We start from the raw sequence: 57,671 nt of genomic DNA, 5'->3' as shown, positions 1-57,671 counted from the left end.
GGATATTACTCCATCGACCAGGACCAATGGCAGCCTAACCTCTTTTTCGATTCAGCAGGCAAGCAGCCGTTATATGCCAGGAACTATATCATCAACAGCCCGTCCGATATCAATATCTATGCTTTCAAGGCCGATTATAACACCAAACTTGGCAAAGGCCAACTGGGTTTTGGCGGCAAGGTTGGCTATGTTGTCACCAACAACACCTTTGACCAATTCGATGAACAGAACGGACGCCTGACGCAGGATTGGAAGCATAGCAACCGCTTCGGGTATAAGGAAAATGTCAATGCTGCCTACCTGAACTACAACCGACAGTATAAAACCCTGGCCATCCAGGCCGGCCTTCGCATGGAACAGACAGTAGTGAAAGGAATCCTGACCAGCTACGAACAGCATGGCCAGGGGATCAACGAGAAGGAAACAAGTTTCAAACGTGATTATATTGACCTGTTCCCCAATCTTTCCCTTACCTATAAGGCTATTGCAAACAACCAGTTCACCCTTTCTTATGCAAAGAGGATCGACAGGCCTGCTTACCAGAACCTCAATCCATTTGAATACCGTATAACCGAATACACTTACCATAAGGGAAGTACTGAATTGCGCCCGCAGTATAGCCAATCCATCAGCCTCACCCACACCTATAAGCAACGCATCAATACTACTTTGAGCTATACCCGTATCAAGGATGTTTTTGGTCAATTGGTGGACACCGCATCGGGCAATAAAGGCTTACTGGTGCACCGCAACCTGGCCAACCAGGATATGGTCAACCTGAATATCAGTGTTCCCTTCCAGTATAAGAACTACTCCCTGTTTGTGAATGCCAATAGCTATTATACACGCTATGAAGCCAATTTTGGCGAAGGAAGGCAGATCGATCTTGATGCCTGGGCAGTGAACCTCTTCGCCCAGAATAGCCTGAGGCTGAAGAAGGGATGGACCGTAGAATTGAGTGGGTTCTATTCCTCCCCTTCCATTTGGCAGGGCAGCCTGAAGACCAAATCCATCTGGAGCGTAGATGCCGGTATCCAGAAACCGGTGCTCAAGGGAAGGGGAACTTTGAAAGCCAGTGTAACCGATCTTTTCCATAGCCTGAAATGGGAGGCCAACAGCAATTTCTCCGGCCAGCAGGTTTGGGCCAAAGGGCAACAGGAAAGCAGGCAGTTCAAACTGAACTTCACCTATCGCATTGGCAAGGGCAATGTAAAACAGGGTCCTTCCCGGAAAACCGGGACAGAAGAAGAAAACCAAAGGGCGCAAGGCTCCGGCGGACTAGTGCATTAATATCCTATGCAGGTGAAGCCCCTAAGCATACAGGCCTGTCCTGTATGCTTTTTTATTGCCGGATGCTTACCTGGCAAGATCAGGTCAGCCATTCACAAAACAGGTCATCCTCATCACCTGTTTTAAAGCGGAGAAGTAGGAAGGGGTGCCGCCCGTCAGTTGGCTGAAGGTCCGGCTGAAATGGGCAGGGTCACTAAAGCCCGCTTCATAAGCTGCTTCCTTGGAAGACATGCCGTTGAGGATAAGACTAAAGGCAAATCCCAGGCGCTGGGATTGGATATAGGCACGCAAGGGAGTGCCCATCTGCTCCTTGAAGAGGTGAAGGAAGCGGTCTTCTGAGAGGTGTACAGATGCAGCCAACTCAGCCGCAGAGAAATTGCACGAAACCCGGCTATTGATCTGTTCCACGACCCTGGCGACCCTTTCATCCAAAGGCTTCCTGAACCAGGGATGGTCAAGGCAACCGTTAAACACTTGCTGGACACAATCTAAAAATTCTCCTTCGGTTTGGAATTGGCTTTCCCTGAGCGATAACAGTTTATCCAGGTGTGCATCAAATCGCCCGATATCCAGGTAGCAAACCGGAGAACCTTTTAGCACTTTTTCTTTCAATTCCTTGCCTTGCAAGAGCCCAGGCACCATGCTACAGATCACATGCCAGCCGTCCAGCTTACGCAGGCTATGGGGTATATTGGAATTGATCAATACCGCTTTTGTTTCCCGCCAGCCATCTTTTGGGGTCCACAACTCAAAGGGATGGTCCTCCAATGTCAAGGTAAGTTGGATGCCTATATGCCGGTGTTCCGCATATGCGCCGCCCCTGGCGACCATCAGCATATTAAATGGGTTTAGGTAAATGGAGGGGAACATGCAGCTATACCTTTAAATGCTAAGATAACTTTATCTGCAGGTTATTGAAGTATCGTATTAGATGAATATCGGCAATCGTACCGGGTTGGACACAGTCATGGCCTGGCAGGTGCCAATCTGGCTAAATTAACAATCTTGTCCTTACAGTCCACTTACGCCAGCCGTTGAATTAACACAAACCTGGCGGACCTGGATTTAGTCAGGCCTCATGTTGGCAGCATTTGTGATCTAAAGCAAAGATTTCACGCCCTGGACAACCGCAGCAACTAGTCCAAAAAATAATCCTATAAATAGAAGGAGCGCAGTACTCTTAGCCAAGAGTGTTGATCCAACATTTACATAATCATTATCATACTCAGTCAGCAACCGATTCTTCCGTTCCTTCGGAGACCGAATAACCAGAAAGAGGTAGATCCTACCTAGCGTCCCAAAAACAATATCATAAATCAATTGTTCCACATTGTTGTTTACTGGAAAATCGGTAATTCTTGTCTCCAAAAAAAAATGCATTCTTACAGAAAACAGATCCACAACTCAGGCATTATATTTTGCTAACTTAAGAATTCATTGCTATCTATCATACAGACATCCAATGCTAATTGATTTCCTGGATAACACCTAATTCCAAACGAATCCTCAATGGAGTAACTTACAATCTGACCCTTCACAAAAGAAAGAACTACTATTTGCGGCTAATAACACCTTAATTCCACACCGTCTAAAACCAGGCTGCATCTTACAGGAATCAGTTGCCTCTTCCCTCCTCACTTAAAATATCCTTCATGAAAATTAGGGAGCGATCCAGAACTTGCCGACCGGGAGCGATATCCAGGTTAAACTGGTATTCATGGGGCAAGCCCGGCTGAAAACTGGATGGGTAAAACACTGTGTCCACTTGCACTTGCAACGCGGCCAGTTTCCTGGCCAGCCCAAGCGACTGGGACAATAAGGGATCTTCATTACCCGCAGAGATAAAACTGGGTGGGAAGCCTGCAGTGACATAGTTCAGTACAGATGCCGTATGCAGGGTGGGATGATTCCTGAAATCCTTGCGGCCACCATAAGACCACAACACCGTTCGCAGGAAGTCACCAAAATTACCTGAAAAGTTCAGGTGGCTGATGTCATAGATACCGCAATACAATAGCATACCAGCTAACAGGGACCGGTCAATGGAGGGGCGGATACCCAGGGTGTCAGCATAGCCGCTGTCACTGATCAGGTTCGCCACTTGTGCCGCGATCATGGAGCCGCCCGAATCGCCTGCCAGGAAGATCTTCGAAGCATTGATGGGGTATTTGTTGGCATTGGCCTTTAAATAGCCCAATGCCTGGTTGCCCTGGCGGATGGGTGTTGGGAATTTGCCCTCCGGCGCAATGGTGTAATCAACGGAGGCTACGGCGTAACCTTTGGAGGCCAGTATCCTGCAGTAATTTCCTACCTGTCCTTTGTCACCCGAGATCAGCCCACCTCCGTGAAACCATACAATAAGGGGAACCTGCTTGCCGGGGTCCTTCAGGGAAGAAGGGTAATAGAGATCGAGTAGGGCATCCTTATCTGCCGGATCATAGTGCAGGTCCATTACCGCAGTAACACCCGGAGGCACATGCTTTTCCAGCTCCTTGTTCATTTTGATGCCACCTTTGTTGAAGGCATAACGAATAAGCATAGCCGAAGGCCATGGACTTAACTGGAAGGAAAGGAAGACGGCAAGGATCAGCAGGACAAGGATAATGCCAATGCGGAAGAACAGGGATCGCCCTTTGCTGGCAGCGGAAATGGAGGATAGGTTCATGAGTGGGAAGGATAGGTTAAGGAATAGAATCGTTGTATAAATCTAGGTAGGATTGGGGGTATTTCCAATTCGAGAGAGAAGTAACGCAAAGTCCACAAAGAACCGCGGAGAACGCAAAGGGGACCCATTCATTGCGGTCATTACATGGCCATCCCTCCTTCGCAGCGCTACGGCGGGCAAGGTGCGTTATCAATTTCTTAAAACAAAAATGCCGGGAAATCATCCCGGCATTTTAATTCTATTACCCTTTAATCACTTCAACTTCTTCAGCTTCTTCAACTCTTCCTTATCTGCCTTCTTCAGGCTGATGGCGACACCACCACTGGCGGCCAGTTGCTGCTTCAGTTTTGATTTTTTGTTCACCAGCACCTTGTAAATATTGTACTGCTGGGGATTGGTGATATAATGCGCGTTCTTCCCATCTTCGTAGATGGTGGCCACATAATAATCATCGGCATCCAGGAAACTGAAATCGATGGTGGTCACCCTTGGGTTCTCATCGGTGATGCCACCCACAAACCATTCTTCCTTGCCCTTGGCCTTGCGGGCAATGGTGATGTAATCACCCGGCTCGGCCGACAGGATCTTGGTATCATCCCAATCAACGGCTACATCCTTGATGAACTGGAAGGCATCGGGGAAGCGCTCATAGTTCTCGATCATATCGGCAGCCATTTGCAATGGACTGTACATGGTCACATAAAGTGCCAGTTGCTTCACCAGGGTAGAAGTAACATAACGCGAATCACCGGGCTGGTAATAATCCAGTCGGGTCTGGAAGATACCCGGTGTGTAATCCATCGGCCCTCCCATCAGTCGCGTGAAGGGAAGGATAGTGGTATGGTCTGGATTATTCCCGCCAAAGCTCTCGTATTCTGTTCCACGAGCGGCTTCCGCTGCAATGGCATTGGGCCAGGTACGGTGCAGGCCGGTTGGGTGCACTGACTCATGTGAGTTCACCATGATACCATATTGGGCGGCTTTCTGGATCACCCGGTTGTAGTGGTTGATCATCCACTGGCTGTAATGGTGCTCACCGCGGGGAATGATATTGCCTACATAACCGGTCTTCACTGCATTGTAGCCATGGTTCACCATGAATCGGAAGGCAGTATCCATCCAACGCTCGTAATTGGTGGCGGCACCTGAGGTCTCATGGTGCATAATCAGCCTTACGCCTTTGGAACGGGCATAATCCGTCAGCATCTTCACATCAAAATCAGGATAAGGGGTCACAAAATCGAAGACATCTTCCTTCGACTTGCCGAACCAGTCTTCCCAGCCTTCGTTCCAGCCTTCCACCAGCACCCCATCGAAACCATGCTTCGCTGCAAAATCGATATACTTTTTCACATTGGTATTATTGGCACCATGCGTCTTGTTCGGGGTCAGCTTCTTGTAATCGGTAACGCCTAACCGAACATTATCGATATCGGTATAACTCCAGCTGCCTTGTCCAGGGCAGAACATCTGCCACCACACCCCGATATATTTCACCGGCTTGATCCAGTCCGTATTGGCGATCTTGCTCGGTTCATTAAGGTTCAGGATCAGCTTGGAAGCCAGGACCTGCTCTGCCTTCTCCGCTACTACAATTGTGCGCCAGGGCGTATGGAATGGGGTCTGGATATAGCCCTTCCTGCCTTGCGCATCGGGCGTGAGATGGGCCTTCAACTGGAAGCTCTTTGGATCCAGTTCCACATTCATGGCTGAATAACCAACCAATGCTGCTTCGTGGATATTGAGGTACACACCATCCGGACGCTTCAGCATCAAGGGGGTCTGTAGGGCCATGGGCACAATGGTTTGGGACGCATTGCCTTCATAGCTCTTGTCGAAGAGGGCAGGTACTTCAGAAAGGTTGGAAGTCGTGTACTTGTATTCTTCCGTATCGTAATCACCGGCGATCCACCAGGCCTTATGGTCACCATTCAAGGCGAACTGGGTAGCTTCTTCCCTGATCACGAAATAGTTCAGGTTGGGCTGCTGGGGGAACTCATAACGGAAACCCAACCCATCATTGAAGAGGCGGAAACGCACCAGGATCTCGCGCTGCGTGGAAGGCTGGCGAAGGGTTATGGCCAGTTCATTATAGTGGTTGAGGATGGTCTTCACTTCGCCCATCACCGGGTTCCAGCTTTCCTGGAAGGAGTTGGTCTGTTGGTTCTTCGCGAAAAAGCCACCGGTAAGGGAGGGCGCATCGAAGAGTTCCAAACCCAGTCGGGAGGGCCTGATCAATTCCTTACCCTTGAACCGCAGCTGGTACTGCGGGATGCTATCGCCCAGGCTGAACTGCAGTTCCAGCGCACCATCGGGCGATTGGATGGTCTGTGCAAAAAGAATGGGCGCCACCATCAGCGCCAGGCAAATACTGAATAATCGTTTCATGCAAACAATATTAATAGGACAATGAAGGGCCGGAAAAAACCAACCTTTGCGTCAAATATACGCAAAGGTTGGGAAGGGCGGGAAATGCATTGCTGGGGCAATTTATTTTCTACCAAAAAGGAATCTCACGAACAGAACCCCGATAGAACAAGAATTTTGAGCCCCAGTGAGGACTTCCGAAGGGGACCCCGTTGCAAAAAGCCGAATAAACTAATGCATTCAACAGCCCATCCGATTATACAGACAACTGTGATCCTTATACTAATAGCAACAGTCATTAATGATTGCTAATAATAATCCTCGGATTATCCCCTCTAACCCCAGCGGGGTCTCCCGAAGGGGACCCCGATGTATAAAAGGCGAAATATTTATGCATCCAACAGTTAAGCTAATCTTCCAACTACCCGTTGGTCATAAGACACAACGGGGGCTATTACATATTATCACCACATAGGATTTCTCTTCGAGAGTCCCCGATTGATCTCCATCCTACATTCATCAGGGTCCCCTGCGGGAGACCCTGCTGAGGTGAAAATGTGTACCCACATTTATTTTTACCCCAGCGGGGTCTCCCGAAGGGGACCCCGATGTATAAAAGGCGAAATATTTATGCATCCAACAGTTAAGCTAATCTTCCAACTACCCGTTGGTCATAAGACACAACGGGGGCTATTACATATTATCACCACATAGGATTTCTCTTCGAGAGTCCGCGATGGATCTCCATCCTACCATTCATCAGGGTCCCCTACGGGAGACCCTGCTGAGGTGAGAAACTTACACCCCAAACCTCAGCGGGGTCTCTCCTAGAGGACCCCCGATGACCCTCTACCCCGCTATTCATCAGGGTCCCCTTCGGGAGACCCTGCTGAGGTGAGAAAAGGTGTACCCACATTTATTTTTACCCCAGCGGGGTCTCCCGAAGGGGACCCCGATGTATAAAAGGCGAAATATTTATGCATCCAACAGCTAAGCTAATCTTTCAACTACCCGTTGGTCATAAGACACAACGGGGGCGACGGGGGCTATTACATATTATCACCACATAGGATTTCTCTTCGAGAGTCCCCGATTGATCTCCATCCTACCATTCATCAGGGTCCCCTGCGGGAGACCCTGCTGAGGTGAAAATGTGTACCCACATTTATTTTTACCCCAGCGGGGTCTCCCGAAGGGGACCCCGATGTATAAAAAGCGAAATATTTATGCATCCAACAGTTAAGCTAATCTTCCAACTACCCGTTGGTCATAAGACACAACGGGGGCGACGGGGGCTATTACATATTATCACCACATAGGACTTCTCTTCGAGAGTCCCCGATTGATCTCCATCCTACCATTCATCAGGGTCCCCTGCGGGAGACCCTGCTGAGGTGAGAAACTTACACCCCAAACCTCAGCGGGCGCGGTCCGAGAGGACCCCGATGACCCTCTACCCCGCTATTCATCAGGGTCCCCTGCGGGAGACCCTGCTGAGGTGAGAAAATTACACCCCAAACCCCAGCGGGCGCGGTCCTAGAGGACCCCGATGACCCTCTACCCCGCTATTCATCAGGGTCCCCTGCGGGAGACCCTGATGAGGTGAGAAACTTACACCCCAAACCTCAGCGGGCGCGGTCCTAGAGGACCCCGATGACCTTCTACCCTGCTATTCATCAGGAGTGAGATGATAGTTTGTACTATTCCTCTGATCACCCCTCGCCTATTATTGTAATGTAGTTCGGAAGGATTCCCGCTTATTTTATCCCTATAATCCTGTTGTCTGTATAAGGTTTGGTCCAGGTGATATTCTTCCTATAGCTTGGTTGCCCATTGAAAATTTTTTGCCATGCGAATCTTATCAAGTCTTGCTATTGCTTTGCTATGGTGCTGCTTTCTAAGTCCAGCACATGCTCAGTCCTTTTCCTGCTATCCTACCAACTGGTGGGTGGGCATGACCACCAACCGGGTTCAACTGATGATCCGGAATACCGGTGCATCCATCGACATTCAAAAGGTCAGCCTTCAGTACCCCGGTGTACGAGTGGAGAAACTCCATCGTACGCCCAATCCCCATTACCTTTTGCTCGACCTGGTAATTGAACCAGGCGCCAAAGCAGGGAATGTGCCCATTACCCTGAATAGTAAGGGCAAGTCCCTCACCATTCAATGGCCACTCCACAACCGCAGGGGTGGCAATGGAAAGGATTATGCGCGAGGGGTGGGTTCTGAAGATTTCATCAGCCTGCTGATCACCGACCGGTTTGCCAATGGTGACCCTGCCAACGACCGCATCCCGGGCATGCGCGACCAGTCGCTGAACCGCGACTCCATTTACCATCGCCATGGCGGCGATTTCCAGGGCATCATCAACCACCTGGATTATTTCCGGTCATTGGGTGTGACCGCACTCTGGCTCTTGCCGGTGCAGGAAAACAATATGCCCAACCGTACAGAACATGGCTATGCCATCACCGATCATTACACCATCGATCCCAGGTTTGGTGGTGAAGCCGGATACCTAAAGCTGGGCGACAGCCTGCGCAAACACAACATGAAGCTCATCCTGGATGCCGTGTACAACCATATGGGCCTCTATCATTTCCTGGCACAGGATCCTCCGGCACCGGACTGGCTGCACCAATGGCCCGCCTTCACGCAAACCAACAGCAGGGAACAAACGCTTTTCGATCCCTATGCGGCTCCCTCCGAACATAAGAAAATGGTGAATGGCTGGTTTGTTAAGGAAATGCCTGACTTCAATCACTCCAACCCCTTTATGGCTACATTCTTAACCCAACACCTGATCTGGTATGTTGAAAAATTTGGGGTTGATGCCATCCGCGTGGATACCTATACCTATAATGACCCTGTATTCAGCAATGCCTGCAATGAACAATTGCTCAGGGAATTTCCCAGGCTCACCTTGTTCGGCGAATCAAAGGTGAATGGTGTACTCAACCAGGCTTACTATACGCAAAACAACCTGGACCTTCCTTTTAAAAGCAATATGCCGGGAACCCTGGATTTCCAATGCCTGCAGAACGGCATTATCCCCGCCCTGATGGAGCCGGTGGGCTGGATGAGCGGCGTGTATAAACTCTACAATACCCTGAGCCAGGACATGGTGTACAAGAACCCCATGAACAATGTGCTGCTGCTGGACAGCCATGACGACAACCGGTTCTTCTCCGAAGTAAAGGAGGATGTCCGCAAGCATGAGATCGCCTTCCAGTGGTTGCTCACCTGCAGGGGCATTCCCCAGATGTATTATGGTTCTGAAGTGTTGATGAAGGGACTGAACAATCCCGATGGATGGTTGCGCCAGGATTTCCCGGGCGGGTGGGAAGGTGATAAAAAGAATGCCTTTACCGGTGAAGGACTCAATGCAGATGAGCGCAGGGTGCAGCAACTGGTGCAACAACTGGGAAGGTACCGGCTCGGGTCGAGTGCGCTGAAGAAGGGAAAGATGATGCATTATGTCCCCGAAAACGGCGTATATGCTTACTTCCGCTATGACGATAACCAGACCGTTATGTGCATCATGAATACCAGTGAGCACAAACAGGCGATCGATTTCCGCAAGTACACGGAAAGGGTGAATGGGTTCCAACAGGCGACCAATGTGATCACCAATGAAAAACTGGCACTTGACCAAGCGGCAGAAATACCGGCCATGAAGATGTGGGTGCTTGAACTATCAAGATAAGTTAGCGCATACGCTGGATGGCCTGGCTGGCCGTTTGCGCATAATGGCGACCGATAGGAATATTGGTCTTGTTGATCTCCACATAAGACGGCGTATAGCTGTCGATCTTATCCAGGGCAATGATAAAGGACCGGTGGACCCGGAGGAATTTGGTCGCCGGGAGCCGCTCTTCCATATCGGAAATGGAAGAATAAGTCAGGAACTGCCCTTTAGCCGTATTGACCAGCAGGTAATTCTTTTGCGCTTCGCAATAGAAAATATCATCGAGGAAGACCTTCACCATTTTCTTCTCGCTTTTGATGAAGATGAAAGGATTACCTGCGGCTGCGGCCAAAGTTTCAGGAGAGGCTTCCACGGGTTGACGGGTCCTGAAGAATCGGTTGATGGCACGAAGGAAGCGGTCGAATGCGATGGGTTTCAACAGGTAATCGACTGCCTCCAGGTCGAAGCCATCCACCGCATATTGCGGATAGGCCGTAGTAAAGATGACAGCAGGCGGATCAGCCAATGACCTGATAAGACTAACACCTGAAAACCCGGGGAGGTTAATATCGCTAATGATGAGGTCAACCTTTGCGGATGCCAGGTAGGCCAAGGCTTCTGAGGCAGTAGAAAAACTCGCTACCAGTTCCAGCTGGTCGAGCCGGCTGATATACAACTCAAGGAGTTCCGCTGCCGGTTGTTCATCTTCTATGATGATGCATGTTGCTTTAGGATTCATGCAGATCGGGCTTTAATTTCAGGCAAACAAAGAAACGCTCCTCACCGGCATTGATCTTAAGGCTGTGCTGCCGCGGATAGACCAGCTCCAGTCGCCGCCTCACATTATCAAGTCCCAGGCCCTGACCCATCGCCGGTTCAGCATATTGCTGGCTTTCAGGCACTTTCTGTCCCATCGAATTCTCGATCTTAAAGGTAAGCTCCCCATCCTTCACTTCCACATAGATCGTGATCCAGGGTAACGATCGATCTGTACTGCCAAAATGCTTGAAACTGTTCTCCACAAAAGGCACCAGGATGAAAGGGATGATATTCATGTTTCTGGTATCGCCCTCCACATGAAAACTAAGTTCCACCCTATTGCCCAGCCGGTATAACTGGAGTTCCATATAATCCCTGATGTATTGCAATTCCTGTTCCAGCGCAATGGACGGGCGCTCGCTTTCATAGAGGGAATAGCGAAGCAGGGAAGCAAACTTCATGATCATGCGCGGCGCATCGGGAGATTGTTGCAAGACGCTGGAATAAAGGTTATTCAGGACATTGAAAATAAAATGCGGGTGGAACTGGCTCTTGAGGAACCTTAATTCCGCTTCCATTTTCTCTGCCTGTACGCGCTGGACCGTATTCTTTTCTTCCATCCAATAATAGAAGAGCAGGAAGGCCAGGGGAACGGTCACCACGAACTGCAACTTGATGATCGTGTACAGCAAGGTAGGCATATGGAAGAGGTCATCCTTCTTCCAGTTGACAAGGACATATTCCAGGATAATGTAGTTATCGATCAAGCGCTGGAGGATAGCGGCAGCCGTGATCAGGAAGACATAAATAAGTGTAAAAGCAATGAAGCGGCGCTGCAACAGGTACCTGTTCACGAGCCATTCCATCACCAGGGTAACGAAAAACAGTTTTGGCGGCAGGCTGATCAACTCATTCAGCAAGGCCGTGCCGATATCACCCGTTGGGAAACCCTGGATGATGCCAAACAGCAATACATAGGCCACCCAATACCTGACGTATGCGGCTGTTTTGTTGAACTGGAAAGCAGGCGGTTGAAATGACATCCTTTCGAAAATGCAGCTAAAATACCCTAAAATGGGTTTTGCGGGCTGGGGCAGAAACCAGTTTATACAAACGACGAAAATCAAAGGATAAACAGCAGGTGGGTAAGGAATGGCTTGGTTGTTAATGGGGCCACGAAGACACTAAGACTCAAAGGAACATCAAGCCGCCTTAGTGAAACTTCGTGCCTTCGAGTCTTCGTGGCCAATACCCAATAGTTCTTAATATTTACCCAATACCCAAGGCAAAACCAGTACAAAAGCCCTAATTTAACCCCAGCGGGCGCGGCCGAAGGGGACCCCGATGTATAAAAGGTGAAATATTTATACATCCGCCAGCTAAGCTCATCTTCCAACTACCCGTTGGTCATAGGCCACAACGGGGGTTTGGGGGGATAGTACATCTCATTACGCCAGCAGGCGTGGTGCAAAGGACTCCCGATGAATTTCTCTCCTACTATTCATCAGGGTCCCCTCCGGGAGACCCTGATGGGGTTTAAAACTTCGAGTCTTCGAGTCTTCGTGGCTAATACCCAAGAGTTCTTAATATTTTTCCAATAACAAAGGCAAACCCATTACAAAAGCCCTAATTAACTAATTTTGCACCCTGTAAACCTCTACACCTTGCTGATCATGAAAACAGCCTTGAGATCATGAACTCCAGGGTCCACAATTAATCTAAGGCCACCATAACTTATTGGGTGTTTAAAACTTATCCATGTCAATATCTACCACTGCAGAGTTACTGGGAATGCAAAAAGTGAGTGAAGCCGTTGCGTTCACCCTGAAAGAGATGATGCGCTATGCCGCGCCGGGCATGTCGACCAAGGAATTGGACGATTATGGCGGCAGCCTGTTAACGAAACTGGGCGCAAGATCCGCACCCAACCTCGCTTACGGCTTTCCGGGCTGGAGTTGCATCAGCGTGAACAAGGAATTCTGTCATGGTATCCCTTCCAGCAAGACCATCCTGCAGGAAGGCGACCTCATCAATATTGATGTATCGGCGGAGCTTAATGGTTATTGGGCTGATAATGGGGCATCTTTTGTGTTGGGCACAGACCTTCATGGTCACAGTGACCTGGTGGAAGCTTCCAGGGCCATCCTGCGGACCACTCTCAGCCAGATCAAAGGCGGGGTAAGGATCGCGGACATCGGGCTACTGATGGAAACCGAAGCAAAAAAGAAAGGGTACAAAGTGATCAAGAACCTGGGCGGCCACGGTATTGGCCGTGCCTTGCATGAGCAACCCGATGAACTGCTCAATTACCGGAACAAGTTCGATAAGAGAAGATTCAGGAAGAATTCAGTGGTGGCGATCGAGACCTTCATCTCTACTGCTTCCTCCTATGCCGATACCCTGAGTGATGGATGGACACTGGTGGGTGATAAGGGTGGTTATATGGCGCAGCATGAGCACACCATCATCATCACGGATGGCGCGCCGGTGTTGTTGACGGAGGGTAATGGGATTTTTAATTAAGGAATAGGAGGAGTTTTAGTAACGCAAAGTCCGCAGAGAACACGCAGAGACCGCAAAGGGAATAAACCCTTTGCGGTCCTTTGGGAACTTTGCGTTACTTCTTCTCAATAATGGTAACCAATGATTTTTTCAACCACCCCTTCAACCAAACCTTATCCCCTATGTAAAATACCCTAACTTAAAGGGTCAACCAAACTTATCCCCAACCATACCGCTTATGGTACGCCTCATCCTTCTCAGCCTCTCCTTCCTCACCTGTCTTTCAGTTGCCAGGTCACAAGAGTCCAACCAGGTATTATTTGAAAATGTAAGGGTATTCGATGGCAAGTCTATGCTTTTATCCGAGCCCATGAATGTCCTGGTCAGCAACAATATCATCAGGGAGATCAGTCGCTCACCCATCACTATCGACGCCAACACCATCCGCATCAATGGTTCCGGCAAGACCCTCATGCCCGGATTGATCGATGTGCATGTCCACCTGACCTTTGGCGCACTGACCATGCAGGAAATGATGTCGCCCGATTTTTCGGAAAGCCAGCTGATGCAAAAAGTAGGTAGTTCCGCGGAACGCATGTTGCTACGCGGCTTCACCAGTGTGCGGGATGTAGGCGGCCCTATCTTCCCCTTGAAAGCGGCTATTGATGCCGGTAAGGTCAAAGGCCCAAGGGTATGGCCTTCCGGTGCAGTGGTGAGCCAGACAGCAGGCCATGGCGATTTCAGGACACCTGCGGAAAAATCAAGGCGATTCTTCGGCACCCCATCCAGGGCAGAGACCTATGGCGCTACCTTCATTGCCGATGGCCGTGACGAAGTACTGACTGCTGTCCGCGAGAACCTGCGCTTCGGTGCCAGCCAGATCAAACTGATGGCCGGAGGCGGCACTTCTTCTGCTTATGATCCCGTTGACGTAACGCAATACACCCTCGATGAGATGAAGGCTGCGGTGGAGGCCGCGGAAGACTGGGGCACTTATGTTACCGTCCATGCCTATACGCCAAGGGCGGTGAGAAGGGCGATCGAGGCCGGTGTGAAATGCGTGGAGCATGGACAATTACTGGATGAACCCACCCTGCAATTGATGGCGCAGAAGAGGGTCTGGCTGAGCCTGCAGAACCTGGTAGAAGATACCCCTGATATGGATTCCCTGCGCAGGGTGAAGCGTAAGCCGGTAATCGAAGGACAGTCGAAGGTCTGGCCCATGGCCAAGCGGCTGAAGGTGAAACTGGCATGGGGAACCGATTTCCTCTTCGAACCTGAATTGAATGAACAACAGAATGCTTATATCCTCCGGTTGCAGAAATGGTTCACGAATGCGGAGATACTAAAGATGGTCACGCATGATAATGCGCAGTTGCTGCAACTGTCGGGCTTGAGAAGTCCCTATCCCGGCAAGTTGGGTGTAGTAGAAAAAGGCGCTATGGCGGACCTGTTGCTGGTGGATGGCAATCCATTGCAAGACCTGAAACTCATTGCATCGCCTGCTGATAAGTTTGTGGTGATCATGAAGAATGGGGTGATCGTGAAGAATATTTTGGGGAAGTAATTTTTAATAACGCAAAGAACGCAGAGAACACGCAAAGAACGCAAAGCTTGTAATCACTTTGCGTTCTCTGCGTCACCTTCGCGGACTTTGCGTTACTTCTTCCTCTTACCTTTGCACTCCACCAGGATTCTATCTTTCTACATGCAAATATCCACCGCACTCCTCAACCACTTCGGACTCACCAATGAAGAATTGGCAGTTGTACTGCCCTTCTTCCAACTCCTGGATTATCCCAGGAGCAGCTACTTCCTGCGGGAAGGCAAAGCGGTGGACCGCATCGGTTTTATCAAGGAAGGTATTACCCGGGAATACTTTATCGCAAAGGACAAAGAGATCACGAAATTCATCGGCACAGCCGGCAACTTCATCTCCGATGTTTCCGGCGTCAATTTCGAAACGGCCTCGCGATGGACCATCGAAACCGTTACCGATTGCCAGATCTATACCCTGCTAAAGCAGGACCTCAGCACTATCAGGGAACTGCTGCCAAGATGGACCAGCATCGAAAAACTATTCACGGCCAAATGCCTGCTCTCCGCCGAGAACCGGATCCTGGAACACCTCCAGCTCAATGCCGAAGAACGCTACCTTAAGCTGCTGGAAGAAAAACCTTCCATCTTCAATTATGTGGAAGGCAAACATATCGCTTCCTACCTGGGCATTACCCCCGAAACCCTGAGCCGCTTCCGCAGCAAGCACAGCAAATAAGTTCTTGATATTTATCAATTCGGCTGTAGCTTTTACCAGCGCAATTTTGTTGGCTAAAATTCAGAACATGCAACAATTGTGTAAACCTATCCTGTTCTTCCTTATCCTCTTCACCACTGTTGCCTGTGACAAAACAGGCAGCCGTCCCCCCGCACCTGGTCCCGCCAGGTTGGTCGAGGCAATTGAAAATAATTCAACCCTGCAACGGTTGGTCTATGATGAAGAAGGCCAACTGGCCCATGTGCAGCAACTAGATAAGCTCTCCAACCTGCTCCTGGTGCATGAATATGATCATGGAACAGCACAACAAGTCCGCCAAGTAAGGATCGGGACCGTCATCTACCAGGTGGAAGAACGACTGCCAGGCATAGTGGCCATCACGACCAGCTATCAAGGCGGAGAGCAACTGTTCTACGATGAACTGTTTTATGAAGGCGGCAAGCTGATGCAGCACATCAATTACAGCTATCAAGGCAACCAGAGGCGGGAAGAAAACAAATATGTGTACAGCTATGATCCCGATGGGAACCTGGCCCGGATCCACCTGCTGACCCATTGGGAAGACGAATGGAAACCTTACGGGCGGATCGAGTTTGGGCCTTATGCTGATCAACCCAATCACCTTTCAGCCTTCGACCTCCTTCATCCCGACCTGAATTTCCAGCTACCTTTGATCCTGGACTGGAATGGTTCCACCTTCCGCAATGAGCCACTCGAGATGCGCACCTATAGCGCCGCTGGTGATTTGCTGCAGCGCCATGTTTTCGAATATGAACACGACAACAACAGGCGCACCCAAAGAAGGGAAACCATCTACTTCCAAAACAACCCCATATCAAGGGATACCCTTCATTATTCCTACAAAGATTAAAACGTCATGAGAGTTAGTGTAGAACCCTACCATCCCCAATGGAAGCAGCGCTACAAGGAACTGGAAGCAGAGCTGCAACAATTACTGTCGGGATTGGATCCCCATATTGAACATATAGGCAGCACCAGTGTGGAAGGGCTTTCCGCCAAACCCACGATCGATATCCTGGTAGGACTTGCCCATGTAGAACCTGAGGAAACGGTCATCCGGCTCATCAACCATCCGTATATCTATATCCGGGCCTTTACAACGGCCATGCCTGAACGAAGATTCTTCATCCGGATGAAGGAGGATAAAGGCTATCCTGCCATCATTGACGATGCCGCAGCAATTGATGACACCATCAATCTCCACAAGCTGGCGCATATCCATATCGTCGGCTACCGAGGTGCGTTCTGGGAAAGGCACCTGGCCTTCCGTGAATACCTCCGGAACCATCCCGACGTGAAGCAGCAATACCAGGACCTGAAGCTGGAACTCAGCCAGCGTGATTGGCCCGATGCCTTTGCCTTCAATGAAGCCAAGACTGCATTCATCAAGGAAAAGGAAGCGCTGGCCTTGCAATGGTGGCTTGCACAGCAACAAAACGGGAAGCTATGAGTCATTACAGGATCAAGCCGATCGCCTATGCCACCAACGTTAGAACCCGACCTTCGGATGACCATTGGGGTGAGATCGTCACCGTCATTGAACTGGATTCTGAAGTGCCTGCCTGTTCCCTGGCCAGGATCGAAGACTTCTCCCATCTCGAGATCATTTATTGCTTCCACCTGGCCAATCAAAAGGATCGTATCTGGGCAGGCCACCCGAGGGAGGATCCGGACTATCCCTTTGTGGGCATCTTCGCGCAAAGGAAAAAGGACCGGCCGAATAGCCTTGGGCTCTGCACTGTAGAGCTCATTAAAAAATCTGGCCGGAAGATCTGGGTAAGGAATTTTGATGGCATTGATGGCAGTCCCATCATTGATATCAAACCCGTCTTCCGACAGTTTGAACCAAGCAAATCCATTCGTCAACCCGAATGGGTCGATCATCTCATGCAACACTATTGGTAATACCATGAATACGGTAAAAGCGCATTACGACCAGCACCTGGCGGATCATTATGGCTGGATGCTGGGCAATACCGAGACCAGGCAATCGGCATTCCGGCTCTTGCTGAACCTTAATGCCATCTATCCTGCTTCCACCAGGCTGGCCCTTGACCTGGGTGCCGGCAATGGCCTGCAAAGCATCGAGCTGGCAAGGATGGGGTTTGATGTGATGGCCTTCGATTTTTGTGAACCACTCCTGGCGGAACTCCGCTCCATGGCAAAGGGGCTGCCCATCGCTACCATTGAGGCCAATATCCTGGACTTCAGGAAACAACTACAAAGGACACCGGAGCTGATCAGTTGTTGTGGTGATACCCTTACCCACCTGGGATCGATGGAGGAGGTGAGGCAATTGATCGCAGATGCGTATGAGGCTTTGAGTGAAAAGGGAAGCCTTGTCCTGTCCTTTCGGGATTATGCCTATCCCCTGACCGGCACGGACCGGTTCATCCCGGTCAGGCAGGATGATGAACGCATCCTTACCTGTTTTCTGTCTTATGGGGAAAGGAAGGTTACGGTGACCGATCTCCTGCACCTGCGGACGGAGAAGGGCTGGGAGTTAAGGGTGAGTAGTTACGAGAAATTACGGTTGTTACCAACGGATGTTATTTACCTGCTGGAGAAGGAAGGTTTTTCGGTGGCCTGGTTCGAGCGGCAGCAGCAGGTGATCAATATTGTGGGGAAGAAGGGATAGATTTTTGTAACGCATCGCGCCCGCCGAAGCGAAGGAGGGAAGTAGGTAATAACCATTTGATGGGGTTTCAAGCACACAATACATTGGCTACGCCAATGAAGGTTTCCAATTGTAACGCAAAGTCCGCAAAGAAACACGCAAAGTCCGCAAAGAAGGATTAACTATTGAGAGGTTTTTGAGAACGCAAAGCATTGGCTACGCCAATGAAGGTTTTTTTCACCCCATCAGGGTCTCCCGGAGGGGACCCTGATGAATAGTAGGAGAGAAATTCATCGGGAGTCCTTTGCGACCACGCCCGCTGGCTTGATGAGATGTACTATCCCCCATCGCCCCCGTTGTGTTTGATGACCAACGGGTAGTTGGAAGATGAGCTTAGCTGGTGGATGGATAGATATTTCGCCTTTTATATATCGGGGTCCCCTTCGGGAGACCCCGCTGGGGTTAACGAACGCAAAGCATTGGCTGCGCCAATGAAATCTTACACCTCAGCGGGCGAGGTCAAAGAGAACCCTGATGGGGCATTAAGTCAAACAAGTCTTCGCGTTCTTCGCGGTTCTTCGCGGACTTTGCGTTACTTCCTTTTCTCTTACAAATTATCCTTCCTTTCAACCGTTAATCAAAATGCCCCTTCCCCTGCACCCATCATGCAGCGAAAGCTTCCCCAATTCTTTCAATATTGCAGTAAGCCCCATTGGAGACCCATCCATATGAAAAAGATGAAAGCATATATACTATCAGGAATTGTGATGCTGGTCCTAGGCAGCGCCTATCTGACCTATACCCAACCCTGGCAGGAAGAAGACTCATTCAATGCATCTTATTCCCTTACCACTATCGAACCCCATCGCTTTGACTATATCAAGGATAAATATACCGTAGCCCGACACTGGATAAGATTGGGTGAGCCGGGTTCACCAAATGCCTTGTCAGCATTCCTCTACCTTCCCGTAACGACCGACAGTACTGCCTTACAGGATGTGCTACCCATAAAGGAATGGCAGGAAGCACACCTGGCCTTCACCCAGCGGAAAGCTGGTCCCACGATTGGTTCGAAGGCCGCGGCCGCCCAGCAACGATTGGCCATTGGCGGGAAAGCCCCGCAACAAACCATGCCCTTACTCTTGTTTGGTCCGGGATTGGGATGGTTAGCAACCGACTATTCTTATTTGCTGGCCTCATTGGCCAGTAAGGGGAATATCGTGGTGGGTATTTCCGCCTTGCCCATTTCCAGGCTGGTCTATTATCCCGATGGCAAGGTGGAAAAGATCGATAAAGTAATTCCCGACTATACCCTGATGGGCGATCACCTGGCCAGGGGTATCGAAGCCATCCTGAAATATGCAGAAGATCCTTCCAGTCCAATCTATGGACGGGTGGACAAGGAGCGCGTAGTCGCCATGGGGCATTCGGTATCGGGGGCATCATCGTTGATGGCGGCAGCCAAACAGGAGAAGATCAGGGCGGTCATCAACCTGGATGGTGATGTAACGGGTTTATTCGAGGAGATCAGGCCCACCCAACCGATCCTGTACATCACTACCCAACCCCAGGGAGTGGATAGCGAGAACATCGGGAACTGGCAAGAAGACCGCAGCGAAAGGCGAAGGGATCTGGCTTTTGTGAATAATGCCAGTCGTTCCCGTTCCAGTATCCGCATCAAGATCCCCGGCATGTACCATTCCGATTTCCAGGATATCGCGATGATGAAGGATAGTATTGACAACAGCTATAACCGGAAAAATTTCGGGAAGATTTCTTTTGCCAGGTCAACAGAAATCATCACCAGTGCGATCGCGCTTTTTGTGGAGAATGGTTTCGGAAAAGGCGAGTATTGGGAAGTGTTTGCGAAGGAGTATGGGGTGGGAATAAGCAAGTAGGGAATATGCTGATTCTTGTAACACACCTCTCTCACCGAAGCAAAGCTAAGGCGGGAAGGAGACACAAAGGAACACACAAAGTCCGCGAAGAAGAATTGACTATAATTACCCCATCAGGGTCTCCTGAAAGGGACCCTGATGAATAAATAACGCTATTATTAATTTGACATCGGGGTCCCCTTCGGGAGACCCCGCTGAGGTTCTCAATCATTTCCTTCGAAGATTCTGGCAATGCAATTACACCCAGCGCCGCTGTTGCGTGTTATCACCAACAGCTTTTAGACGTAAGCCAGTAGCAATGTAATCTTTATAACCTCAGCGGGAGACCCTGATGGGGTGTAAATTTCACTATGAGAATCTGTAGTTTTTTACACCCAGAGCTACCGGCTGATTATTCAACTACTCATTCCATTTCAACCGCTATTGACTATTTCAAAAAACGAAACTCCAATAAATTACCTTAATTCGCTGTTGTTATGCTATTCGCCCATCCCACCAAAAACGGAACTGGTATTGCCATTTATGGCCATAAGGATGAATTATCAATCCTCCACAGCACCATACATTTTATTTCGGATGTGCTGGATGAATCGCATCCTATTCAGTTTGCCCATCATCAATTATTGATGAACCTAGCCTATGAAGTAAGGAAAGCAGGTGATGGTTTGAGACTAACCCAATCTATGCCCCTCGATGACAATGAAGGCATCAGTTATGTACTCGGATTTCAAATAGCATGGACAGATATCCTTGTATTTACCAACATTCTAAGGAAGTATGTAGGCTACCGGGAAAGCAATAAATTACAACAGGCAATCCTATACAATCTCGAATACTGTCTCGAAAAAGCCATGACCGATTATGACCCAATAGGTTCTGTGCAATTAAAAGAATATATTGGGGAAAGGATCAATATGCATAGCGAATTTGATTTCATCCTCTACCAGGCTTTACACATCAGGTTTGTCACAGAACGTCCCGGCAAGATTAGGTTTAGAAAAATTACCAAACTTATTGACGGGTTCTACTTTGAATGGAATAAAGACTATAAAGAAACTATCGCCAACGTTAAAAGATCAGCAAAAGAAAATAATTGCGATTGGAAAGATTTGAGTTTTTCCGAGTTCCCTGATATAGTCTGGTAAACATACGCAACCCAAATAAAATTTCAGCAACCCCCTTCTATCAAATTTGGTGCAATATGAATACTGAAAAAGTATTTAAGTGCGATACACCTGGATCTCTTTCAGAAAACTCAAGTGAAATGTTAGGGTAATGAAATGCCCTGCTGAGGTATAATTGTCGATGCGTTTAATACCCAGCATAAGGGGGATAACGTACCCAAACATTTCCAGGATCATCCCTTCCACTTGTGTAGCTGTTTTAGGAGAAGCTAAATCGGTAATAACTACAGTTTAGTGGTATTTTCAGCACTAAACCTATACTCATCCTTCGCTCATCCTATAGTCATCCTATACTTATTGTATACTCAGGGTGGCTTTTCAAGTTATCTAGTGGGGGCATCGGGGGCACATGCCTCTTTACCCCAGCAGGGTCTCCACCTTCTTTCCCCAGCAGGGTCTCCACTCTATTTCCCCAGCAGGGTCTCCCGAAGGGGACCCTGATGCAAATAGTACAATGTGGGTTCATCGGGGTCCTCTGCGAGAGACCCCGCTGAGGTAAAGGGGTGGAGGTTCATCGGGGTCCCCTTCGGGAGACCCCGATGAGGTAGAAAAGAAAAATGAGACCCCGCTGAGGTTAGCAAAAGCAAATGGCATTTAGTTCTGCTGCATGCCGGTTTGGTTGATGATGTCCTGGGGAAGGGGAAGGGCGAATCGGCGGTCGTTGGCGGGTAGGGTGTAGGTTTCGGGGCCGAGCTTGCGGGTGAGGTTGATGCCGGCACCTAGTTTGTTCTGGCGCTTGATGTCCATCCAACGAAGGCTGCGCATGGTGAGCTCCTTGCGCCGTTCCACCAACACCTGCTCCAATGCCTCCTGGTCGTTGGCGGCTGATAGTGGGGTGAAACTGCCTGCCTTCCAGCGATGCTCCAACAACCGGTTGAGGTCGGCCATGGCCTGCACTCCCCTGCCCAGCCGCGCATGGGCTTCCGCCCTCGTCAACAGTACCTCGGCTGTGGTGATGCCGCTAAAGAATAGAAAGGGATCCCCGGTATAGTGCCCCTTGAAACTTGGGTAGGGGCCGTTCTCAAAATAAAAGACTGTCTTGCGCAGGTCGTTGTTGTCGTAACTGGCATAGAGCAGGCTGTCCTGGTAGGCAAACACAAAATACTTGGGAGAATAGTTCCCGGACTGGGTGGTATAGAAGATGATCTCCTTGTTAAAGGGACGGAAGGGCGTGAAGGACCCGGCATCTACTTCCGGACTATTGTAATCCAACAACTCCGAGCGCAGGGCAAGACTCCGATCTGCATAGGCATATGCACTGTCGTAGCGGTTCATGGACAGGTAGCAACGGGCCAGCGCCGCGAAGGCTGCCAGTCGCGATGGTCGCATCGGGTGAACGGGGTTGTCGGGAAGGTATTCGGCTGCCCTGGTGAGGTCGGCTATCACCTGCTCGTAGCTGTCTTTCACCGATGCACGTACCGATGGGGTGTTGAAATTGGATCCCAACCGCAGGACGATACCGGGATCGGTTGCGGCGGTCTGGGGATCGTAGGCCTTCGCAAATTCCCAGAGCAGGCTGAGAAAGTAATAGCCCCGGTAAAAATGTGCGGAACCCTTGACGTTCCGCCAGACTGCTTCATTGGCGGGTGTGAGGGCAATGTTGCCTAGCTGCTCGAGGCAGTAATTGGCATTGTACACTGCATTGTAAGCCGAGGCCCAGTCATTGGGAAAATTGTATTGTTCTACCCGCCAGGTATAGACTTGCCGCTCCAGTTCGGAGACGGCGGCGTAGGTGTCGGGGGTCATGAAAAAATCATCGTCGCAGGACTGCGAGAAGCCCGGCGTCTGGCTGTTCATGATGTAGTCATCATCGAGCAGGCCCTGGAGGTCCATGATGGTTCGCGGTACCACCAGTGTCTTGTCGGATTTGGCCTCCAGGAATTTCTGGCAGGAGCTCACCACCAGGGCGAGCGCGGCTATCAAAGTGATGGGAATGCAAATTCTTACGTTCATGGTATGCTGTTTTAACTGTTGAGCAATGGGGTTAGAGGTTCATGCGCAGGCCAATGGACAGGTTCCTGGCCGGCGGTAAGGAACGGGGATAATCCGGGTCCAGGCCTTCGCTGTTGGCCCGCCACAGGATCCCCAGGTTGGCGGCTATGCAATACAACTGCGCGTCCTTCAGCCACCTGGCGCAGGCTTTCGGTCCACCCAGCGTATAGGCCAGGTTCAGGAACTGCAGGCGGATGTGATCGCCTTTCAGCACGTTGACCTCGGAAAAGCCATAGAAGGCATCGCGGTTGCCGTTGACGGGATACACGAAGGCCGGTACCTGGGTGAAGGCTTCATCGCCGGGTTGCTGCCAGCGACGGTTGAAATCGGGGTGGCCGGAACCGTTCACGAGGCTGCCGCTGGTAAAGAAGGGCCTGCGGAAATAATAACCGAAGCGGTAGGCCAGGCTCAGGGTCAGGGATAGTTGCTTCCAGCTGAGGGTATTGATCCAGGAGCCGAAGACGGGCGGACTGGCCGGGCCAATGTACACCACATTGCCTTCGGGGCCTTTCTGGTTGGCCTCCTGGAAGATGGCGGCATAATCGGTGCTGAGTTTGCCGTCCAGGTAGCCCTGGGGATGGCCATTGCCGTCCAACCCGCCCCAACGGTAGGCTGCGATGGCATAAAGGGGCTTGCCCACATAGGGCGTGATGGTGTTGCCATTGCCTATGATGGAAGCGATATTGGCCGCGGAGGCACTGTTGTAGCGGGTGGTCTCGTTGGTGACATAACTAAAAATAAGGTTGCTGTTCCATTTGACCTTTCTATCCACCAACCGGGCATTCAGGGTGAGGTCGATACCCTTGCCTTCCATATTGGCGACATTGCGCCGGAGCTCGCTTCCCAAGCCCCAGGTGGTATAGTCATAGGGTTCTGTGCCATACAGGTCGATGCCCCGCTTGTTGTAGAACTCGAGGGTACCGGAGAGCCGGTTGTTGGCCGACTGGAAGTCGAGGCCGATGTTGAACATGCCGATCTTTTCCCAGCGCAGGTCGGGATTGTTGATGACGTTGATGCGGGCAAAGGGAAGGTTGACGGAAGAAGCGGCATAATAGCGGCCGATGGCCACGGCAGAGCGACTGAGGTCCACATTGCCACTGAAGCCATAGCTCATGCGCAGCTTAAGCGAAGGCAATGCCCGCAGCTGGTAGAAGTCCTCGCGGGAAATATTCCAGGCGGCGCCTACGGACCAGAGGGGTTTCCAGCGGTCATTGGTATTGGCGCCGAACACATTGGCCCCGTCGCGGCGGGCGCTGGCCGACAGGCTGTACCTGTTGCGGAAGGTGTAGGCCGCGTTGGCGTAGACCGACACAAAGCGGTTGAGGGTATGGCTATTGGCCGCCATGCCGGGGATGCGTTCGAAACGGCCCGTAAGGATGGTGGGATAGGGATTGACAGGATCCACCAGGGTGGTGGTCAGGGGATCGCTGTTGTAGCCGTAGCGGATGCTGCCTTCGCCGGTGCCACGGGCCTCCCGGCCTTCTATGCCGGCCACGGCGGCCAGTTCATGGTCCTGCCATTGCTTCATCAGGTTGAGCTGGCCGCGAAGGGTCTGGGAACGGACCGCTGCCAGGGAATAGTTGCGGATGCCGCCAAGCGGGACGATCCGGGTGAGGTTGCCGTTGCTGCGGTCTACCTGGGTGAAGCGGTTGACCATGTCGCGGGCTTCGTAGCTCTCCAGGGCCGCCAGGCGTTCGCTGCCCGATTGCTGGTCCTGGTACTGGTATTTGATCTCCGCATTCAGCCATTTGGAAAAGCGATAGCGCAGGCCGATGTTGGCAAAGAGCTCCTGCCGGTTGTCGGTGCTGCGGTTGTGGCGATAATCCTCCAGCGGGTAATATTTCCAGTCGAGCAAACGCCCGCCGGCAAGGGTGTCGGTATAGGCGCTGCGGTAATCGCGGGCCACCGGCAGGGGACTGCCGTCTTCACCGGCCAGCTGGAGGTAGGGGATGGACCTGCCCGCAACGGCCACCTGGTTGATGCCCGGACGACCGGACTGGCCATGGGCGTTGGTGAAGTAAAGGGAAAGGTCCAGTTCCAGGTTCTTCAGGATGCGGAAGCTGTTGCCCAGCTGGATGTTGAGTTTGCGGGTCAGCGCATCCAGCTCGTTGCTGGACCGGTCATAGGCCAGCGAGAAGGTATAGGCGTGGTTGGCACTGCCGCCGCGCAGGTTCAGCGCATATTGCTGGGTGAGGGCTTCGCGGTACATGTGGCGGAGGAACTGGTCGCGGGTATCGATGGCCTTGAGGGCGTTAATGCGATCGGCCGAGTCGGCAGCCGAGATGAGGCCGCGCCGGCGCGCGAGGAAGACCTCGACGGCGGGCGTGAGGGCCTGGTAGCCCGTGTTGATGCGGTTATTGAAATAGCCCCTGCCAAAAAGGAACTGTTCCACCCCTATGTACTCGGCGGCGCCCAGCTGGGGCAGGTAATAGAGGTCGGGTTTTTCGGCGATGATGAGGGAGGCATTCACGCTTACCTGTAGGGGTTGGGCATAGCGCCCCTTCCTGGTGGTGATGAGGATGACGCCATTGCCGGCGCGGGCACCCCAGATGGAAGCTGCAGCGGCATCCTTCATCACCGTAACCTGCTCCACATCGTTGGGGTTGATGTTGTTGATGTCGCCTTCATAGATATAGCCATCCACCACCACCAGCGGGTCGATGGGGCCGTTGATGGTGCTCAGGCCCCTGATGCTGATGCCCAGTTTGCCCTGGTTGCCATTGCTCTTGCCTACATCGAAGAGCAGGCCGCTGGTGATGCCGTCGAGGCGGTTGAGGATATTGGTGCCGGCCTGCAGGTTGAGGGCGGCCTTGTCGATCCTGACAAAGGAGCCCGTGCTGCGTTCCCTGGGGATATCCTGGTAGCCGCTGCTCAGCACTTCCACTTCGCCGAGGGTGTTGGCAGCGGGCGCCAGTTGGATGGTGAGGAAGGCAGCGGGGTCGCTGATGAAAAAGCCGGCAGGCGCAAAGCTGATATGGCTGATGCGCAGGGAGTCGCCGGCTTTAACGCCCGGCAGGCGGAAGATGCCGTCGCCGGCGCTGAGGGTGGAGCGTTTGGCCTGCAGTGCCGTGACGGTAGCGCCGGAGACCGGTTCGCCCTTGGGGTTGGTGAGCCTTCCCTGCAGTACCGGTTGCTGGCAGCGGGCGGCGAGCGGGGTGAAGGAAAGCAGGAGGCCCGTTAGCAGGGCGACCAGGGCAAGCAAGGGGAAGCATGACCTTATGGTTAGTTGTTGGATAGGCATGGTTTCAATATTTATCGGTGATGAAATAATGGGTCAGGGTTTGTGTGGAGTTGGCCAGTTGAAGGCCGTGTTGACGCAGGATACGGAGGATGGACCGGCGGGATAGGCCGTTGAGGTTTTCGGGCAGCAGGGGTACGGTAGCGTCCGGGGGCAGTTGACAGACCACCGGCAGTCCACCGAGGGCCGGCAGTTGGTGGAGCAGGGCGGCGAGATCGCTGGCCGGCATACCGGGCCGGTCGGCAGGCGGTTGGCGGCGGTGGGGGCGGGCCTGCAGGGCGAGGCAGGGAACAGCCGAGGACGCCGAATCCACGCGGATGCCGAAGAAGCGATCGATATCGGAGCGGATGAATTCCATGACCCGCTGCCTGGGGCTGGGCGGCAGGGAGAGGTCGTAGCAGAAGGCGTTGCGGTAGAGCAGGGTGTCTTCCGTGGATCCAGTTGCGAAGCGCCCGGGGTCGCGGACCAGCCAGTGGACACGATCGGTGGGGAGGTCGAAGAGCCTGGGGTGGGCCAGTTTGAGCAGCATGAGGGCGGAGGTGTTGAAGAGGTAGAAGCGGTAGACCAGTCCCTGGCTGTTGGTTTGCCAGCCGCCGGCATTGCCGATGCCTTCGATATAGCCGGTGAGCAGGGAGCGGTAGCGGAAATTGTCGCCGGAGGTGCCGTTGTTGTTGACGCCGAGGGGGATGGTTTCCTGGAAGTCCATGCGGTCGCCCTTGGTATGGAGGGCGGGTTGGCTGCCGGCCAGGAGTTTGCGGATATTGGCTTCGGTGACTTCGGCGGCGGAGGTGGTAGCGAGGAGGGTGCCGGAGGGGCCGATCCAGGCGTAGTGGGGTACGAATTTATGGGGGAAGTAGGCGGCCATGGCGGTTTGGCCGGTGCAGAAGGGCAGGGCGATGTTGCGGCCCTGTTGGCGGAGGCGCTGGAAGGTGGCCAGCACCTTGGGGAGGGAGTCGGCCGGGTAGGCGTTGACGAGGAAGACCTGGAGGCTATCGCCGAAGGTTTGCTGGAGGGCCTGCATTTTGGGGAAGGCTTCGATGCAGCTGGCGCACCAGGTACTCCAGAAGTCGAGGAGGACGAGTTTTCCTTTGAGTTGGGACAATTGGATCTTATCAACGGGGAATTGGTGGATATTGGTCAGGCTGAGGTGGCCGGGGATGGTATCACCGATCTGGAGGGGTGTGGCCTTAGGGGTCGGGATTTGGCCATAGGAGGCTGGGGCCGGGCAAAGCGCGGCCAGTAAGCCCAGGAGGAGCAGTTTCATTGGCAGAAAAGTTTTGGCAGTTAAAGGAATCGGGAAAAAAGCCGGCGGTTGAGGGGACACACGACAAGAGAAAACGGGCCCCTGCCGCCGGTTTGGTGAAGCAGGGCCTTAAACAGGGTTTTTGGGCTTTTTGGCCCAGTTGGAGAGGATGAGGTGAAGCTGTGTATGGCGATATTTTAAAGGAAGTACCATAATAACTGAATGGCAAAGTAGGAGAAATTCTAAAGGAAAAGCAGTAATTTAGGTTGACTTTAATGGGTTTTAGGTTGACTTTTATTAATTTTATTTAAACTTCATTTTATGGAAACAACTAGCACCAGAGGAACACAGCATATTGGTAGGAAGATTGAAATATTGAGGAACTTAAAAGGGATGAAGCAGGAGGCGCTTGCCATAGAGACCGGATTGAGCCAGCCTCAGATTTCAGCAATTGAGAATTCCGCGGAGGTTGAAGATGAAGTCCTGAATATTATTGCAAGTGCATTAAATCTTACACCTACTATGATCAAGGAATTTGATGAGAACCACCTGTTCTATCATATTGATAACAAATTGGAGAATGTGACGATTAATGACTCTGGTACTGGAATTCAACAGGTTTTCAATCCGCTCGAAAAAGTTGTTGAGTTGTATGAAAGATTATTGGCAAGTGAGAAGGAGAAACTTGAAATTTTGAAGGCTCTTAAAAAAGATAACTAAATAACATACTGGCTATATGGAAAATATTACGAATACGCTAATGCTGCATAAAGGCAGGAAGATTGAGAGGATCAGGAAATTAAGAGGTCTTACACAAAGTGAGCTGGGTGATAGATTAGGTATTACAAAGCAAGCCGTGTCAAAACTTGAGCAGGCTGAAAACATCGGAGATGATAAATTGAAAGAAGTAGCCGATGCTTTAGGGGTTACGTACGAGGGCTTAAAGGAGTTTAGTGAAGAGCGTGTATTGTATAACACAAATAACTTCTACGAGAACTGTGGCGTATCCGCAACAAACCTGAGCGCTAACATTGAAACGATAAATAATCCTTTGAAGGAAACAATTGAGATGTTTGAACGACAGCTTGAGTTGATTAGAAAGGAGCTTATTGAAGCTTTGAAATCTAAATAACCTAAGAATTGCTGGAGTTATTTGATTAGATGACTCGGCTGGTAACTCACTTTTGAAATATTGTACCCTTTCCTTCGGGAGATTCTCGAAGTTGATCCAGCTGAGATTCTGTATTTGGCGCTGAACTATGTAAGGAGAAATCTAACGGCAGGGTCGCCGGCGAAGAGGTCGGAGTCAAAACCTGGTTTTGGGAAAGGGGCAACAATTAAGTACAGCATTGCCTGATGTGGTCTATGGTAATTATGCTGAACTGCACGATTGGAATGCATTTTCAGCCCCTCCCTAATTCCTGTACTAACAAACATGGCTAACCTAAAATTATCTTGTTCCATCCTTCCTATTATTACCCATTTCCATTAGTGTATAACCTGGGTAAGGCAATTCAATCATTTTGTGATCCTGTCAATTGTTAAATGGGTTAAAAACGGGATTTTTCCCCTTGCAATATTGAGGGCCGCTTATTATTTTAAGCTGGTTTTTGAACTTATCCTAATGTGGGTGAGGTGGCGAAGCTTTGGGTAATGGTGGGTGGTGGGTAGGTTTAGGCATGGTGGGTTTTTATGAGCTAGGCATGAATTCAATATTTCTTTTTCCCGTTCCAGGCAAAAACCAGATTAATTGAGGTCTTTTGTTGGGCTTGGTTTTATGAAGCGGGTTTTGCTTCATTAGATGGCGTGTATATTGGGTCGTTAATTAGAAAGAGGGGGTGCGGAATGGTCATTCTGCTTAATTAATTTTAAATGATCATTTTGTCTTGATGCTAGGTAAATGTGATTTGTATAACCATAACAATTTGATTTCCAAGCAATGCTTTTAGTCCAAATCCAGCGCTTAATTACATAAATAAACACGTTGTGTGCAATATATAAGACTCATAATTTGAAGAGATATTTGGTTATATTTTTATCTGCAACATTTTGTTTATCTGCTTCATGCAGACCAGCAAAAACTATTGCAGATTATTCTAGTAACTTAATTTATCTTGTCAATATTGACTATTTGACTGATAGCATTAGCAAATACCATGGGAAAACAATACAAACCAAAGGGTTTTTTAGCTTTGGTTTTGAGAATCAATCATTAACTCCCGCAATAACAATATTTGATTCTACAAAAAATAATCTTTCTGTCCAGGTAAAGAGTTACCCTGGTTTATGGATACAATTCGATGATAACTTTACTATTCAAAACAGAATAGAGCAATATGAGACTAATAAAACTGGGCGATTAGTTACGATTCAAGGAGTAGTAGACACTATGAATACTGGACATATGGGATTTTATAAGGCTGCAATTGCAAAAAGCTAAAATTGTAGTAGAAAGACAGTAGATATGTACACACAACACCAGGTTTTGCGTCATGGCGGCGAACACCTAAACCTGATCACCAGAAATTCTAATCATCTATAAACCAGGGCTAAGCTGGGGTTCCCTGAATACCGCCACGAACACAAAGCCCCGGCCGTTGTGTGTAATTCGATATGGCAATCTCTAAAAAGGTAATTAGAAAACTATGGGCGACATCCGGCGGCTTCTGTGGTAAGCCTGACTGTCATGCAGATTTATTCCCTTTTTTCGAAAATGGGCAAGTTACCAACATTGAGGAGCTGGCTCATATTATTGCACAAAAGAAAAAAGGACCTAGAGGAAACAATTCACTTGCTTTAACGGAACGTGACGAATTTGACAACATTATAATTCTGTGTCCATCCTGTCATACGTTAATAGATAAAAACCCTGGTGTATTCCCTATCGACACTATACGAGAATGGAAAAAGCAGCATCTTCAAAGTATCGAAAACATTTTCAAAATTCCAACTTTCAATACAAGACAAGAAGTTCACAAATATCTGCAACCATTCTTTTCAGAAAACCGTAAAATATTTGACACGTACGGTCCGTATTCTGAAAATGCTAAAAGCGACCCTCCTGCTTGTGAATTAATGTGGGATAGACTAGCGAAAGAAAAAATTTTACCAAACAATCGTAAAATTGAAAAGGTGATTGAACAAAATCAATCTCTATTAACAGAGGAAGAAAGCAGCCTATTTCAAGAATTTAAAATTCATAGAAAAGGTTTTGAGTTTAATAAGCTTTCAGGCGATGTTAATGCAATGGTTCCTAGGTTTCCCGCTAATTTTCAAAATATTTATAAATGAAAAGAAAGAATATAGAACCCGTAGCTTATTCTAGCACAAACTACTTCCTTAACGGAATGCGTGGGCATAGTGCTGTACAATCCATCACAAGCTTAGGCAACGACAAATATTTAATTGCCAGAACAAATGGAAGAGACCCGCTAACAATAATGGTAGCAGACATTTACATCGCTGGCGAAGCTGATTTATATGAATTATCAGACCAAATCCAAGGTGTTGACGCTTTAATTTTAATCGGCTTTTACAATCGTTATTCATCGGCAGCAAAAACCTTAGCTAAAAATATGGGCGTTGGTCTTTTTACGAATAGGGAGTTTTGGGGAGCCGTTAATTTGTCTGGCGATAAATTTATGGACTATGTTTCTAAAGGAGATGATTGAGCAGTTGGACATCCAAAAGCCGGATTTTTGTGAATTGTATTTATTCGGGTCGGTTGTATATGCTGAAACTTTTAACGACATTGACATTGCTGTTATTTATGAAAAGGAACACATCTCATTAGAAGAATTAGTTAGGTTCAGGCAACGGCTTAAAGATTTTGTTTTACAAAAGACTGGTATTAGTACTGATGTCATTTTACTCTCAAAAGATGAAGAGGTAGAATTGGCTTTTTTGTCCAATGCTAAGACAACAAAGCTAAAATGAACTACACACAACATGTGGCTTTGTGCAAGTGGGGCACGACGAATAAACCATCAGCTATTTGCAAGCATCGGCTATAGCTCCAGCGTGACGAACAACATTCATCAACAGGACAAACAATGAACTTTAATTTATAAATTGAGCAGCGGTTATGGGCAGACGGAATGCTATTTCCCCACCTGCACAAAGCCCTGTTCGTTAGCTGCAACCCTAAAGAACAGACGACAGTGCAAGAATTAACGAACAGACAGACGACAAAATAGCCCACCCGCAAAATGGCACATTTGGTTTTTCCCGACACACGAGCCAACGCTCAAAAAACCAAAAGAGCCATTTTTTTGACAAAGCTCTGATACCGTTCCGACCGAAAAACTTATCTTAACCGACTGAAATAGAAAATATAATTTGTAGATGATTTTAAAAGAATTGAAACCAAGAAAGGCACTGAATAAAGCCTTTTTAAAAGTAAAACCGAACAGGACTGAAATTGAAGGTTTCAAGACCAATCTCATTACTTTACTCGACAGGACAAATGACACGGAAAGCGAAGAGTTTCATAAAAACTTGGTTTCCGATTTTCTCAAAGAAACTTACTACAAGCAAAACCATTTTATAAATACCAAAGGTCGAAACGACCTTGTTATTCATAACGGACAAAATGCAAACTCGACAGTTGGAGTAATTCTCGAAGCTAAAAAGCCGACCAACAAATCAGAAATGATTACAACCAAAAAACTGAATGCAAAAGCATTTCAGGAATTGGTTCTGTATTATTTACGTGAGAGAATTACACACAAAAATCTTGAAGTAAAACATTTGGTTGCGACCAACATCAACGAATGGTTCATTTTTGACGAGCATTTATTTGAAAGACTTTTTGCACAAAACAAATCGTTTGTCAGACAGTTCGAGAACTTTGAAGCAAGCAAGAAAACAACAGACGTATTTTATAAAGAGATTGCCGAGCCATTTATTGACAGCATTACTTCAGAAATTGAATTTACCTATTTCAACATTCAGGATTTTCAAAAACCGTTACGCAATACCGACAAAGCAGATGACAATTCACTGATTGCTTTATTCAAATTGTTATCGCCAGAGCATCTTTTAAAACTTCCATTCACCAACGACAGCAACAGCCTTGACAAACGCTTTTACAGCGAGTTGTTGCACATTATTGGCTTGACCGAAACCAAAGAAGGAAGCAAAAAACTCATTGAACGAAACAAAGCAGGAGAACGACACACAGGAACAATTCTTGAAGATGCCATCATTCAGATTGACAGCTTAGACAAATTGTGCCGATTGGAAAAGCCAAACCAATTCGGTAACACGCAACAGGAAAGACTTTTTAATGTTGCTCTTGAACTTTCCATTACTTGGATAAACCGCATTTTGTTTTTGAAGTTGTTGGAAGCACAACTCATTACCTATCACAAAGGCGACAAATCTTTTTCGTTTCTCAATCTTGACAAAATCAAGAACTATGACGACCTGAACAGCTTGTTTTTTCAGGTATTGGCACGCAAGTATGACGAGCGAAACGAAGATGTAAAAAAGGCATTTGAAAAAACGCCTTATCTCAATTCTTCGCTATTTGAGCCGACAGACATTGAGCAGGTTACCTTGTTTATCAGCAATCTGAAAGACGATAAAACCATTCCGATTTTTTCGCAAACCGTGCTGAAAGACCAGCAAGGCAAAAAACGGACAGGCAACATTTCCACGCTTCAATATTTGTTTGAGTTTTTAGATGCTTACGACTTTGGAGCAGAAGGTGGAGAAGATATTCAGGAAGACAACAAAACGCTGATTAACGCTTCGGTTCTCGGATTGATTTTCGAGAAAATAAACGGCTACAAAGACGGCTCATTTTTCACTCCCGGTTTCATCACAATGTATATGTGCCGTGAAACCATTCGCAAAGCCGTTGTGCAGAAATTCAACGAAACAAAAAAATGGAATTGCACAACGCTTGAAGAACTATACGACAAAATTGAAGACCGAAAAGAAGCCAATAAAATTGTAAACAGCATCAAAATTTGCGACCCTGCCGTTGGTTCTGGGCACTTTTTGGTTTCGGCACTTAATGAAATGATTGCCGTTAAAAACGACTTGAAAATTCTGCAAGACCGTGACGGAAAACGCTTGAAAGAATATCAGGTGGAAGTGGTAAATGATGAACTGATTGTAACAGACGAAGAAGGCGAACTATTTGAATACAACCCAAGCAATAAAGAAAGTCAGCGAATACAGGAAACGCTTTTTCACGAAAAGCAAACCATAATTGAAAACTGCCTATTCGGAGTGGACATCAATTCCAATTCCGTAAAAATTTGCCGTTTGCGTTTGTGGATTGAGCTTTTGAAAAACGCTTATTACAAGAACGCCACCGAATTAGAAACACTTCCGAATATTGACATCAACATCAAATGCGGCAACTCTTTAGTGAGCCGTTTTGCCATTGATGCCGACTTGAAACAAGCCTTGAAAAAAAGCAAGTGGACGATTGACAGCTACCGAATAGCTGTTGACACTTACCGTAACGCTGAAAGCAAGGAACAGAAAAGAGAAATGGAACAACTGATTGCCGACATTAAATCGGATTTCAGAAGTGAAATATCGCTGAACGACCCTAAAGTAAAGAAGCTACGCAAACTTTCAGGCGACTTGTATCAAATGACCAATCAGGGGGAACTTTTTGAAATGAGCAAAAAGGAAAAAGCCGATTGGAACAAAAAAGTACAACAACTATCCGAAGAAACCAAAAAACTTGAAACCGAAATTGAAGAAATAAAAGCCAACAAGATTTTTGAAAATGCCTTTGAATGGCGTTTTGAATTTCCTGAAGTACTGAATGATGATGGTGATTTTGTAGGCTTTGATATGGTTATTGGAAATCCGCCTTATTTATCATTGTCCAAATTAAAAGAACAATCAGAGTATTTTTCAAAAGCAAATTATGTAACTTATTCTAAAGGTGCAGACATCTTTTGCTTATTCTATGAACTTGGTGGTAATGTTTTAAAGCCACTTGGTTTTTTAACTTACATTACTTCTAATTCTTGGTTAAGGGCAATTTATGGAGAGCTTCTCAAAAAATATTTCATTGAAAAATTACAGCCAATTGCATTAATAAATATTGAAGATGTTCAAATATTTGAAGAAGCGACCGTTGAATCAAATATTATTACACTTCAAAAATCAGTGAATTCAAAACCATTTCAAGTAGTCAATTTATCAAAAGACTATTCAATAGGCGATTCTTTAAACGACTATTTCAATAAAAACAGCTTTGAATTTATTCCACCGTCAACATCTGAATGGTTTATCGGAAATCAGTCTGTTGGGTCATTAAAAAGTAAAATCGAAAATGGAGCAAGACTATTGAAAGATTTTAATGTTCGAATAAATTTTGGATTAAAAACAGGTTTTAATGAAGCATTCATAATAAATGAAATCAAAAAGAACGAATTAATAGAAGCAGATGAGAAAAATGCTGAAATAATTAAACCAATAATTCGTGGCAGGGATTTAAAAAAATACAGTTACGTCTTTGAGAATATTTACTTGATAAATTCACATAATGGAATAAAATCAATTGGTTTAAAAAGGATTGAAACCGAGACCGAATACCCAACAATTTACGAACACTTAAAAAGTTATTCTCCCAAAGTTGAAATGCGTTCAGATATGGGAGACCATTGGTCAAATCTCAGAAATTGTGCCTATTTAGAAGATTTTGAAAGAGATAAAATAATATGGGGCGAAATTTCAGATAAACCAAAATTTGCTTTTGACGATGAAAAGTATTTTGCAGAAGCAACTACTTTCCTGATGACGGGTGAAAAATTGAAATTTCTTTTGGCAATATTAAATTCAAAGGTTTCGGAGTGGTATTTCAATCTTATAGGAACAACAACAGGAATGGGAACAAACAGATGGAAGAAATATAAAATTGAATTGTTGCCAATTAAATTTCCATCATTAGAACAAGAGAAAGAAATTGAGATTTTAGTAAACCAAATTTTAGCTACAAAAAAACAAAATCCATCAGCCGACACAACCGACATAGAAAACCAAATAGACCAATTGGTTTACCAACTTTACGAGTTGACGGATGAAGAAATAAAAATTGTGGAGGGGAAATGATGACACCAGAAGAAGGACAAAAAATGATGGATGAATGGTTCAACAATTTGCCTGTTGAAAACGAAAAATTTTATTCCTTTCTTTCCGAGAACGTTAAGAAGTTTCAAACCTTCGACTTACTATCTTATTTTTCTTATTACAATCACTTGCACGATTCAGAAAAATACTCCGATTTCAGGGGAGACAAAAATTTCTTCGTATCTGAAGTGTTGGCATTGTTATGTTTGAAAAATGACTTTGTGAATGAAAGTTCAGTTTCACAAGATGACTACATGGAACTAATCATGGAATTGCAAAAGACCGTTTTAAATTATTGCGGACGGAATGATGCACTTGAAATGAAGAACAATAATAAGCCTCTAAGAGAAGATACGATTTCAGATATTGCAAATATACTTTCAAGAGAAGCTAAACACATAAGAAATCCAGGACTACCTGAACACCATCTAATTTTTACCGAGAAGCTTTTTGAACCGATAAAAGATGAAGTGAAATCCATATTTGGTTTTTCAATTTCTGATTCAGTTGTTATCAGAAAGAATTTATCAAACATGATTAACAATAAGTGTAGAAAAGCAATTGATGAAGCGTTAGAGAAAGGAAAGAAACACGCTAAAGAAGTAATACGATATAGAAAAACAAGAATAGTTGAATCTGAAAGCATCTTTACTAAAGAGCAACTAGAAGAATATTCAAAGTATTCTGATAAGAAAATTCGAGAGGGTTTACAAGGGCACTTTCTTAATGAACTTTATTACACTTTTGGCAAGACATACACTTTCACTGCAAATGAATTATCTGATTTTACAAGCATTGAATTAGAAGCAGTTAAGGCATTTTTAAAAACATTTTCATGTGGCTTTCCATCTCTAAAAGTAGAAGATAAAATTTATGAACCTATTACAATTCTTAAAACAAAACCCATAATTGAATATGGAGAAAGATACCTTATCCCTTCATTTCCATTGATAATTTGGGCAATAGAAGATGTAATTGAATCAGCATTAAAGCAGAATAGAAAACTGAATGAAAAATACCCAAATATCAAACACGACTTTGTTCTCAATCAAGGGCTAGAGTTTTTTAAAACATTACTTCCGACTGCTAATTTCTTTCAACCTAACTTGTTTTACATTGTAAATAATGACAGATGCGAAACAGACGGGTTAATTATTTACGACCAAGTTCTTTTTATTATCGAAGTAAAAGGACACAGAATAACTCCAAGAGCAAAAAAGGGTTACACTGACCGCACAAGAAAACACTTAGAGGAAATTGTTCAAGAATCATATGGACAAGGAATTAGAACGCTTAAATACATTGAAGATAGTGGAATAGCTGAGTTCAAAACAAAAAGCGGAAAGCAAGTTTTGATTGACAGAAAGGATTTTGATGAAATTGTTATTGTTTCCCTGACCTTAGAACCTATAGGCAATATGTCAATGGTAATTAAGGCAACCAACGACATTGGTTTTTTTCAAGATGGTCATTTTCCTTGGATAATCAGCATTTACGATTTGGTTGTTTTGACTGACTTGTTTGAAAATCCATTAATGCTTATTCACTATATCAAGCGTAGAAAGAAATTTTTAAGCCATAAAACACTTTCAACATACGAGGAGTTAGATTTGGTTTCTTACTTTTTATCAAACGGACTATACATCGAACATACATTAAAAGATGCAGAGGAAAAGAATGTAAATTGGATTGAGTTTATGCCTGATACTGATGAAATAAATGATTACTACATGTATAAGTTCGGACATAAAACAAAATTCACTCCTAAACCGAAATCTTTCATTTCAAAGGAGTTCAATGACTTTCTTCTCCAACTTGACCGTTCAAGAATGCCCCACAGAGTTCGATTAGCCTTATTGATTTTAGAGTTTAACAATAAGTCAATAAAACAACTCATGGACTACATTAAAAAAATAAAAAAAGCGTTTGCAAATGATAAAGAATTTCATGACTGTTCAATTTATACTCTTTCCTTAGGTGGAATCGGAGTGACTTTTATGACGGGTATTAATAAACAGGAATTGGATTTTAAGTTACATCGCTATTGCTCATACAAATTGCACCAACAGAACTCGAACACATGGATTGGGCTTGGGGATATTTCTCCAAATCCAAATGAATATAAATTTTCGTCAATGTTTTTCGTAATGAAAAAGAATATTGAAGAACTTCAAAAAGCATAGTCACAATGCCAACGCTTCACAGCCACACACATTGCCAAGTCGCACCAGCCGACCCGCAAGCCAAAACTTGGCAAAGAGTGTGTCTGTCCAACCGCACCAAAGACAGCGAAACCCACGACAGACAAGAAGGGCAGCAGCTAACAGCGGTTTGGCGTAATGGCGGGTGCAGTGCTTCGTATGACAGTTTTGTGGTAGGTTCAAGTGTAGTTCTTCGATTGAACATTTGTGCTAAAAATCCGCCACTACGCCAAGCCGCAAACCGTTGGCTGCCATTGATCATCTAAAAGTTAGTGTATGAAATTGATTTTTATATTCCTTTTAACTGCTTTCTTTTCCGTTGAACTACATGCCCAGGAGAAAACATTACTTCCAGAGCAACAATGACTTGATATTTTTCAGGGTCAGTGGACAGTGGAAGGGAGTGAAGCTAACTACTTAGAAATTTGTACTCGTATACAAGGAGCCCATATTCAGTGTATAACGGCTTCGAAAGAGAAAGCAGGTATTAACAGCTCTGTTAGCTATCTTTCCTATTCACCCCTCGAGAAAACCTATATTTATTATGGATTGTATCCTTCGGGAAATTCCAGAACACTAAGAGGAATTTGGCAAACAGACCGTTTCATTTTCGAGGGTCAAAGAGTTTTACCAGAGAGGACAACAAAATGGCGAGTAACGATAACCCCGGTTGGGAAAAATCTACATTTCTTGGAAGAAGCGGCGGTGAATGGGAGTGTTTTTGAGAAGAAGGTCGATTTCATATACAAGCGAGTACAATGAAGAAAAGTATAGGTCTATGATAACCATTTATCCCATTTCTGAAGAAAGTATCGGGACTTCTTCCCGATCATTGTCAAGAGCGTTCATGAATGATCCTTTGCAGACATATGTTTTTCCTACTGAAAGGGAAAGAGAGCAAAAATCTCCCGCTCATTTCGAAGCTGTCCTTCGATACGGGAACTTATTCGGAGAAGTTTATACCACGCAAAATTTGGAAGGCGCTGTGGTATGGCTGACGCCAGGCAGTACTGATGTCACACCTGAAAAAGCAGAAAAGGGAGGATTGGGGAATATACATGCCTTGCTCGGTGAGGATGCTGCAAACCGTTTTTTTAGCGTCATGGATTTTTTAGATCCTTTTCATAAACAAGATGCCCCGGAACCACATTGGTATACAATGGTTATTGGCGTTGATCCAGCTTTTAGCGGTTTAGGCTTAGGAAAAGCACTGATGCAACATATCTTGACAAAAGCCCAAGGCAATCAAACCAGTGTTTATTTAGAAACAGCACAACCATCTAATATTAAATTTTATTCAAGCCTTGGTTTTACAGTATTGAGAGAACTTACAGAGCCAAAAAGCAAACTTCCATTGTGGACGTTTAAGAAAGACTTTTGATGTTTGGGCAAGTTATTTCTAAAGAATAACAGCAACCAACATTGGTTTTTATGCAAGTTGGGCATGACCAGCAAACATCAACAAACTACAAATCCAAACTGTGGTCCGGGCTGGACGAATAACAATCCCTGACCTGCATAAAGCTCTGTTCGGTTATGTGCAACCCTATGGCAACACCCAAACCTTAACCTAACAGATTTCAAACATTGACAACAATAAACTTCTCAAATATTGTTTCTACACTAGTTACGAATGGCTTTCATATAAAGTCAGTTGAAAGTTTTTCACCAGAAAACTCTATTGTGAACACAGGTAGGTACACACAAACGCAAAGCTCCGGCCGTTAGCTGAGATATTTACTAGATAGTTCAAATAATTTGAAACAATATAAATGAAAATGACTTATATGAAATATTCAAGAATATTCAACAACCAATTCCTGCTCCTTCTATTTATTACTGTTCTGGCTAATAGTGTATATGCACAAAACCTTGCCAAAGACATTGATAGTGTCATTCTAAATGTGTTGAAAGATAAAAATGGGCCAGGAGGTGCTTTTATGGTTGCTAAGAATGGAAAGCCTATTTATGAAAAGGCATTTGGAAAAGCTAATATTGAATGGAATGTTGATCTAACAACTGAGAGTGTATTCCAATTAGGTTCTATGACAAAGCAATTTACATCTATTGCCATCTTAATGTTGGAAGAGCAAGGCAAGTTGGACACAAAGCAAACCGTTTCAAAATACATTCCAGATTATCCATCAGGCGACTCAATAACGCTGCATCATTTATTGACCCACACATCAGGCATTAAGGATTTTACAAAGATGAAAACTTTGGGAGACATTGCACAAAAGGAAATGACACCCAAAATGATGGTAGATTTTTTCAAGAATGAACCTGATGACTTTAAGCCAGGGGAGAAGTTTGAATACAATAATTCGGGTTACCTTCTTTTAGGATATATCATTGAAATAGTTTCCGGCGAATCGTACGAAAACTATATCCAGAAAAATATTTTTGAAAAGCTAGGAATGAATAATTCCCGTTATGCTACTGACAGGCAGATTATCACCAAAAGAGCTTATGGCTATCAAAAAAAGGAAACTGGATATGTGAATAAAACGATAATCAATTTTAGTGTTCCTTTTGCATCAGGTGCTTTGATGTCAACATTAAGCGATATGTTAAAATGGCAAAATGCCTTAAATCAAAATGTACTCTTAAAAAGTGAAAATGCTCAAAAGGCATTTACCAAATACAAATTAAACAATGGTGAAGAGTTCACTTATGGGTATGGATGGCATATAAAAGATTTAAAGGGAACACCGAGTAGGGAACACGGTGGGAGTATTTTTGGATTTAAGACAATGGGCGTATATGTCCCAAGTGAAGATATTTATGTAATTGGGTTAACCAATTGTGACTGCAATTCACCAACTCAACTTGTAAGGGACATAGCTGAATTGACCTTAAAAGGATATAAAAAATAAAATGTGGGTTTACTATCATTTAGATAGGACTTCTTTTAACCTAAGCGGGGTCTCCCGGCGAGGACCCCGATGCATCTGCCTATTGTTTCAGAGTTTGAAGTGATAGAGGATCCCGATTGACTTCCCTCTTGCTATCCAGCAGGGTCTTCTTCAGGAGACCCTGCTGGGGTATGATATGGGGTGGGTTAATTAACCTCATCGGGGTCCCCTACGGGAGACCCCGATGATTCTGCCTATTATTTCAGATTGTGCGGTAGTAGAGGACCGCGATTGACTTCCCTCTTGCTATCCATCAGGGTCCCCTTCGGGAAACCCTGATGGGGATAGGGCCTTTTACATAGCAGACCCTGCTGGGGGGGGGGGGGGGAGATTTTAAGTGGGCTTTTGAATTTATCCTAGTGTAGGTGAGTTGGCGAAGCTTTGGGTAATGGTGGTTGGGGGGTAGGTTTAAGCTTGGTGGGTTTTTATGAGCTAGGCATGGATGCAATCTTTTTCCCGCCTCAGTTATAAGCCAGATTAATTGAGGTCTTTTGGTGGTGATAGTTTTATAAACCGTGTTTTGTTTTATTAGAAGGCGTGTACATTGGGTCGTTAATTAGAAAGAGGGTTTTTTCCTGGTCATTCAGCTTAATTAATTTTAAATGATCATTTTGTATTGATGCCAGGTAAATGTGTTTTATATAAAACTATCAATTTGATTTCCAAGCAATGCTTTTAGTCCAAACCCAGCGCTTAATAACATAAATAAACGCGTTGTGCGTCACTTAATCCAGACACGCTAAAACATGACAATTAGACAATTGACGTGGCGTTTAGTTTTACCGTTTGCAATAATTTCTTTTGGGACACTTACTAAATGGTGGTACGTTATACCAGTTGATGCACCTGACACGTTGATGGTTGGATTTCCTTTTGCTTTCGTCGGTGACGGTTGGTTTACTTCAATGTCACTTCAACTTTTTATAATTGAGTTTAGTGCCGACTTTGTAATCTACTTTTTGTTTTGGTTTTTAGTCATGTTCTTTATTACACGCATTTGGACAAGATTTACTATTTCAAAAATTCTGATACGATCATTTTGGACATTGGCAATAATGATAATTTCATTCTGGACTCTAATTTTGACCATTAGCGAAAAACATATCAAGCTAAAAAGAGATTGGGATATGAAAGTTCTTGTGACAGGATATAAGTTTACATGGACAAACACGGAGAGGCCAGACTTTTCAAACTACGACCCAAATAAAAAATAAGCGAACGCACAACATGGGGTTTTATGCAAGTTGTGCTCGACAAACAAACATCAACTAATTGAAAATCCTGGCTGTGGTTCTTGCAGGACAACCAACTTTGAGCTTTAGTTCTTAATTTCAACATCAGTTTTTCAATCAGCAGCGGTTGTGGGCGGACGAATAATAATTCCCAACTAGCATAAAGCCCTGCTCGTTGGCTGAAATTGCAAAAGAATATTTCCCTCATGAAGAATAAATATTCAATGGTGTCAATTATAGGAAGTATAATTTGTATAATAGGATTAGTTTATGTCAATAATCTTCTAGCAGCGGAATATCGTCACTCAAGCGGAAAAAATCAGGCACTATTCGGATTAACTGAGTTAATTCGGAGTGAACGTAAACTATTTTTTATACCGTTCGGTATCATTTCACTTGTATGCTGCATTATAGCTATAAGTAAAAACGAACGAATCACTAATATCTTGGTTTCATCTTTGTTGACAATTATTTCTATTATTCTATTTTTTCTTCGAATTTGGGAGTATATGGTCTAGCTAAAACTGCAACATCAGCCAACATAGGGTTTGGCGAAAGCCTGCCCTCCGCTGGCTTGCCCCCATCTTAAAGGAGGCTCATAAGTGGGGGCTCGCCGGAAAATTTCCTAAATTAGACCGGCCTGCGCCAAGCCCCGGCCGTTGGCTGCAACTATGAAAACGCATTATCAAAAATGAAGCTCAAAGTTTTAGCATATACTTTATCAGTTCCATTGATTTGGATGACATTATTGTTTTTCAAGGACATCGTACCTGATTATGGATTATCAAATAGCTTTTCCTCAGCTGTTCTCTGCGGACTTATTGTTGGATCAATTATTGGACGTTTTCTTCTTGACAGAAAATATCTAACAGAATTATTCTTTGATGACGAAAATGTAACATTTACTTACTTGACACCATTAACTAGACAACATCAAGTAACTTTTCGCATCTCGACATTAATAGACATTAAACTGAAAAAGAGGATATTCCTAATTAGAGATTTTTACTTAATCAAGGTTTTCAGTGAAGACACCACAATAACGTTTTGCCTTTTTAATCCTGACACAAAACAAGCGGCAGAACAATTAGCTCTGACTTTCTTAAGCAAATCAGTTGTAACTAATAAATAGCTGCATCCAACATGGGGATTTCTGCTATGCTGGCTAAAGAATATGTACTGATCGTCCCGTTCGCTTATCGGCTGCAGTTCGGGATTGACGAATAAAGCCGAGCTGCAGAATATAACATCAACTGTAATAACTTTACTAAGCTTCGGTTCGGGCTAAAGAATCGCAAAATATCAGCACAGCAGAAAGCCAAGGCCGTTATGCGCAACACGAATTGAACATTCTTAAATTATATTATACTAAATAAGAGTAATATAACTCGTAAGATATATAACACAGATAAATTTTTACAATGAGTTGCATATTATGGATCTGCGGAAAAAATTTTGACGTTGATCGCTTCATTGAAAAAAGCAAAATAAAACCAACTAGAAAAAGCTATAAAGGGCAAGCAAAACTCAAAACTAACTCAGACGGAGAAAAATTGACTCAATCATTAATATCTATTCAGACAAGTAAAGCAGAATTTGATAATCTGAAAAAGCAAATTAGTGATACAATTAGATACCTTAAAAGGAACAAGAAAAAACTTGCTCATATAAACTCTACAAAAGGAATTGATTGCGCTATTTTAGACTTTGGTATTGATTTAAAAATAGATAGGAAAAATATCCTAACACAATCAGAAATATTCCCAAATGAACTATTAAAACTTGCCGGAGAATTAGGTTTAGATATAGAACTTTCCCTTTATCCAGTTGATTTACAAGCCATATTAGAAAAGAAGTATTCCAAAACAAAGCAGAAAAGCGAATAACAGTGGTATTGGTGCCAAGGCGGCTTTCAATCAAAGACTCAGCATTCGGAACTTTATTTGACAACAGTATAAATCATCAACTAGGTTAACACGGGGACCGCCCCGGCGCCAATCCTCTAGCGTTATATGCTATTTATTGAGCATCCGATAATGACAGACCTATGAGTATAAAGTTCAGGCTTCTTTCCTTTTTCCTTATGAGTTTCATGTATGGACAATCTCAAACTGGGAAAATTACCGGAAAGCTAAATTTGCTTGACTCGGAAAATAAAGAATTTGTACTCGATAATACCTATATCATTTTAACATCCAAAATTATTCGTGACAGTGTTAAACTTGAAAATGACTTTTCTTTTCATTTCAACAATTTACCCAGTGACACGTTTTATATTTCATTCTCCCGACGTTCTTATCCTTATGACACTCGATATGTAATTCATCTTAGTGAGGCAGAGAACGAAAAGGTAAATATTGATTATTCCTCTATTTGTCCGTATGACAAAACAAAAGACGGAGTATGTCCAATTTGCAAAAGAAAAGACGAAGTTATTCCAATTCGTTACGGACTACACACTACTAAAACTGAAAAAGACAAGAAGCAGAGTAAAAGGAAATACTATCCCGGCGGTTGTTTGCTTTTCGATTGTCAAGCAAGCTGGTACTGTGAAAGAGATAAAAAGGAATTCTAAAACAGCATATAACATTGGGTTTTATGCAAGTTGGGCATAACCAGCAAACTTCGGCTAATTGCATCGCCAAGCTGTGATTCGGGGCTGGACAAACAATCTTGAGCTTTTGTACTTAAATACATCATCAGTCTTTCAATCGGCAGCGGCGCCGGGCATACGGAATGCTACTTCCCAACCTGCATAACGCCCTGCTCGTTGGCTGCGACCATTATGAACCATATATTTTTAAAAATATCATTCTGTCTATTTTTATTTTCCTGCGAGACAAGTAACAAAAAAAATGTTAGGAAAAACTATGGAGAATTCCCCGACCCTAAATCAAGCGTCTTAATTTATTTCTCCGACAGTAATCAGGTAGAGCTAACCAAGTGTGAAGCTGTAAAGAAAAGTGACTCATTATTTTTGAAAGTTACTGATTCATCTTCCAATTACCAGTTGAATATCCTTAAAGTCAAAGAAAACTTAAGCGTACAGTTCGAACAACTATTTTCGATTACAGATAGCTCATACAAAAAGCCAATATTTACAGCTATAGAACCAAGTATTAAATTAGACAAAGCATCTTATGACAAAGGAGATAACTTAAAGGGGTTTATGAAAGTAAAAATATCTGTACTTCACCGGTGGACAGAAACGTATTCAGATACAATTTCTATTGCTGGACATGTTTATGCAGCAGCACAATAATACTGCAGCCAACAGGCGGTTTGGCAATATGGCGGGGCGACGTATATATACTCATCTTTTTGTTCGCTATTCGGCTTAATTTCAAGCCGAAGAATAACGCCGAGCAATAGAATATAAAATGAATGTTTATTTATAAATTTAGCAGCGGATACGGGCTGACGATTATCAAATGCCGCTACATCGCCAAGCCGCTTTCGTTGTGCGTCACTATAAAAAACATTTCGTTCATAGTATAATTTGACAACTACTTGCATCTTTCACTTAACAAAAATGGCAGAAATAAATCTTGACAATTTATCTGAAATCGAAGAGATAGAATCTATCTTAGGTTTATACTATGAAGCTAGAAACTATTTGGAGAGTTTCGATTGGTGTATCTCAATAAAACAAGTGTGGTACGACAAGGAACACGGCATCTATGAAAAGCTTGGGGTTTTCTTGTTTGAAATTGAACCATTAAATGACACCGTTGACAACTTCATTTGGGTTATTGTGGGTGACTTGCCATCCGTTTATTTAGACAAAAGTATCACTACTGGACATGAAGCTTTGGAAACATATTGTGAACTTATGCAAGAGTGGGCTGACAATGTTAAAAGAGGAAGCCCCTTGGACGAATGCTATCCTGTTCCGGTTGACCCGACAATTGAAAATGCTGAACTTTTAAATAGCCGGACAGCATTCATTAGACGAGAACTTCTAATGGTGAGTGACGAATAGCGAACTCACAACATGGGTATTTTTGCAAGTGTGGCTGGACGTTACATATTAGGCGGACGAATATAACGGCATCTTTATAATTATAATCAGCATGAGTAGTGCCAATACCACACCTGTATAAATACCTCAACGTTAGTGGCAATTGCAATGAAACTTCCATTTCTCATATTTTTTCTGTTTTTAACGGTTGCAGTTTCTGGACAACAGTTCCGAGACACATGTTTTACTAGGACAGAGTATAACGACTGGAAAAGGAAGTTTTATGAACTTTATGACCAAAAAGAATCAAGTCTTCGACAAGTGCGACTACTGAAAAATCTAAGGAAAATCGACACATCTTTTCAGTCGAAAGACTCTTTGATACTAACTTACCTTGACAAGAATGATCTGACTATTAAAAGTGAAAAACAAATTCACAGACACAATTGTATGACGGATTCAGTTGTCACACACTTTAATTTAAAAGGACTTATTGCCTATTCGGAGTGGTGGAGAATTACATGTGATAAGCCTGATACGCTAGACAATGAGGTAGTCATATATAAATATAAGAGCAGTTACTATCGCTTCGAATATGACAAAGAAGACAGAGTTACAAAACAATTCATACATATTTCGACACCCTATACAAGAAAAATATTATATAGCTATGACTCAAAAGGAAACGCAACAACAACAGTTAAAAGAATTAATGACGATGATTTTTGGGACTAAACCAACACGCCACTAACAAATGGTTTTGCGTCAGCGGGGCTGACGCAAGGTCGAGCCAAGCAGTAGTACATTAATCAGATTCGGTTCCTTCTCGACCCAGTGCAACCCAGCAACAGAATCTCTTTGAACTTTTAAATCTATATTAGGCTCCTGTTCCGAGCGGAAGAATATAAATTTTCCACCGAACGCAAAGCCCTAAACGTTTTGCCCAATTTAGTCGACACACAATTATGCGAAAAGCAACAAGGCTTATACTGACACTTTCCCTTTTACTTACCGGACAACTGTCATTTGCATGTGACTGTGATTCTGAAGGAGAGTTTTTGACAGTTGCACCGAAGTCTGAGTTTGTGGCATTGGTTAAGGTGACAAAATTCCTAAGCTTTAGAAATATTTACGACAAGCAAACACCAATGTCTATGGAGGTTGAAATTGTCGACGTTTATAAAGGAGAAGAGGTAAGAAAGAAGCTCGTCGTTTGGGGCGACAACGGAATTTTATGTCGTCCTTACCTTTCGCAATTTGACAAAGGAAAATATTATGTAATTGCATTTTTCAAGGCGTCAGACGGTTCTAAAGGACATGTTCACGAAGATGAAAGACCTACTGATTATGCTATTTCCATTTGTGGTGACTATTGGCTCAAAGTTGACAAAGACAAGCAAAAAGCGGTTGGTATGGTGACAAAGAAGCAATATGAAATCAGGCTTACTGAACTAAAGGCAAAGCTCACATCAAAATAACCGGGCATAACATCGGTTTTAAGCAATAGCGGCTCAACGTTCTTAATCCAGGCAATTGAATAAATATTTTACTTTAGTAATCATTTCGGATGACAGTACGCTATTGCCGCTAATGCACAAAACAGTTAACCGTTGTTTGCCACTTTAAAGAACAAGCAATTGGAAAAGATTCTACTAACAATATTAACAGCTTTTTCTATCAGCATTTGTTCTGGACAGGCTAGACTTCCTTTATTCAAAGACACATATTCAAGAAAAGGTAAGCCAAAAATTGCTATGGGAATAGAAATGAGAGAAAGGGTTGTCCAATATTTAGGGCCATTCAAAGACACAATCACAATTGAACCGATACCTGATAAATCAGTCGCAATAGGCGATAACAAAGTTTTAATTGATGATACTGTACGAAATAAGTATGCATATTATACTAATGGAAAGCTCAAAATCAGCATTGACCCATTGACCCATGTTACACTTGAGGAGTATGAGTGGTGGTCTAAAAAGCCGGAATACAAATATTATAAAGCCAATCCAATAATTATACATAATGAAACAGACTCCACAACAATAGTAGGATATGGATACACTATTCCAATTGTTTTGGAGGCTCTTGACATCGATAAAGTTTGGAAACCTGTCGAAATTCGTTACATCTATGACTGTGGCATAGGTCTTGAATATATATTACTTAAACCCAAGGACATAATGTGTGTTCTTGCCCCAGTTTATGGTGGTGATTTTAAAACAAAGTTGAGATATAAACTTGGGAATAGCCTTTCTTCGGAGTTTGTGGGACAAATATCAAGACGACAGTTTGACTTTAAGGGGAAGTACAAGTAAATCGAAAATCGGCATACAACAATGCATTGGCTATACGGTTGGCTTGACGGAAATGCCATTAGGCTAAAGTAATGCTATTAGACCGTGGCTCGGGCTGAAGGAATACTATTAGGCAACTGTCGTTATTTGAAACATTTTATCTTTATTGGGCATTGGTAGTCGGGCGAACTTAGTTATGAATTCCAGCCACATCGACAATGCTTTTACGTTGTTCGTTATTTAAAGACAGCCCACAAATTTCAATTATATTAATTTAAATTAAATGATGAAAAGACGTGTTTGCTTTTGGGTGGTCTTTATATTGGTTTCTAAAGCCTCTTTTTCTCAGGACTGGATATTACGGTCAAAGTTTACCAGTATTTCAGCGCAAAGTTTACCACTTAAAGAGAGTTGCTGAAGCTAGTGTAATTTAATTGTTTTTCTTTTTTCGTAACGATTCTCCTTTCAATTCTATCTTGTGTGCATTTGCTGTCAGTCTGTCACAGATTGCATCAGCAAGTGTTGGTTCATTTATGTATTCGTGCCATTTACTTACAGGAAGTTGGGAGGTTACGATGGTTGCTCCTTTCGCGAAGCGATCTTCCAGGATCTGCAGCAGTGTGAGCCTCATGTCGTGGTTTAACGGCTGTAACCCAAAGTCATCAATAATCAATAAAGGTGTTTTAGCAATCATATTGAGCCACCGGATGTAAGTTCCATCAATTCTAGCAGCAGCTAGTGCCTCAATAAACCGGTTCATAGAATAATACAGCGTGCGGTGGCCGAGCAAACAGGCATTCCTTCCCATAGCGCAGGCAAAATAACTTTTACCGCAGCCTGTTGCACCGGTGATCAACAGGTTTTCTGCTTTCTCAATGTAGGTGCCATCAGAGAGTGCAATTAGCATTTCTTTCGTAAAGCCTCTGCCAGGTGTACAATTGATTTGTTCTGGTGTGGCGTTGTAGCGAAGTTTAGCTAATCGCAGATAGAGCTGGGTTCGTTGGTGGATCCGATAACCAGCCTCTGCTTCGGTAAGGGATGCGATAAGGGCATGCGCTTCCGGTTGTTGGTGAATGGGTTGCTGCAAGACGGCTTCATAGCGTTTAGCCATGCCCAATAATTTGAGATCTTGAAGTTGATCCAGCGTACTTTGCTGATTCATAATGGATGTATTTAAGTGGTAAAAAAGGCAGTTATTGATACGCATCCGGTCCCCGGAGATTGGGGTGTTCCGGAAGATGGAAGAGGTTGGGTGGCTGCTGACCGTAGAGTTGATCCTGTTTGGTGAGCAGAATATTCTGGATGGTTCTATAATTAAAAACAGCGCCTGTTAATGCCCAGCTGCAGGCAGCCTGGAGCCGGTCAGGGCCATATTCTAAGTTCAATCGAAGGATACCCCGGCAGGCATTATAGGTTTGTTCCGTATAGGCTCTGCTTTTGAGTACTTGTTCCATGTATTGTTGAACAGCCGGACCGATACTGGCTGCTTTTGCTAAAAAGTAGGCAGGTGTATAGCCTTGTTGTGTTGCATAGTTTTGATGCCCATCCGGCATATGCGTACCGGTAGTGGTAATTCCGTGCTTACTGTAACTGCGCCGGTGCAACGCGATCCGTTGTTGCTGATAGTAGATCTCAACATGATCAGCATCATATACAACGCTCACCTTTTTTCCAATGTACTGATACGGAACGCTGTAATGATGGAAGTCTTCACCGAGGGTAATATGGTAGTTCTTCTGGACTTTTGCCAGCACCTGGTGTTTGATTACAAAAGATTCAGCTGGCAGGGGTTGCAATAGCCCCTGTTCCTGCTCTTCAAATAATTGTTTCCGGCTGTGGTCTTTTAACTGGAATAGTTTTTCGTTATGCAGCGTAAGTTGTTGGAGAATAGCAGCATTGAGTTCCTGGATACTGGCAAAGGATTTGTCGCGTAGCGGTGCATAAATACGCTGATACGCAATTTTGACCTCATTTTCTACAGCACCCTTATCCCGGGGTTTGGCAACCCGGGTAGCCAGTAAAGTAATATTGTTGTGGATGGCCCATTGCTGCATGGCAACACTGAACTCAGGTTCATACCGGCAGGATTTGATGACTACCTGCTTCATATTATCTGTTTTGAAGCTATGTGGTACACCACCAAAGAAGAGCAAACAACGGTTCATCGCTGTAATAACCTGAGGGATACTGGCATTGGGCAGGGCCATGGCAAAGGTGTACTTGCTAAAGGGTAGAACGGCTACCAGTACCGGACAATCGATAAGCTCTCCTGTATACTTATCTGTATACTGCATTTTATCTCCGGCAAAATCTACCATCACCATCGCAGCCGGATCATGCACCAGGTGCATGGATGCTTGTGCAACTTTACTGGCCTCTTTCAGTAGGATACAAAACTGGGTATATTGGTAAGGATCCGGACATTCGGCTTTGTATTCCTGCCACAGTAAAAGTTTAGTAACGCCCGTACGTTTGAGTTCAGATTGAAAATATGCCAGCCGGGTATTGAACTCAATCCTGCGGATATTGTCCGTTAAATCCGGCAATACAGCAGGCTGGTATACGATGGCAGAAAGTTCAGCATCAGGAAGCTGTCGAAGCTGCTCCCAGGATAAGCCGGAGCCCTTTAGGCGTTTAGCATATTCGGTAACGGGTTGCCGGGATAATTTGAGTTCAGCAGCAATGGCGCGGAAAGAAAACCCCTTTTCCTGTAATTGAATCAGTAATCGAATCTGTTGCATCGAAGTCACTTTATTGGCCATGCTTTTTGAAGCAAAGCAACGGCATGAATAATGGCCAACAGCAACTCTGGAATCAAAAGTGGTAAACTTTGCGCCGTATTGTCAGTTTCCGCATCCAGCAAAGTGGTAAACTTTGGACTGAAATAAATCAACCAACCACCCTAAGGCTGGTAAACTTTGGACTGAAACGCTGGTAAACTATCCGCTGAAATCGGTGGTAAACTATGGAGTGAAATATCCACAGGACAATAAAAACAATCAATGCGATTGCTTTGATAATCTAAAAAAACTGATTTCCAAAACGGAAGAAAATTACGCTGGCTATCCTTCAAAAGTCAATGAAAATACAATAGCAGCTTACAAGAAACTGGTCCTAAAACTTGAAGCGAAAGCTAGGAATGAAACTAATCCAAAAACCTGCTTTTATATGCTGAAGGATTATGTCAGATTTTTCGAGGATAAACACTTCATTCTCAGCTACAATTATGAAAACGACTTTGATAATGAAATCATTAATCTTTCAGAAAATGACTTTAAGAAAAATAGTGTAATAAGAAAGTTGGATGCAATAGAGGGCATTTGGATTAGTGCCGACTCAACGCTGAAACTAGCTATTCAGAAATTTTCTAATAACATTTATAAAGCAATAGTTGTCCAAACTAAAAATCCCAAAGTTCCATTAGGTTTAGTCTATGCAACATTGCATAAAAAGAATAACAGAATTATTGCTAAGGAATACAACACATTCATAACAACTTACATTCCTGCTAAGATCAAGGGCAATTTATTACAGTTAGGTTTTTTATCCATGTATGGAAAAATCTATCCAAATGCTTTATCAAGTGCCGAAAAAGAAGAACTAAACACTTGGAGAGATAACAACAATGGACTTTATTTTGAAAAATTGTCTTCGAGAACGGCCTACTTAAAAATTCCTACTTTCCAAAGTAATGATGAAAGAATTCAACAATTAGTTACTCAAAATGACTCCATCATTAGAAGTTGCGAAAATCTTATAGTTGACTTGACAGGCAATGGAGGAGGCAGCACTGGCTGGGTTTCGTTGCTACCCTATTTTATGACAAATCCAATAGTTCAGTATGACACCTATCTTAGAGTAACACCTGAAAATGTAAAATCTAAATTAGCTGATTTAGAACCTTATGCAGTGAACCCCATACCAGTGGAGTATAAGAAATATTTTCCTGATGAAATTGTGGCAGCTTACAAAAAAGCCTATCAGGAACTACCTACTACAAAAATGGAATTTTATCCCATTCCAGGTGTTACTTTTCCGCTGGACTCAATCCTTAAAAATCCAAAGAAAATTGCTCTGGTAGTGGATGACTTTTGTGGAAGCTCAGCCGAGTACTTTTTCTTTATATCTAAGCAAAGTAAAAAAACAACAACATATGGAATTAATACAATGGGTATGATGGATTATGAAGGTATGTCAAACCTAACTCAAATGCCATATCCAAATTATTATTTGACAATACCCATTGTAAAATCAAACTGGACTGATAAAAAACCTATAGACAAAACTGGTTTTAAACCTGACATTATCTTAGATATGGTTGAACAAAATAAATGGATTGATTTCATACAGAAGGACTTGGAGAGACAATAAACAACGCACAACATGATTATTTATAAAAGCTGGGCAGAAGAAAGTACAATCGGCAGCAAGTCATTAATCAGTTTCAGTTCGGGCTGGACGTACAATGTTTAACAGCAATTCTTAACTTCAACAAAGTATTTTCAATCGGCGGCGGAAATGGGCGGACGGAAGTCTATTTCCCAGCTTTCGTAAATACCTGTCCGGTTATTGGCAACCCTATCTTACACTCCTAAAAAATGCGATCTCACCTGGAAATATTAGAAGAAATTGACAAGCTTCTTTCAGACGAAGGACTTAATGACGAACGGCAGCAGTTGGAGTCTGAAATCAGAGCAAGTGCAACTGGCATTGAACTATGTTTGAGAAGTGGCTCAAAACTTTTGATCCTTCAAAACACGAACAGACAAGTTTCATCAGCAGCGGGGTACTTAATCAAAGAATTTATTTCTTATTGTCATGCAAACGGGCTCTATCCAAAATCATGTTATGAAACTTGAGTATCTTAGCGACATAGGCGATGACGGAAAGTATAAAGACGTTGTTTCAGAAAACTTAATCAGACTTTATAACTTCGGACAAAAAGAAACTACAATGTTGGTTAATCTGATTTACCAACGATTGATTCTTGATAAGCAAAACTTAGACTTGACAACCGCCGACTTTATTCAATCTATAAACTGCCATGTGACTCTTCAACTTTCATCAAATGACGAAGGTGTTATTAAAACAGAGAAAGAAGACACTTTTATTTGTAAACTGACAGAGCAATCATACAACACAATAATTGAATACATGAAAGCAGCAGCTGATAGTGGACATAATTGGCTTTGTGACACATCAATCGACAATATTGACTTCTTGTATTCGGCAGGCGGAACATGGTAGGATGAAGGTCATGGTACTAACAACGCATTGATAATATAGCACGATGAAGGATATATTCTCAATTTTTTGCTGCGGAAGTCAACTTTTGTCTCGATAGAAAACAACTCTGAGCAGCAGAAAAATAGACAATGAACCTTTATATCTTTAATCAGCATCGTCCTCAGGCGGACGGAGCATATAATACCTCCACATCGCACTGCTTCAGCATTGGCGGAATACGATGAGAACTCTACCTTTTATTCTTATTCTTTTGTTTGTGGCAAATGGACACGCTCTTTTTCAAATCAAAGTGAATTCAGATAAGCATGTTTCAGGGTTTAAACTTCTAGAATTCGAGTATAACAATCATTTCGGGACGGCTTACAGCTTGACAATTGACAGCATTGGAAATTTTAACTACCGTCCGTCTCCCGAAATAAAGATGGATAAAAAAATATTGACGCGTGTAACAGGGTCCTTTTCAAAAGAAGGATTTGATAAATTCTTAAACAAGTTGACTGACTCTCTAATTTTAAAACTCGATGAACGAAGAAATGGGTGTGGCATTGACGAACCCCAAAAGGACCTTTATTTAAACATTGGTAACAAAAAAATTCATAGTAAGGGTTGTTCTTTAGAACCTGAGCTGAAATTATTTTATGAGTATTTAGACAATTTGCCAAAAAGTGAAGATTTAATTAATAGGAAAAGAAGTTAGTCCATGCGCCTAATATGGGGACTTATGCAAGTTGTGAGTGGCATTGTTACATCAGCTAATTGCAAATCCCATCTTCATTTTCAGACGGCGAGTAAATCTCAATTTTAGTTCTAAATTCATCAACCTATTTTCAATCAACAGCGGTAGTGGGCAGCCGGCATTCAAATTCCCAACCTGCATAAAGACCTGTTCGTTGGCTGCAATATTTTTACGACCCTAAATCTTCTATTTGAATTTTAATGAGACAGATTCTAATTGTAACATTTCAATTTTTCCTGACTGCTCTCTTCGGACAGACTAATTCCAGTTACAATCATTTCCTAACAGACACTTGCATTATAATTTCAAATGAGATTTCTTCTAATTCTGTTAGTGGGACAAAGCATTCCAATCCATTAATCATTGCAAATGGCATTATAGTTAGAGGGCAACAGTTGGACACAACTCTGATTCAAAATATTTCTATCTTAAAATGTCCAGAAGCTTTTTATAAATTCAACTATGCAGGTGTTAACGGAGCAATTTTGATTCAGACCAAACAAGAATTTAAAACCGTTACACCAACTTCAATTCGTGACAAGAAATCAATTGATGGACAAGTTATTTATGCTATAAATGGCTATTACTTGATTGATTCAACTTTGCAGATTTCAAATAAAGCTATTAAGGGAATTGATGTTTTGATAGCAAAGTCTTCTAGTGGCATAAACCTAAGTCCAACAGTAATTAATATTTGGACACTGACCAAAAAGGAACGACAATCAATGTTGACATTGTGCAGGGGAGTAGGTATTACCAACCTAAAAGTGGATTAATACATCAGCCAGCATTAGGTTTTGTGCAATTTGGACATGAAGTTTAGACAATCATCGACACGATTAGTATACCGGTAACAGAGGTATTGGTGCTATGACGGGCTTTCGATAAATGGCGCAGCATTCATAGCTATGTTTGACAACGGCTTAGATCATCAGCCGGGGTAATACGGTGACCGTCCCGGCACGAATCCCCTGGCGCTAGCGGCTATTCAACACCTTCAACCCAATGGGTTATTGTAAACCCTTCAAAAAATAGCATATAATATATTGTTAAACAATAATTTATGATTTCATGCTGTGTCTTAGTAGCTTGTAAGAATGTAGACCTCGTTTCGCTTATATCGAATATTTCGAATATTTCGTTTAAATTGCAGCGGAACCCAAAAACATGAAGTCATGGCCGTTTTAGAACACATAAATAAGCCTTCAAAGGTTGACCAAAAAATAGCAAGTGAATCTTACGATGCTTTAGTTGCTGTAATAGAGCAACTTAGCTCTGAACAACCTGAAATTGAAATTGAAGAAACAGGCGAAAAAATCAAAATTCCATTAAGTGCCTTAAAGCTTCTAGGAGATATTTTGAAAGCTATGGGGCAAGGTAAATTTATTTCGCTTGTACCAGTTGCGACTGAAGTAACTACTCAAGCGGCAGCTGAAATTCTAGGCTGTTCAAGACCTCATTTGGTTAAGTTACTTGAAGAGGGAAAGATTGCATATACGAAGGTTGGAAAGCATAGAAGAATAAAATTTGATGATATTATGAAGTATAGAAAGCAAATGAAACAGCAGCAGAAGCAGAATATCATTGATATAATGAATTTGGACGAAGAAGCTGGTATGTATGATTCATAGTATTCGATTCACCGCTGTTTTAGATACAAATGTTGTCTATCCGGTAATAACTAGAGATATCCTGTTTTGGTTTGCCTATTATGACCTTTATACTCCTAAATGGAGCGATCACATTTTTGATGAGTGGAAACGAGTAATGATTGAGAAAGGGGTTTCGGAAGAAGAGGCAGCCAATAGAATATTAAAAGCAAATTTAGCTTTTCCAGATGCTCTAGTTAAGAATTACAAAGGCCTAATTGACCATTTAGAATTACCTGATCAAGACGACCGTCACGTCTTAGCAGCGGCTATCAAGACTAATGCGAATCTTATAGTAACTAACAATATTAAAGATTTTCCAGAGGAATATTTGCAATCATTTGGTCTACATGCAAAAACCGCAGACGATTTTCTAACAGATATAATAGACCTCAATCAAGAATAAGCTGTAGCTGCCTTTAAAGAAATGGTTTTAAATAAAAAAAATCCTAAGCAGGACGAGTTTGAGGTACTCAATCTTCTAAGAAAGGCTGGACTTAATGATACGGCTAATTATCTCCATGCATTTTTATAAATATATCAAACCGCATAAGGAGCAAGCCGCTAACAAAGGGTTTTTAGTCATGATGGCGGACGCGTAAACCCTGACCGCCAGGAAATTAACCCTTTCTTGAGGCCATGCTTGGGTATGGATGAGGTTCATCAGGGTCCCCTCCGGGAGACCCTGCTGGGGTATGGGGGGGGGCATCAGGGTTCCCTTCGAGAGACTCTGTTGGGGTATGATGTTGGGGTATGATATTGGGGTGGGTTATTTAACCTCAGCGGGGTCTCCCGTAGGGGACCCCGATGCTTCTGCCTATTATTTCAGATTGTGCGGTGGTAGGGGATCCCGATGGACTTTCGTCCTGCTTTCCATCAGGGTCCCCTTCGGGAGACCCTGATGGGGTATGATATTGGGGTGGGTTATTTAACCTCAGCGGGGTCTCCCGTAGGGGACCCCGATGCTTCTGCCTATTATTTCAGATTGTGCGGTGGTAGAGGACCCCGATGGACTTTCGTCCTGCTTTCCAGCAGGGTCCCCTTCGGGAGACCCTGCTGGAGTATGATGTGGGGTGGGTTAATTAACCTCAGCGGGGTCTCCCGTAGGGGACCCCGATGCTTCTGCCTATTATTTCAGATTGTGCGGTAGTAGAGGATCCCGATGGACTTTCGTCCTGCTTTCCATCAGGGTCCCCTTCGGGAGCCCCTGCTGGGGTATGGGAGGGGGTCATCAGGGTCCCCTTCGGGAGACCCTGATGGGGTTAGGGCTTTTTACATAGCAGACCCTGCTGGGGGGGGAAGCTAATGTTGATTGGGCATCGGGGTCCCCCTCGGGGGACCCCGATGAGGTTTAAAGATTTAGTACTCAATTATTCGATTCTTAAAGGCTAAGCATTATCTTCAAATTTTCAGCGATCAATGAGGCACGTATTGGTAACTACGATAGGACTAAAATATCAATTGGATCAAACCTTCGACAAAGTTTTCTGCCTATTCGCTCAAAAGCATTGTAAGACTATCATCACACTGTCTATATTGATGCTTTATTTTAATAAACAGGGATATACACAAATCAAGGCAGACAACC

At 44.5% G+C, this 57,671-nt stretch carries 45 protein-coding genes and 1 pseudogene (2 of these 46 cut by a window edge); 36 read left to right on the top strand and 10 right to left on the bottom strand.

Translation table 11 applies throughout. The features are described 5' to 3' along the window. Nucleotides 1-1,290 carry the 3' portion of an outer membrane beta-barrel family protein gene (locus tag KJS94_RS14600; RefSeq protein ID WP_214448220.1) on the top strand. It extends 1,155 nt beyond the left edge of the window, so 1,290 of the gene's 2,445 nt are visible here — the last part of the coding sequence; its start codon lies off the left edge, out of view; the stop codon is at nucleotides 1,288-1,290. 84 nt (nucleotides 1,291-1,374) lie between these two features. On the opposite strand, the gene KJS94_RS14595 is transcribed toward KJS94_RS14600, so the two are convergent. The 3 genes from KJS94_RS14595 to KJS94_RS14585 all read right to left on the bottom strand — a co-directional run bounded on the left by KJS94_RS14595 (nucleotide 1,375) and on the right by KJS94_RS14585 (nucleotide 6,343). Continuing rightward, nucleotides 1,375-2,127 carry a helix-turn-helix domain-containing protein gene (locus tag KJS94_RS14595; RefSeq protein ID WP_214448219.1) on the bottom strand — a complete coding sequence of 251 codons (753 nt, stop codon included), beginning with the start codon at nucleotides 2,125-2,127 and terminating at the stop codon, nucleotides 1,375-1,377. A gap of 778 nt (nucleotides 2,128-2,905) precedes the next feature. Next, complete coding sequence (locus tag KJS94_RS14590) at nucleotides 2,906-3,955, bottom strand: alpha/beta hydrolase (protein WP_214448218.1); 1,050 nt, start codon at nucleotides 3,953-3,955, stop codon at nucleotides 2,906-2,908. A 252-nt stretch (nucleotides 3,956-4,207) separates the two neighbouring features. Further along, nucleotides 4,208-6,343 carry a glycoside hydrolase family 97 protein gene (locus KJS94_RS14585; RefSeq protein WP_214448217.1) on the bottom strand — a complete coding sequence of 712 codons (2,136 nt, stop codon included), beginning with the start codon at nucleotides 6,341-6,343 and terminating at the stop codon, nucleotides 4,208-4,210. 1,828 nt (nucleotides 6,344-8,171) lie between these two features. On the opposite strand from KJS94_RS14585, the gene KJS94_RS14580 reads away from it, so the two are divergent. Then, the gene (locus tag KJS94_RS14580; protein WP_214448216.1) at nucleotides 8,172-10,031 is read left to right on the top strand and encodes an alpha-amylase family glycosyl hydrolase; all 1,860 of its coding nucleotides are present in this window, start codon (nucleotides 8,172-8,174) and stop codon (nucleotides 10,029-10,031) included. 1 nt (nucleotide 10,032) lies between these two features. On the opposite strand, the gene KJS94_RS14575 is transcribed toward KJS94_RS14580, so the two are convergent. Both KJS94_RS14575 and KJS94_RS14570 read right to left on the bottom strand, forming a co-directional pair. Beyond that, nucleotides 10,033-10,752: a LytR/AlgR family response regulator transcription factor gene (locus tag KJS94_RS14575; RefSeq protein ID WP_214448215.1), complete on the bottom strand. Its 720-nt coding sequence runs from the start codon at nucleotides 10,750-10,752 to the stop codon at nucleotides 10,033-10,035. Next, on the bottom strand, nucleotides 10,742-11,815 hold the full coding sequence (locus KJS94_RS14570; protein WP_214448214.1) for a sensor histidine kinase: 1,074 nt from the start codon (nucleotides 11,813-11,815) through the stop codon (nucleotides 10,742-10,744). The genes KJS94_RS14575 and KJS94_RS14570 overlap by 11 nt, the downstream gene beginning before the upstream one ends. Before the next feature lie 715 nt (nucleotides 11,816-12,530). Between KJS94_RS14570 and map the strand changes: the two genes are divergently transcribed. The 9 genes from map (at nucleotide 12,531) to KJS94_RS14525 (ending at nucleotide 21,230) form a co-directional block, all read left to right on the top strand. Then, nucleotides 12,531-13,295, top strand: a complete 765-nt coding sequence (map, locus tag KJS94_RS14565) for a type I methionyl aminopeptidase (protein WP_214448213.1) — start codon at nucleotides 12,531-12,533, stop codon at nucleotides 13,293-13,295. Nucleotides 13,296-13,512: 217 nt separating this feature from the next. Continuing rightward, on the top strand, nucleotides 13,513-14,841 hold the full coding sequence (locus tag KJS94_RS14560) for a metal-dependent hydrolase family protein (protein ID WP_214448212.1): 1,329 nt from the start codon (nucleotides 13,513-13,515) through the stop codon (nucleotides 14,839-14,841). Nucleotides 14,842-14,982: 141 nt separating this feature from the next. Then, entirely contained in the window at nucleotides 14,983-15,549 is a 567-nt protein-coding gene (locus tag KJS94_RS14555) for a Crp/Fnr family transcriptional regulator (RefSeq protein ID WP_214448211.1), read from the top strand. 67 nt (nucleotides 15,550-15,616) lie between these two features. Continuing rightward, on the top strand, nucleotides 15,617-16,420 hold the full coding sequence (locus tag KJS94_RS14550; protein WP_214448210.1) for a hypothetical protein: 804 nt from the start codon (nucleotides 15,617-15,619) through the stop codon (nucleotides 16,418-16,420). A 6-nt stretch (nucleotides 16,421-16,426) separates the two neighbouring features. After that, entirely contained in the window at nucleotides 16,427-17,020 is a 594-nt protein-coding gene (locus tag KJS94_RS14545) for a GrpB family protein (RefSeq protein WP_214448209.1), read from the top strand. After that, nucleotides 17,017-17,475: a TrmO family methyltransferase domain-containing protein gene (locus KJS94_RS14540; RefSeq protein ID WP_214448208.1), complete on the top strand. Its 459-nt coding sequence runs from the start codon at nucleotides 17,017-17,019 to the stop codon at nucleotides 17,473-17,475. The genes KJS94_RS14545 and KJS94_RS14540 overlap by 4 nt, the downstream gene beginning before the upstream one ends. Nucleotides 17,476-17,479: 4 nt before the next feature. Further along, complete coding sequence (locus KJS94_RS14535) at nucleotides 17,480-18,208, top strand: class I SAM-dependent DNA methyltransferase (protein WP_214448207.1); 729 nt, start codon at nucleotides 17,480-17,482, stop codon at nucleotides 18,206-18,208. Nucleotides 18,209-18,678: 470 nt separating this feature from the next. Further along, nucleotides 18,679-20,085 carry an alpha/beta hydrolase gene (locus KJS94_RS14530; RefSeq protein ID WP_214448206.1) on the top strand — a complete coding sequence of 469 codons (1,407 nt, stop codon included), beginning with the start codon at nucleotides 18,679-18,681 and terminating at the stop codon, nucleotides 20,083-20,085. A gap of 476 nt (nucleotides 20,086-20,561) precedes the next feature. Then, entirely contained in the window at nucleotides 20,562-21,230 is a 669-nt protein-coding gene (locus tag KJS94_RS14525) for a DUF6904 family protein (protein WP_214448205.1), read from the top strand. A 633-nt stretch (nucleotides 21,231-21,863) separates the two neighbouring features. Here the strand turns inward: KJS94_RS14525 and KJS94_RS14520 are convergent. From KJS94_RS14520 to KJS94_RS14510, 3 genes are read right to left on the bottom strand one after another with little or no spacing between them, the layout of a single operon-like run. Then, on the bottom strand, nucleotides 21,864-23,222 hold the full coding sequence (locus tag KJS94_RS14520) for a RagB/SusD family nutrient uptake outer membrane protein (protein WP_214448204.1): 1,359 nt from the start codon (nucleotides 23,220-23,222) through the stop codon (nucleotides 21,864-21,866). Between the two features lie 31 nt (nucleotides 23,223-23,253). Next, on the bottom strand, nucleotides 23,254-26,502 hold the full coding sequence (locus KJS94_RS14515) for a SusC/RagA family TonB-linked outer membrane protein (RefSeq protein WP_214448203.1): 3,249 nt from the start codon (nucleotides 26,500-26,502) through the stop codon (nucleotides 23,254-23,256). Nucleotides 26,503-26,506: 4 nt separating this feature from the next. Then, nucleotides 26,507-27,763 (bottom strand): TlpA family protein disulfide reductase, encoded by a 1,257-nt coding sequence (locus KJS94_RS14510; protein ID WP_214448202.1) that lies wholly within the window; start codon nucleotides 27,761-27,763, stop codon nucleotides 26,507-26,509. A gap of 300 nt (nucleotides 27,764-28,063) precedes the next feature. Here KJS94_RS14510 and KJS94_RS14505 point away from each other — a divergent pair, with 300 nt between their 5' ends. The 17 genes from KJS94_RS14505 to KJS94_RS14425 all read left to right on the top strand — a co-directional run bounded on the left by KJS94_RS14505 (nucleotide 28,064) and on the right by KJS94_RS14425 (nucleotide 48,472). Further along, complete coding sequence (locus KJS94_RS14505; protein WP_214448201.1) at nucleotides 28,064-28,462, top strand: helix-turn-helix domain-containing protein; 399 nt, start codon at nucleotides 28,064-28,066, stop codon at nucleotides 28,460-28,462. A gap of 16 nt (nucleotides 28,463-28,478) precedes the next feature. Further along, entirely contained in the window at nucleotides 28,479-28,874 is a 396-nt protein-coding gene (locus tag KJS94_RS14500; protein ID WP_214448200.1) for a helix-turn-helix domain-containing protein, read from the top strand. An 879-nt stretch (nucleotides 28,875-29,753) separates the two neighbouring features. Continuing rightward, on the top strand, nucleotides 29,754-30,182 hold the full coding sequence (locus KJS94_RS14495) for a hypothetical protein (RefSeq protein WP_214448199.1): 429 nt from the start codon (nucleotides 29,754-29,756) through the stop codon (nucleotides 30,180-30,182). 173 nt (nucleotides 30,183-30,355) lie between these two features. Next, complete coding sequence (locus KJS94_RS14490; RefSeq protein WP_214448198.1) at nucleotides 30,356-31,033, top strand: HNH endonuclease signature motif containing protein; 678 nt, start codon at nucleotides 30,356-30,358, stop codon at nucleotides 31,031-31,033. After that, the gene (locus KJS94_RS14485) at nucleotides 31,030-31,413 is read left to right on the top strand and encodes a hypothetical protein (protein ID WP_214448197.1); all 384 of its coding nucleotides are present in this window, start codon (nucleotides 31,030-31,032) and stop codon (nucleotides 31,411-31,413) included. The genes KJS94_RS14490 and KJS94_RS14485 overlap by 4 nt, the downstream gene beginning before the upstream one ends. Then, nucleotides 31,391-31,678, top strand: a complete 288-nt coding sequence (locus tag KJS94_RS14480; RefSeq protein WP_214448196.1) for a hypothetical protein — start codon at nucleotides 31,391-31,393, stop codon at nucleotides 31,676-31,678. Before KJS94_RS14485 ends, KJS94_RS14480 begins: the two co-directional genes overlap by 23 nt. A 408-nt stretch (nucleotides 31,679-32,086) precedes the next feature. After that, nucleotides 32,087-35,827 (top strand): class I SAM-dependent DNA methyltransferase, encoded by a 3,741-nt coding sequence (locus KJS94_RS14475; protein WP_214448195.1) that lies wholly within the window; start codon nucleotides 32,087-32,089, stop codon nucleotides 35,825-35,827. Further along, nucleotides 35,824-38,028 (top strand): hypothetical protein, encoded by a 2,205-nt coding sequence (locus KJS94_RS14470; protein ID WP_214448194.1) that lies wholly within the window; start codon nucleotides 35,824-35,826, stop codon nucleotides 38,026-38,028. Before KJS94_RS14475 ends, KJS94_RS14470 begins: the two co-directional genes overlap by 4 nt. A gap of 796 nt (nucleotides 38,029-38,824) precedes the next feature. Further along, entirely contained in the window at nucleotides 38,825-39,427 is a 603-nt protein-coding gene (locus tag KJS94_RS14465; RefSeq protein WP_214448193.1) for a GNAT family N-acetyltransferase, read from the top strand. A gap of 406 nt (nucleotides 39,428-39,833) precedes the next feature. Beyond that, nucleotides 39,834-40,922, top strand: a complete 1,089-nt coding sequence (locus KJS94_RS14460; RefSeq protein ID WP_214448192.1) for a serine hydrolase domain-containing protein — start codon at nucleotides 39,834-39,836, stop codon at nucleotides 40,920-40,922. A gap of 1,962 nt (nucleotides 40,923-42,884) precedes the next feature. Then, nucleotides 42,885-43,325 carry a hypothetical protein gene (locus KJS94_RS14455; protein WP_214448191.1) on the top strand — a complete coding sequence of 147 codons (441 nt, stop codon included), beginning with the start codon at nucleotides 42,885-42,887 and terminating at the stop codon, nucleotides 43,323-43,325. A gap of 289 nt (nucleotides 43,326-43,614) precedes the next feature. Then, a complete protein-coding gene (locus KJS94_RS14450; protein ID WP_214448190.1) occupies nucleotides 43,615-44,079 on the top strand; it encodes a DUF4279 domain-containing protein in 465 nt (154 codons plus the stop codon). Between the two features lie 161 nt (nucleotides 44,080-44,240). After that, nucleotides 44,241-44,768 (top strand): hypothetical protein, encoded by a 528-nt coding sequence (locus tag KJS94_RS14445; protein WP_214448189.1) that lies wholly within the window; start codon nucleotides 44,241-44,243, stop codon nucleotides 44,766-44,768. Between the two features lie 195 nt (nucleotides 44,769-44,963). Next, a complete protein-coding gene (locus tag KJS94_RS14440; RefSeq protein WP_214448188.1) occupies nucleotides 44,964-45,455 on the top strand; it encodes a hypothetical protein in 492 nt (163 codons plus the stop codon). Nucleotides 45,456-45,725: 270 nt separating this feature from the next. Further along, the gene (locus tag KJS94_RS14435) at nucleotides 45,726-46,175 is read left to right on the top strand and encodes a hypothetical protein (protein WP_214448187.1); all 450 of its coding nucleotides are present in this window, start codon (nucleotides 45,726-45,728) and stop codon (nucleotides 46,173-46,175) included. Between the two features lie 944 nt (nucleotides 46,176-47,119). Next, nucleotides 47,120-47,632 (top strand): hypothetical protein, encoded by a 513-nt coding sequence (locus KJS94_RS14430; RefSeq protein ID WP_214448186.1) that lies wholly within the window; start codon nucleotides 47,120-47,122, stop codon nucleotides 47,630-47,632. 159 nt (nucleotides 47,633-47,791) lie between these two features. Further along, the gene (locus KJS94_RS14425) at nucleotides 47,792-48,472 is read left to right on the top strand and encodes a hypothetical protein (protein ID WP_214448185.1); all 681 of its coding nucleotides are present in this window, start codon (nucleotides 47,792-47,794) and stop codon (nucleotides 48,470-48,472) included. 409 nt (nucleotides 48,473-48,881) lie between these two features. Here the strand turns inward: KJS94_RS14425 and istB are convergent, their stop codons facing one another. Further along, nucleotides 48,882-49,613 carry an IS21-like element helper ATPase IstB gene (gene istB / locus KJS94_RS14420; RefSeq protein ID WP_214448184.1) on the bottom strand — a complete coding sequence of 244 codons (732 nt, stop codon included), beginning with the start codon at nucleotides 49,611-49,613 and terminating at the stop codon, nucleotides 48,882-48,884. A gap of 31 nt (nucleotides 49,614-49,644) precedes the next feature. Continuing rightward, nucleotides 49,645-51,192 (bottom strand): IS21 family transposase, encoded by a 1,548-nt coding sequence (gene istA / locus KJS94_RS14415; protein ID WP_214448183.1) that lies wholly within the window; start codon nucleotides 51,190-51,192, stop codon nucleotides 49,645-49,647. A 229-nt stretch (nucleotides 51,193-51,421) separates the two neighbouring features. Here istA and KJS94_RS14410 point away from each other — a divergent pair, with 229 nt between their 5' ends. The 8 genes and pseudogenes from KJS94_RS14410 to KJS94_RS14380 form a co-directional block, all read left to right on the top strand. Then, complete coding sequence (locus tag KJS94_RS14410; RefSeq protein WP_214448182.1) at nucleotides 51,422-52,822, top strand: S41 family peptidase; 1,401 nt, start codon at nucleotides 51,422-51,424, stop codon at nucleotides 52,820-52,822. 477 nt (nucleotides 52,823-53,299) lie between these two features. Continuing rightward, on the top strand, nucleotides 53,300-53,698 hold the full coding sequence (locus KJS94_RS14405; RefSeq protein WP_214448181.1) for a hypothetical protein: 399 nt from the start codon (nucleotides 53,300-53,302) through the stop codon (nucleotides 53,696-53,698). A gap of 256 nt (nucleotides 53,699-53,954) precedes the next feature. Continuing rightward, entirely contained in the window at nucleotides 53,955-54,395 is a 441-nt protein-coding gene (locus KJS94_RS14400; RefSeq protein ID WP_214448180.1) for a hypothetical protein, read from the top strand. 239 nt (nucleotides 54,396-54,634) lie between these two features. After that, a complete protein-coding gene (locus KJS94_RS14395; RefSeq protein ID WP_214448179.1) occupies nucleotides 54,635-55,210 on the top strand; it encodes a hypothetical protein in 576 nt (191 codons plus the stop codon). A gap of 399 nt (nucleotides 55,211-55,609) precedes the next feature. Next, a complete protein-coding gene (locus KJS94_RS14390) occupies nucleotides 55,610-56,065 on the top strand; it encodes a helix-turn-helix domain-containing protein (RefSeq protein ID WP_214448178.1) in 456 nt (151 codons plus the stop codon). Then, nucleotides 56,055-56,489 carry a PIN domain-containing protein gene (locus KJS94_RS14385; protein WP_214448177.1) on the top strand — a complete coding sequence of 145 codons (435 nt, stop codon included), beginning with the start codon at nucleotides 56,055-56,057 and terminating at the stop codon, nucleotides 56,487-56,489. Before KJS94_RS14390 ends, KJS94_RS14385 begins: the two co-directional genes overlap by 11 nt. 12 nt (nucleotides 56,490-56,501) lie before the next feature. Next, a pseudogene (locus tag KJS94_RS18865) lies at nucleotides 56,502-56,618 on the top strand (VapC50 family PIN domain-containing toxin); the annotation flags it as partial. Nucleotides 56,619-57,502: 884 nt separating this feature from the next. Continuing rightward, on the top strand, nucleotides 57,503-57,671 hold the 5' end (the start) of the coding sequence (locus KJS94_RS14380; RefSeq protein ID WP_214448176.1) for a M949_RS01915 family surface polysaccharide biosynthesis protein. Its footprint extends 560 nt past the window's final position; only the first 169 of its 729 coding nucleotides appear in the window; the start codon lies at nucleotides 57,503-57,505; the stop codon falls past the right edge of the window.

It is taken from the genome of Flavihumibacter rivuli (genome assembly GCF_018595685.2).
GTDB classification, from domain to species: domain Bacteria; phylum Bacteroidota; class Bacteroidia; order Chitinophagales; family Chitinophagaceae; genus Flavihumibacter; species Flavihumibacter rivuli.
The sequence above is the reverse complement of the archived record's forward strand: the minus strand, read 5'-3'. Positions and strand labels throughout refer to the sequence as shown.

What these genes read in the sequence shown, in the direction of transcription:
- KJS94_RS14595 (WP_214448219.1), bottom strand. Translation starts at nt 2,127, where the DNA reads ATGCTGATGGTCGCCAGGGGCGGCGCATATGCGGAACACCGGCATATA.
- KJS94_RS14590 (WP_214448218.1), bottom strand. Translation starts at nt 3,955, where the DNA reads ATGAACCTATCCTCCATTTCCGCTGCCAGCAAAGGGCGATCCCTGTTC.
- KJS94_RS14585 (WP_214448217.1), bottom strand. Translation starts at nt 6,343, where the DNA reads ATGAAACGATTATTCAGTATTTGCCTGGCGCTGATGGTGGCGCCCATT.
- KJS94_RS14580 (WP_214448216.1), top strand. Translation starts at nt 8,172, where the DNA reads ATGCGAATCTTATCAAGTCTTGCTATTGCTTTGCTATGGTGCTGCTTT.
- KJS94_RS14575 (WP_214448215.1), bottom strand. Translation starts at nt 10,752, where the DNA reads ATGAATCCTAAAGCAACATGCATCATCATAGAAGATGAACAACCGGCA.
- KJS94_RS14570 (WP_214448214.1), bottom strand. Translation starts at nt 11,815, where the DNA reads ATGTCATTTCAACCGCCTGCTTTCCAGTTCAACAAAACAGCCGCATAC.
- map (WP_214448213.1), top strand. Translation starts at nt 12,531, where the DNA reads ATGTCAATATCTACCACTGCAGAGTTACTGGGAATGCAAAAAGTGAGT.
- KJS94_RS14560 (WP_214448212.1), top strand. Translation starts at nt 13,513, where the DNA reads ATGGTACGCCTCATCCTTCTCAGCCTCTCCTTCCTCACCTGTCTTTCA.
- KJS94_RS14555 (WP_214448211.1), top strand. Translation starts at nt 14,983, where the DNA reads ATGCAAATATCCACCGCACTCCTCAACCACTTCGGACTCACCAATGAA.
- KJS94_RS14550 (WP_214448210.1), top strand. Translation starts at nt 15,617, where the DNA reads ATGCAACAATTGTGTAAACCTATCCTGTTCTTCCTTATCCTCTTCACC.
- KJS94_RS14545 (WP_214448209.1), top strand. Translation starts at nt 16,427, where the DNA reads ATGAGAGTTAGTGTAGAACCCTACCATCCCCAATGGAAGCAGCGCTAC.
- KJS94_RS14540 (WP_214448208.1), top strand. Translation starts at nt 17,017, where the DNA reads ATGAGTCATTACAGGATCAAGCCGATCGCCTATGCCACCAACGTTAGA.
- KJS94_RS14535 (WP_214448207.1), top strand. Translation starts at nt 17,480, where the DNA reads ATGAATACGGTAAAAGCGCATTACGACCAGCACCTGGCGGATCATTAT.
- KJS94_RS14530 (WP_214448206.1), top strand. Translation starts at nt 18,679, where the DNA reads ATGAAATCTTACACCTCAGCGGGCGAGGTCAAAGAGAACCCTGATGGG.
- KJS94_RS14525 (WP_214448205.1), top strand. Translation starts at nt 20,562, where the DNA reads ATGCTATTCGCCCATCCCACCAAAAACGGAACTGGTATTGCCATTTAT.
- KJS94_RS14520 (WP_214448204.1), bottom strand. Translation starts at nt 23,222, where the DNA reads ATGAACGTAAGAATTTGCATTCCCATCACTTTGATAGCCGCGCTCGCC.
- KJS94_RS14515 (WP_214448203.1), bottom strand. Translation starts at nt 26,502, where the DNA reads ATGCCTATCCAACAACTAACCATAAGGTCATGCTTCCCCTTGCTTGCC.
- KJS94_RS14510 (WP_214448202.1), bottom strand. Translation starts at nt 27,763, where the DNA reads ATGAAACTGCTCCTCCTGGGCTTACTGGCCGCGCTTTGCCCGGCCCCA.
- KJS94_RS14505 (WP_214448201.1), top strand. Translation starts at nt 28,064, where the DNA reads ATGGAAACAACTAGCACCAGAGGAACACAGCATATTGGTAGGAAGATT.
- KJS94_RS14500 (WP_214448200.1), top strand. Translation starts at nt 28,479, where the DNA reads ATGGAAAATATTACGAATACGCTAATGCTGCATAAAGGCAGGAAGATT.
- KJS94_RS14490 (WP_214448198.1), top strand. Translation starts at nt 30,356, where the DNA reads ATGGCAATCTCTAAAAAGGTAATTAGAAAACTATGGGCGACATCCGGC.
- KJS94_RS14485 (WP_214448197.1), top strand. Translation starts at nt 31,030, where the DNA reads ATGAAAAGAAAGAATATAGAACCCGTAGCTTATTCTAGCACAAACTAC.
- KJS94_RS14480 (WP_214448196.1), top strand. Translation starts at nt 31,391, where the DNA reads ATGTTTCTAAAGGAGATGATTGAGCAGTTGGACATCCAAAAGCCGGAT.
- KJS94_RS14475 (WP_214448195.1), top strand. Translation starts at nt 32,087, where the DNA reads ATGATTTTAAAAGAATTGAAACCAAGAAAGGCACTGAATAAAGCCTTT.
- KJS94_RS14470 (WP_214448194.1), top strand. Translation starts at nt 35,824, where the DNA reads ATGATGACACCAGAAGAAGGACAAAAAATGATGGATGAATGGTTCAAC.
- KJS94_RS14465 (WP_214448193.1), top strand. Translation starts at nt 38,825, where the DNA reads ATGATAACCATTTATCCCATTTCTGAAGAAAGTATCGGGACTTCTTCC.
- KJS94_RS14460 (WP_214448192.1), top strand. Translation starts at nt 39,834, where the DNA reads ATGAAATATTCAAGAATATTCAACAACCAATTCCTGCTCCTTCTATTT.
- KJS94_RS14455 (WP_214448191.1), top strand. Translation starts at nt 42,885, where the DNA reads ATGAAGCTCAAAGTTTTAGCATATACTTTATCAGTTCCATTGATTTGG.
- KJS94_RS14450 (WP_214448190.1), top strand. Translation starts at nt 43,615, where the DNA reads ATGAGTTGCATATTATGGATCTGCGGAAAAAATTTTGACGTTGATCGC.
- KJS94_RS14445 (WP_214448189.1), top strand. Translation starts at nt 44,241, where the DNA reads ATGAGTATAAAGTTCAGGCTTCTTTCCTTTTTCCTTATGAGTTTCATG.
- KJS94_RS14435 (WP_214448187.1), top strand. Translation starts at nt 45,726, where the DNA reads ATGGCAGAAATAAATCTTGACAATTTATCTGAAATCGAAGAGATAGAA.
- KJS94_RS14430 (WP_214448186.1), top strand. Translation starts at nt 47,120, where the DNA reads ATGCGAAAAGCAACAAGGCTTATACTGACACTTTCCCTTTTACTTACC.
- istB (WP_214448184.1), bottom strand. Translation starts at nt 49,613, where the DNA reads ATGAATCAGCAAAGTACGCTGGATCAACTTCAAGATCTCAAATTATTG.
- istA (WP_214448183.1), bottom strand. Translation starts at nt 51,192, where the DNA reads ATGCAACAGATTCGATTACTGATTCAATTACAGGAAAAGGGGTTTTCT.
- KJS94_RS14405 (WP_214448181.1), top strand. Translation starts at nt 53,300, where the DNA reads ATGAAACTTGAGTATCTTAGCGACATAGGCGATGACGGAAAGTATAAA.
- KJS94_RS14395 (WP_214448179.1), top strand. Translation starts at nt 54,635, where the DNA reads ATGAGACAGATTCTAATTGTAACATTTCAATTTTTCCTGACTGCTCTC.
- KJS94_RS14390 (WP_214448178.1), top strand. Translation starts at nt 55,610, where the DNA reads ATGGCCGTTTTAGAACACATAAATAAGCCTTCAAAGGTTGACCAAAAA.
- KJS94_RS14385 (WP_214448177.1), top strand. Translation starts at nt 56,055, where the DNA reads ATGATTCATAGTATTCGATTCACCGCTGTTTTAGATACAAATGTTGTC.